Annotated in this window: 53 protein-coding genes and 1 tRNA gene; 19 read left to right on the top strand and 35 right to left on the bottom strand. The window is 75.5% G+C overall.

From position 1 onward, the window contains the following. Window positions 1-142 precede the first annotated feature (142 nt). Both ACI78Z_RS17605 and ACI78Z_RS17600 read left to right on the top strand, forming a co-directional pair. Window positions 143-478: a DUF3817 domain-containing protein gene (locus ACI78Z_RS17605; RefSeq protein ID WP_457037839.1), complete on the top strand. Its 336-nt coding sequence runs from the start codon at window positions 143-145 to the stop codon at window positions 476-478. A 26-nt stretch (window positions 479-504) separates the two neighbouring features. Further along, entirely contained in the window at window positions 505-1,830 is a 1,326-nt protein-coding gene (locus ACI78Z_RS17600; RefSeq protein WP_457037838.1) for a serine hydrolase domain-containing protein, read from the top strand. A gap of 78 nt (window positions 1,831-1,908) precedes the next feature. On the opposite strand, the gene ACI78Z_RS17595 is transcribed toward ACI78Z_RS17600, so the two are convergent. The 3 genes from ACI78Z_RS17595 to ACI78Z_RS17585 are packed head-to-tail and all read right to left on the bottom strand — an operon-like array spanning window position 1,909 to window position 4,111. Continuing rightward, window positions 1,909-2,424 (bottom strand): hypothetical protein, encoded by a 516-nt coding sequence (locus ACI78Z_RS17595; protein WP_457037837.1) that lies wholly within the window; start codon window positions 2,422-2,424, stop codon window positions 1,909-1,911. Window positions 2,425-2,465: 41 nt separating this feature from the next. After that, complete coding sequence (locus ACI78Z_RS17590) at window positions 2,466-3,536, bottom strand: hypothetical protein (protein ID WP_457037836.1); 1,071 nt, start codon at window positions 3,534-3,536, stop codon at window positions 2,466-2,468. A gap of 32 nt (window positions 3,537-3,568) precedes the next feature. Beyond that, window positions 3,569-4,111, bottom strand: coding sequence for a hypothetical protein (locus tag ACI78Z_RS17585; RefSeq protein ID WP_457037835.1), 543 nt, complete (start codon window positions 4,109-4,111; stop codon window positions 3,569-3,571). 58 nt (window positions 4,112-4,169) lie between these two features. Between ACI78Z_RS17585 and ACI78Z_RS17580 the strand changes: the two genes are divergently transcribed. Continuing rightward, on the top strand, window positions 4,170-4,424 hold the full coding sequence (locus tag ACI78Z_RS17580; protein WP_457037834.1) for a DUF3253 domain-containing protein: 255 nt from the start codon (window positions 4,170-4,172) through the stop codon (window positions 4,422-4,424). A gap of 57 nt (window positions 4,425-4,481) precedes the next feature. On the opposite strand, the gene ACI78Z_RS17575 is transcribed toward ACI78Z_RS17580, so the two are convergent. After that, entirely contained in the window at window positions 4,482-4,967 is a 486-nt protein-coding gene (locus ACI78Z_RS17575) for an Lrp/AsnC family transcriptional regulator (protein WP_457037833.1), read from the bottom strand. A 219-nt stretch (window positions 4,968-5,186) separates the two neighbouring features. On the opposite strand from ACI78Z_RS17575, the gene pdhA reads away from it, so the two are divergent. The 6 genes from pdhA (at window position 5,187) to ACI78Z_RS17545 (ending at window position 11,684) form a co-directional block, all read left to right on the top strand. Next, window positions 5,187-6,323 carry a pyruvate dehydrogenase (acetyl-transferring) E1 component subunit alpha gene (gene pdhA / locus ACI78Z_RS17570; RefSeq protein WP_457037832.1) on the top strand — a complete coding sequence of 379 codons (1,137 nt, stop codon included), beginning with the start codon at window positions 5,187-5,189 and terminating at the stop codon, window positions 6,321-6,323. Beyond that, a complete protein-coding gene (locus tag ACI78Z_RS17565; protein WP_457037831.1) occupies window positions 6,323-7,300 on the top strand; it encodes an alpha-ketoacid dehydrogenase subunit beta in 978 nt (325 codons plus the stop codon). The genes pdhA and ACI78Z_RS17565 overlap by 1 nt, the downstream gene beginning before the upstream one ends. A gap of 4 nt (window positions 7,301-7,304) precedes the next feature. Then, window positions 7,305-8,756 (top strand): dihydrolipoamide acetyltransferase family protein, encoded by a 1,452-nt coding sequence (locus tag ACI78Z_RS17560; RefSeq protein ID WP_457037830.1) that lies wholly within the window; start codon window positions 7,305-7,307, stop codon window positions 8,754-8,756. Between the two features lie 297 nt (window positions 8,757-9,053). After that, the gene (locus tag ACI78Z_RS17555) at window positions 9,054-9,893 is read left to right on the top strand and encodes an alpha/beta hydrolase (RefSeq protein ID WP_457037829.1); all 840 of its coding nucleotides are present in this window, start codon (window positions 9,054-9,056) and stop codon (window positions 9,891-9,893) included. A gap of 40 nt (window positions 9,894-9,933) precedes the next feature. Next, a complete protein-coding gene (locus tag ACI78Z_RS17550) occupies window positions 9,934-11,133 on the top strand; it encodes an AGE family epimerase/isomerase (protein ID WP_457037828.1) in 1,200 nt (399 codons plus the stop codon). Between the two features lie 83 nt (window positions 11,134-11,216). After that, the gene (locus ACI78Z_RS17545; RefSeq protein WP_457037827.1) at window positions 11,217-11,684 is read left to right on the top strand and encodes an SRPBCC family protein; all 468 of its coding nucleotides are present in this window, start codon (window positions 11,217-11,219) and stop codon (window positions 11,682-11,684) included. Between the two features lie 217 nt (window positions 11,685-11,901). On the opposite strand, the gene ACI78Z_RS17540 is transcribed toward ACI78Z_RS17545, so the two are convergent. From ACI78Z_RS17540 to ACI78Z_RS17525, 4 genes are read right to left on the bottom strand one after another with little or no spacing between them, the layout of a single operon-like run. Beyond that, window positions 11,902-12,162 carry an HPr family phosphocarrier protein gene (locus ACI78Z_RS17540; protein ID WP_457037826.1) on the bottom strand — a complete coding sequence of 87 codons (261 nt, stop codon included), beginning with the start codon at window positions 12,160-12,162 and terminating at the stop codon, window positions 11,902-11,904. A 50-nt stretch (window positions 12,163-12,212) separates the two neighbouring features. Next, window positions 12,213-14,348, bottom strand: a complete 2,136-nt coding sequence (locus tag ACI78Z_RS17535; RefSeq protein ID WP_457037825.1) for a PTS fructose transporter subunit IIABC — start codon at window positions 14,346-14,348, stop codon at window positions 12,213-12,215. A 19-nt stretch (window positions 14,349-14,367) separates the two neighbouring features. Further along, on the bottom strand, window positions 14,368-15,432 hold the full coding sequence (locus ACI78Z_RS17530) for a 1-phosphofructokinase family hexose kinase (protein WP_457037824.1): 1,065 nt from the start codon (window positions 15,430-15,432) through the stop codon (window positions 14,368-14,370). Beyond that, a complete protein-coding gene (locus ACI78Z_RS17525; RefSeq protein ID WP_457037823.1) occupies window positions 15,429-16,196 on the bottom strand; it encodes a DeoR/GlpR family DNA-binding transcription regulator in 768 nt (255 codons plus the stop codon). The genes ACI78Z_RS17530 and ACI78Z_RS17525 overlap by 4 nt, the downstream gene beginning before the upstream one ends. A 183-nt stretch (window positions 16,197-16,379) precedes the next feature. On the opposite strand from ACI78Z_RS17525, the gene ACI78Z_RS17520 reads away from it, so the two are divergent. The 3 genes from ACI78Z_RS17520 to ACI78Z_RS17510 all read left to right on the top strand — a co-directional run bounded on the left by ACI78Z_RS17520 (window position 16,380) and on the right by ACI78Z_RS17510 (window position 20,792). Then, window positions 16,380-18,092, top strand: coding sequence for a phosphoenolpyruvate--protein phosphotransferase (locus tag ACI78Z_RS17520; RefSeq protein WP_457037822.1), 1,713 nt, complete (start codon window positions 16,380-16,382; stop codon window positions 18,090-18,092). A gap of 196 nt (window positions 18,093-18,288) precedes the next feature. Further along, a complete protein-coding gene (locus ACI78Z_RS17515; RefSeq protein WP_457037821.1) occupies window positions 18,289-18,438 on the top strand; it encodes a hypothetical protein in 150 nt (49 codons plus the stop codon). A 206-nt stretch (window positions 18,439-18,644) separates the two neighbouring features. Beyond that, entirely contained in the window at window positions 18,645-20,792 is a 2,148-nt protein-coding gene (locus tag ACI78Z_RS17510) for a diguanylate cyclase domain-containing protein (RefSeq protein WP_457037820.1), read from the top strand. Between the two features lie 64 nt (window positions 20,793-20,856). Here ACI78Z_RS17510 and ACI78Z_RS17505 read toward each other — a convergent pair whose 3' ends face one another. Then, window positions 20,857-21,687: a tyrosine-protein phosphatase gene (locus tag ACI78Z_RS17505; RefSeq protein WP_457037819.1), complete on the bottom strand. Its 831-nt coding sequence runs from the start codon at window positions 21,685-21,687 to the stop codon at window positions 20,857-20,859. A 189-nt stretch (window positions 21,688-21,876) separates the two neighbouring features. On the opposite strand from ACI78Z_RS17505, the gene ACI78Z_RS17500 reads away from it, so the two are divergent. Further along, window positions 21,877-23,535, top strand: a complete 1,659-nt coding sequence (locus tag ACI78Z_RS17500; protein WP_457037818.1) for a tannase/feruloyl esterase family alpha/beta hydrolase — start codon at window positions 21,877-21,879, stop codon at window positions 23,533-23,535. Window positions 23,536-23,592: 57 nt separating this feature from the next. Here ACI78Z_RS17500 and ACI78Z_RS17495 read toward each other — a convergent pair whose 3' ends face one another. From ACI78Z_RS17495 to ACI78Z_RS17430, 14 genes are all read right to left on the bottom strand, one after another. Then, window positions 23,593-24,477, bottom strand: a complete 885-nt coding sequence (locus ACI78Z_RS17495; RefSeq protein WP_457037817.1) for a 3-methyladenine DNA glycosylase — start codon at window positions 24,475-24,477, stop codon at window positions 23,593-23,595. Between the two features lie 332 nt (window positions 24,478-24,809). Next, window positions 24,810-26,828: a helix-turn-helix domain-containing protein gene (locus ACI78Z_RS17490; protein WP_457037816.1), complete on the bottom strand. Its 2,019-nt coding sequence runs from the start codon at window positions 26,826-26,828 to the stop codon at window positions 24,810-24,812. Then, on the bottom strand, window positions 26,813-27,568 hold the full coding sequence (locus ACI78Z_RS17485; RefSeq protein WP_457037815.1) for a 3-hydroxybutyrate dehydrogenase: 756 nt from the start codon (window positions 27,566-27,568) through the stop codon (window positions 26,813-26,815). Before ACI78Z_RS17485 ends, ACI78Z_RS17490 begins: the two co-directional genes overlap by 16 nt. A 250-nt stretch (window positions 27,569-27,818) precedes the next feature. Continuing rightward, entirely contained in the window at window positions 27,819-28,013 is a 195-nt protein-coding gene (locus tag ACI78Z_RS17480; protein ID WP_457037814.1) for a hypothetical protein, read from the bottom strand. Then, window positions 28,013-28,264, bottom strand: a complete 252-nt coding sequence (locus ACI78Z_RS17475) for a hypothetical protein (RefSeq protein WP_457037813.1) — start codon at window positions 28,262-28,264, stop codon at window positions 28,013-28,015. Before ACI78Z_RS17475 ends, ACI78Z_RS17480 begins: the two co-directional genes overlap by 1 nt. Window positions 28,265-28,441: 177 nt before the next feature. Next, window positions 28,442-30,286 (bottom strand): acyl-CoA dehydrogenase, encoded by a 1,845-nt coding sequence (locus ACI78Z_RS17470; protein WP_457037812.1) that lies wholly within the window; start codon window positions 30,284-30,286, stop codon window positions 28,442-28,444. A 402-nt stretch (window positions 30,287-30,688) separates the two neighbouring features. Continuing rightward, a complete protein-coding gene (locus ACI78Z_RS17465) occupies window positions 30,689-31,054 on the bottom strand; it encodes a lipopolysaccharide assembly protein LapA domain-containing protein (RefSeq protein ID WP_457037811.1) in 366 nt (121 codons plus the stop codon). A 37-nt stretch (window positions 31,055-31,091) separates the two neighbouring features. Then, window positions 31,092-31,256, bottom strand: coding sequence for a hypothetical protein (locus ACI78Z_RS17460; protein WP_457037810.1), 165 nt, complete (start codon window positions 31,254-31,256; stop codon window positions 31,092-31,094). 45 nt (window positions 31,257-31,301) lie between these two features. Further along, entirely contained in the window at window positions 31,302-31,727 is a 426-nt protein-coding gene (locus ACI78Z_RS17455) for a hypothetical protein (protein WP_457037809.1), read from the bottom strand. A gap of 149 nt (window positions 31,728-31,876) precedes the next feature. Further along, complete coding sequence (locus ACI78Z_RS17450; RefSeq protein ID WP_457037808.1) at window positions 31,877-32,497, bottom strand: TetR/AcrR family transcriptional regulator; 621 nt, start codon at window positions 32,495-32,497, stop codon at window positions 31,877-31,879. Between the two features lie 179 nt (window positions 32,498-32,676). Next, window positions 32,677-32,817 carry a hypothetical protein gene (locus ACI78Z_RS17445; protein WP_157936909.1) on the bottom strand — a complete coding sequence of 47 codons (141 nt, stop codon included), beginning with the start codon at window positions 32,815-32,817 and terminating at the stop codon, window positions 32,677-32,679. A 142-nt stretch (window positions 32,818-32,959) separates the two neighbouring features. After that, a complete protein-coding gene (locus ACI78Z_RS17440; RefSeq protein ID WP_457037807.1) occupies window positions 32,960-33,124 on the bottom strand; it encodes a hypothetical protein in 165 nt (54 codons plus the stop codon). Further along, entirely contained in the window at window positions 33,121-34,110 is a 990-nt protein-coding gene (locus tag ACI78Z_RS17435; protein WP_457037806.1) for a ribokinase, read from the bottom strand. The genes ACI78Z_RS17440 and ACI78Z_RS17435 overlap by 4 nt, the downstream gene beginning before the upstream one ends. 22 nt (window positions 34,111-34,132) lie before the next feature. Then, window positions 34,133-34,630: a DUF6328 family protein gene (locus ACI78Z_RS17430; protein WP_457037805.1), complete on the bottom strand. Its 498-nt coding sequence runs from the start codon at window positions 34,628-34,630 to the stop codon at window positions 34,133-34,135. A gap of 69 nt (window positions 34,631-34,699) precedes the next feature. Here ACI78Z_RS17430 and ACI78Z_RS17425 point away from each other — a divergent pair, with 69 nt between their 5' ends. From ACI78Z_RS17425 to ACI78Z_RS17410, 4 genes are all read left to right on the top strand, one after another. Then, window positions 34,700-35,044 (top strand): DUF3140 domain-containing protein, encoded by a 345-nt coding sequence (locus ACI78Z_RS17425; protein WP_457037804.1) that lies wholly within the window; start codon window positions 34,700-34,702, stop codon window positions 35,042-35,044. Between the two features lie 9 nt (window positions 35,045-35,053). Further along, a complete protein-coding gene (locus ACI78Z_RS17420) occupies window positions 35,054-35,755 on the top strand; it encodes a methyltransferase domain-containing protein (protein WP_457037803.1) in 702 nt (233 codons plus the stop codon). A gap of 73 nt (window positions 35,756-35,828) precedes the next feature. Continuing rightward, complete coding sequence (locus ACI78Z_RS17415) at window positions 35,829-36,851, top strand: type III polyketide synthase (protein ID WP_457037802.1); 1,023 nt, start codon at window positions 35,829-35,831, stop codon at window positions 36,849-36,851. A 77-nt stretch (window positions 36,852-36,928) separates the two neighbouring features. Next, entirely contained in the window at window positions 36,929-37,585 is a 657-nt protein-coding gene (locus tag ACI78Z_RS17410) for a response regulator (RefSeq protein ID WP_457037801.1), read from the top strand. 13 nt (window positions 37,586-37,598) lie between these two features. Here ACI78Z_RS17410 and ACI78Z_RS17405 read toward each other — a convergent pair whose 3' ends face one another. The 10 genes from ACI78Z_RS17405 to ACI78Z_RS17360 all read right to left on the bottom strand — a co-directional run bounded on the left by ACI78Z_RS17405 (window position 37,599) and on the right by ACI78Z_RS17360 (window position 47,867). Next, complete coding sequence (locus ACI78Z_RS17405; protein ID WP_457037800.1) at window positions 37,599-39,317, bottom strand: GAF domain-containing protein; 1,719 nt, start codon at window positions 39,315-39,317, stop codon at window positions 37,599-37,601. Next, window positions 39,314-39,847, bottom strand: coding sequence for a universal stress protein (locus ACI78Z_RS17400; RefSeq protein ID WP_457037799.1), 534 nt, complete (start codon window positions 39,845-39,847; stop codon window positions 39,314-39,316). The genes ACI78Z_RS17405 and ACI78Z_RS17400 overlap by 4 nt, the downstream gene beginning before the upstream one ends. Window positions 39,848-39,909: 62 nt before the next feature. Continuing rightward, window positions 39,910-40,785 carry a putative protein N(5)-glutamine methyltransferase gene (locus tag ACI78Z_RS17395; RefSeq protein ID WP_457037798.1) on the bottom strand — a complete coding sequence of 292 codons (876 nt, stop codon included), beginning with the start codon at window positions 40,783-40,785 and terminating at the stop codon, window positions 39,910-39,912. Window positions 40,786-41,143: 358 nt separating this feature from the next. Continuing rightward, window positions 41,144-41,776: a hypothetical protein gene (locus ACI78Z_RS17390; RefSeq protein WP_457037797.1), complete on the bottom strand. Its 633-nt coding sequence runs from the start codon at window positions 41,774-41,776 to the stop codon at window positions 41,144-41,146. A gap of 122 nt (window positions 41,777-41,898) precedes the next feature. Then, window positions 41,899-42,723 (bottom strand): sulfite exporter TauE/SafE family protein, encoded by an 825-nt coding sequence (locus ACI78Z_RS17385; protein WP_457037796.1) that lies wholly within the window; start codon window positions 42,721-42,723, stop codon window positions 41,899-41,901. 138 nt (window positions 42,724-42,861) lie between these two features. Then, window positions 42,862-42,932 (bottom strand) — tRNA-Gly (locus ACI78Z_RS17380). A 16-nt stretch (window positions 42,933-42,948) separates the two neighbouring features. Then, on the bottom strand, window positions 42,949-45,669 hold the full coding sequence (locus tag ACI78Z_RS17375; protein ID WP_457037795.1) for an ATP-binding protein: 2,721 nt from the start codon (window positions 45,667-45,669) through the stop codon (window positions 42,949-42,951). A gap of 113 nt (window positions 45,670-45,782) precedes the next feature. Next, complete coding sequence (locus ACI78Z_RS17370; RefSeq protein WP_457037794.1) at window positions 45,783-46,748, bottom strand: methyl-accepting chemotaxis protein; 966 nt, start codon at window positions 46,746-46,748, stop codon at window positions 45,783-45,785. Window position 46,749: 1 nt separating this feature from the next. Beyond that, window positions 46,750-47,313, bottom strand: coding sequence for a PAS domain-containing protein (locus ACI78Z_RS17365; protein ID WP_457037793.1), 564 nt, complete (start codon window positions 47,311-47,313; stop codon window positions 46,750-46,752). 125 nt (window positions 47,314-47,438) lie between these two features. Beyond that, window positions 47,439-47,867 (bottom strand): hypothetical protein, encoded by a 429-nt coding sequence (locus tag ACI78Z_RS17360; RefSeq protein WP_457037792.1) that lies wholly within the window; start codon window positions 47,865-47,867, stop codon window positions 47,439-47,441. Window positions 47,868-48,022: 155 nt separating this feature from the next. Here ACI78Z_RS17360 and dcd point away from each other — a divergent pair, with 155 nt between their 5' ends. Continuing rightward, on the top strand, window positions 48,023-48,613 hold the full coding sequence (gene dcd, locus ACI78Z_RS17355) for a dCTP deaminase (protein WP_457037791.1): 591 nt from the start codon (window positions 48,023-48,025) through the stop codon (window positions 48,611-48,613). Here dcd and ACI78Z_RS17350 read toward each other — a convergent pair. Both ACI78Z_RS17350 and ACI78Z_RS17345 read right to left on the bottom strand, forming a co-directional pair. After that, a complete protein-coding gene (locus ACI78Z_RS17350) occupies window positions 48,579-49,835 on the bottom strand; it encodes an MFS transporter (RefSeq protein ID WP_457037790.1) in 1,257 nt (418 codons plus the stop codon). The two genes, dcd and ACI78Z_RS17350, sit on opposite strands and share 35 nt — an antisense overlap. A 106-nt stretch (window positions 49,836-49,941) precedes the next feature. Beyond that, window positions 49,942-52,233, bottom strand: coding sequence for a (Fe-S)-binding protein (locus tag ACI78Z_RS17345; protein WP_457037789.1), 2,292 nt, complete (start codon window positions 52,231-52,233; stop codon window positions 49,942-49,944). Window positions 52,234-52,518: 285 nt separating this feature from the next. Between ACI78Z_RS17345 and ACI78Z_RS17340 the strand changes: the two genes are divergently transcribed. Beyond that, window positions 52,519-52,950 (top strand): type IV toxin-antitoxin system AbiEi family antitoxin domain-containing protein (locus ACI78Z_RS17340; protein WP_457037788.1); only part of this gene is annotated, 432 nt, incomplete at its 3' end.

Genomic DNA, 52,950 nt, shown 5'->3' with positions numbered 1-52,950 from the left:
CCCCCCCCCCCCCCCCCCCCCCCCCCCCCCCCCCCCCCCCCCCCCCCCCCCCCCCCCCCCCCCCCCCCCCCCCCCCCGGGGAGCGACGGGTGGCGGGCGTCACCCCGCCGGGCCGGGACGGTGCGCCGCGGTGTCGGGGACCATGGGCTGCGTGACCCCGCGCGCCGTCGCCCTCGCCTTCCGTGCCGTCGCCCTCGCCGAGGCGTGCTCCTGGGTGGGCCTGCTGGCCGGGATGTTCGTGAAGTACGTGCTGGCGACCTCCGAGCGCGGGGTGCAGATCTTCGGCCCGATCCACGGCGGCATCTTCATCGCCTACCTGGTGGTGGCCGTGGTGGCCGCCCGGGTGCTGCGGTGGAACGCGACCACCACGCTGCTCGCCCTCGCCGCGTCGGTGCCCCCGCTGGTCACCCTGTGGTTCGACCGCTGGGCCACCCGCACCGGCCGGCTGCCCGTGCCCGAGGCGGCGCCCACCTCCTGAGCCGCGGCTCGCTACGGTCCCTGGTCGTGCCCGACACCGTGCTGCCGTCCACCGCTCGCCTGCTGCTCGCCCGCACCGCCCGGGTCCAGCGCGACGGCCGGGCGCCGAGCCTGGTGGCCGGCGTCGTCCGGGACGGCGGGCTGGCGTGGTCGGCCGGCCGTGGCGACGTCCCCGGGCCGCACACCGACGTCCAGTACCGGCTGGGCTCGATCAGCAAGACCGTCACCGCGGTCGCCGTCCTCCGGCTGCGCGACGAGGGCCGGGTGCACCTCGACGACCCGCTGGACCGGCACGTGCCCGGCACCCCGCTCGGCGACCGCACCGTCGGCCAGCTGCTCGCCCACGTCGCCGGCGCCGCGGCGGAGAGCCCCGGGGACTGGTGGGAGCGGGCGCCCGGCGGGACGCTCGAGGACCTGCGGCTGGGCCCGGAGCACGTCGTCCTCGGCGCCGCCCGACGCTTCCACTACTCCAACCTCGGCTTCGGCCTGCTCGGCGAGCTCGTCGCCCGGCTGCGCGGGCGCCCGTGGGAGGACGTCGTCCGCACCGAGGTCCTGCAGCCGCTGGGCATGACGCGGACGACGTCCCGGCCGGTCGCCCCTGCCGCCGAGGGCCACGCGGTGCACCCGTGGGCCGACGTCGTCCTGCCCGAGCCCGAGCACGACGCCGGCGTGATGGCCGCCGCCGGGCAGCTGTGGGCGACGCTGGCCGACCTCGGGCGCTTCGCCGCCTTCCTCCTCGGCGACACCGGCGACGTGCTCGCGCCCGGGACGCTGGAGGAGATGACCGTGCCCGCGGGCGTGGACCCCTCCGCGCCGGGCTGGGCGGCCTACGGTCTGGGCCTGCAGGTGCTGCGGGTGGACGGGTGCACGCTGGTCGGTCACGGCGGCTCGATGCCCGGCTTCCTCGCCGGCGTCTTCGTCGACCGCGAGGAGCAGACCGGCGCCGTCTCCCTCGCCAACACCACCACCGGCCTGGATCCGCTGCTGCCCGGCCTGCTCGCCGACCTGCGCACGGCCGAGCCGCGGGTCGTCGAGCCGTGGGCGCCCGCGCCGCCGCCGGTCCCGCTGGAGGCCCTCGGCATCTGGTTCTGGGGTCCCGGGCCGTACGCGCTGCGGGCGCTGCCCGGCGGCCTGCTGCACCTGGGCCCGCTGCCGGGGAACGCCGGGCGGGCCAGCCGCTTCGCCCCGCAGGACGACGGCACGTGGGTGGGCCTGGACGGCTACTACGCCGGCGAGCCGCTGCGCATCGCCGAGGACCACCTGGACCTGGGCACCTTCGTCTTCACCCGCACGCCCTACGACCCCGACGCCCCGGTGCCCGGCGGCGTCGACGAGGGCGGCTGGCGCGCCTGACGCCCTCCCTGCAGAGGCCCCCCGGCCCCGTCCAGGGCACCGCCCCCAGCTCGCGAGCGGTGGGGAGGACGGGGTCCTTCACCGGTCGAAGGCGTCCATCGTCGTCTTGACCACCGCGCCGTAGGCCAGGTGCGGGACGATGTCGCTGGCCCAGTCGGTCGCCGACCAGGTGCGCGGGTCGGTGATGCCGAGGACCGTCATCGGCCCGTTGGCGGCGACCAGCACGCCGAGCGTGGTGAGCAGCGTGCCGACCAGCGGCTGCGACCGGAAGCCGGCGGCCCGCACCAGCCCCATGACGACGCCGGCGCCCACGCCGGTGGCCAGCCCGGTGATCGGGCCCAGGCCCTGCACCCGGTTGGACCGCGTCTCGTCGTCCCCCGGGATCTGCACGTGCGCCTTCTCCGCCAGCGTCTCCACCGTCCGCTCCGGGGTGGAGCTGGTCCCGCGGCCGCGGATCACCATGTCCAGGTAGGTGACGGCGTTGAGCGCGGTGGTCCCCGCTGCGCCGGCCGCCGCGCCGCGCAGCGCCCAGCCCGCCACGCTGATGCCGCGTCGTCCCTTGCCGATCGTCCCCACCGGGGTGCGCTTCGCCATCCGCCCGGTCTACCCCCGGCGACCGGCGGGGTACACGCAGCTCAGCGCGGTGTCGGGCGGCACAGGAACTCGGCGACCAGCCGCGCGCAGCGCCCGACGGTCTCCCGGTGCTGCAGCTCGTAGCCGTGGGTGGACAGCGTGGGCAGCGACAGCAGCGCCGCCCGGGCGGCCTGGCCGCTGCTCTTCGACTGGCTGGCGTCGGAGTCGTAGGCCTCCCAGATGGCCGCCCGGGGGTCCAGACCCAGCTCGCGGCCGAGGCCCATGAGGTGGTCGGCGACCGGCTTGTCGTAGACGACCGCGTCGTCGGCGTAGGCCACGACCGGACCGGCCTCGACCGGGACCTGGTACTCCGCCTCGGCCGGGCCCACGTCGAGGGCGAGGGTGAGGTCGCCGGGCAGCGTCCGGCTGGCGTACGCCGCGCCGATCCCGCCCATCTCCTCACCGGTGGTGCAGACCAGGTAGGCGTCGGCGGGCGGACGGCGGCCCTCCTCCCGCAGCCGGCGGGCGGCGGCGACCAGGGCGGTGAGCGCGGCGCGGTCGTCGAGGAAGTAGCAGCCGACGACGTCGGCGAATTCGACCAGCGTGCGGCGGCTGTGGTGCACGCACACCCGCGTGCCGGGGTGCACGCCGGCGGCGTCGAGCTCCTCGGCGGTGCGGCCGGTGAAGGCGTACACGTCGCTCCACTGCATGGCCCGGTCGCCGGCGTCGGGCTTGGTCTGCCAGACCTGGGCGGTCTCCCGGGTGGTGTGCTCCGAGCCGAGCAGCAGGACGGCGGTGAGCTGCTCGACGTCCCCGAGGACGGTCAGCGGCCCGAGCCCGAAGTTACCGGGGTACATGGTGCCCAGCTGGGAGAGCCGCAGCGTGCCGTCGGGGTGGACCCGCTTGACAACCATCGCCAGCTCGTCCATGTGGGCCGTCACCCGCATCACGGGCGCCTCCGAGCCGCCGGTGCCGCGCAGCAGCCCGACGAGGTTGCCCGCCGGATCGACGGTCAGCTCGTCGACCAGCGGGGCCAGCTCCCGCCGGCAGATCTCCCGGACGTCGTCCTCCTGACCGCCGGGCCCGTAGGCGGCGAGCAGTTCCTGCAGCAGGTCACGGTCGGCCGGGCTCACGACCGGCCCCCCTACCCCGCGCCGTCCCGGATCTACCCGGCCGCCCGGCGCCGCAGGAGCAGCCCGCCCACGAACGCCCCCACGAGCAGGACGGCGACGGTCGCCTCCAGCGCCGCGTCGGACGGACCCCCGGGCAGCCCGGTCCCGGCCGCCCCGGGCTCGGGAGCGGTCGCGCCGGTCAGCATCTGCACCTCCGCGGCGGCCTCGGGGGTCCACGCCGCCGTCCCGCCGCACAGGTCGGCCACCAACCGGTCGTCCTCGCGGCCGGCGAAGACCAGGAACGGCCCCTCGCCGGTGAGCTCCAGGCCGCACGAGGCGCCGGAGGCGGGCGACAGCACCCCCTGCCGGGCGGACACCCGGCCCGCGTACACCGTGTCGACGGCGAAGACGTGCAGCGCGGTCCCGCCGACCACCTCGCGGTCGGCCAGCCGGCCGGAGAACACCGCGTCCGCGCGCAGGGCGTGCTCGGACGCCGTCCCCCCGGTGCAGCTGCAGGCCGAGGCGGCCGGGGCCAGCACCCAGCCGGCGAGCACGAGCAGCAGCGCGGCGAGCAGCCCGGTCGTCCAGCGGCGCACGGGTCCAGCATCCCCCGGCCGGTGGCGGCGCGGCGTGCGGCCACCCACCCTGGGCGGCGTGGACGACGTCGGTGCGCGGCTGGAGCAGGCGATCGACGCGCTGCTCGACGACCGGCGGGCCGGCGCGACGATCTGCCCCTCGGCGGCCGCCCGCGCCGTCGACCCGGACCGCTGGCGGGAGCTGATGCCCGCGGTCCGCGCCGCGGCCGGCCGGCTGGCCGCGGCCGGCCAGGTGGAGGTTACCCAGCGGGGCGAGGTCGTCGACGTGGCCACCGCGCGCGGCCCGGTCCGGGTGCGCCGGCGCTCCTCCTGACGAGAGCCGGTCCAGCGGGGTCTCCGGTCAGCGGAGGCCCCGCTGCACCGGTGGTGATCACGACGCCGGCGGCTCCGGATCCGCCGCCCGCGACAGCAGCGGCCCCATCCGGTGCTCGACCAGCCGGCGCAGCGCCAGGGCGGTGTCGGTGCGCTGGACGCCCGGGATGGCCAGCACCCGCTCGGTGATCCGCCACAGGTCGTCGGCGTCGATCGCCACCACCCGCACCAGCAGGTCCGCCACGCCGGACAGCGCGGTCACCTCGAGCACCTCCGGGACGTCGGCCAGGGCCTCGCCGACGTCGGCCAGGCTGCGCTGCACCACCTGCACGGTGACGTAGGCGCTCAGCCGGTAGCCCAGCGCCTCCGGGCGGACCCGGTGCTCGAAGGGCGCCAGCGCGCCGCTGGACTCCAGCCGGGCCAGCCGCGCCTGCACGGTGTTGCGCGCCAGCCCGAGCCGCTGCGACAGCGCCATCACGGTCGCGCGCGGGTCCTCGCCCAGGGCCTGCAGCAGGCGGGCGTCGGTGGCGTCGAGGACCGGCACGTCGCTCAGTCTGACAGGCGCAACCGCCCTCCGACGGGTCATCGTGCGCAACCCGGGAGAGGGATCTTGCGCAGATCGATGGGGAGGTGTCTGCTCCAGGAACGCCCGGGTCGTGCCAGGATGTGTGAGTGGCGCCACACCCGGGCGCCACGAGACGTCCACACCGCGCGCTCTGAGCCGGCGACCCCGGCGGCGGCGGCCGACGGCGAGGAGGAGCACGTGAGCGTGTCCGGTGCCACCGAGGTGGTCGACCCGGTACCGGGGGCTGAGGCGCCACACCTGCCCCGGCAACCCGACCTGGTCCAGCTGCTGACGCCGGAGGGCGAGCGGGTCGAGCACCCCGAGTACTCGATCGACCTCGACGACGCCCAGCTGCGCGACCTCTACCGCGACCTGGTGCTGGTCCGCCGGTGGGACGTCGAGGCCACCGCCCTGCAGCGCCAGGGCGAGCTCGGCATCTGGGCCTCGCTGCTCGGCCAGGAGGCCGCCCAGGTCGGCGCCGGCCGCGCGCTGCAGCCCGGCGACATGGCCTTCCCCACCTACCGCGAGCACGGCGTGGCCTGGACCCGCGGGGTCGACCCGCTCGAGGTGATCGGCCTGTTCCGGGGCGTGGACAACGGGTCGTGGGACCCGGTCGCCACCCGCTTCAACCTGTACACGATCGTCATCGGCGCCCAGTGCCTGCACGCCACCGGCTACGCGATGGGCCTGCAGCGGGACGGCGCGGAGGACGCCGTGCTGGCCTTCCTCGGCGACGGCGCGACCAGCCAGGGCGAGGTCAACGAGGCGATGATCTGGGCCGCCAGCTTCTCGGCCCCGGTCGTCTTCTTCTGCCAGAACAACCAGTACGCGATCAGCGTCCCGCTGGAGCGCCAGACCCGCGTGCCGCTGTACCAGCGGGCGGCCGGCTTCGGCTTCCCCGGCGTCCGGGTCGACGGCAACGACGTCCTCGCCGTCCTGGCGGTGACGCGGGCGGCCCTCGCCGCCGCCCGCGAGGGCCAGGGCCCCACCTTCGTCGAGGCGTTCACCTACCGGATGGGGGCGCACACCACCTCCGACGACCCCACCCGCTACCGGCTGGCCAGCGAGCTCGAGGAGTGGAAGCTGCGCGACCCGATCGCCCGGGTCAAGGCGTACCTGTCACGCTCCGGCGTGGCCGACGCCGACTTCTTCGCCGCCGTCGAGGCCGAGGCCGACGAGCTCGCGGCGCGGATCCGCAAGGGCACGACCGAGATGCCCGACCCGCCGGGGACGGCGATGTTCGACCAGGTCTACGCCGAGCAGACGCCGCACCTGGCCGCGCAGCAGGCCGAGTTCGAGGCGTACCAGGCGAGCTTCGAGGGAGGCGGGCACTGATGGCCGAGACGCTGACCATCGGCAAGGCGCTCAACCTCGGCCTGCGCCGGGCGATGGAGGACGACGCGAAGGTCGTGCTCATGGGCGAGGACATCGGCCGCCTCGGCGGGGTGTTCCGCATCACCGACGGCCTGCAGAAGGACTTCGGCGAGGACCGCGTCGTCGACACCCCGCTGGCCGAGGCCGGCATCCTGGGCACCGCCGTCGGCCTGGCGATGCGCGGCTACCGGCCGGTCTGCGAGATCCAGTTCGACGGGTTCGTCTTCCCCGCCTACAACCAGATCGTCACCCAGGTCGCCAAGATTCACGCCCGCTCGCGCGGCAAGCTGGCGATGCCGGTCGTCATCCGCATCCCCTTCGGCGGCGGCATCGGCGCGGTCGAGCACCACAGCGAGAGCCCCGAGGCCTACTTCGGGCACACGCCGGGGCTCAAGGTGGTCGCGGTCAGCAACCCGGTCGACGCCTACTGGGGCATCCAGCAGGCGATCGCCCACCCGGACCCGATCGTCTTCCTCGAGCCCAAGCGCCGGTACTGGGACAAGGCCGAGGTCGACACCACCGCCACGCCCGACCCGCTGTTCGCCTCGCGGGTGGTCCGCGGCGGGGACGACGTCACCGTGCTGGCCTACGGCCCCATGGTGAAGACGGCGCTGCAGGCGGCGGAGGCGGCCGCCGAGGAGGGACGCTCGCTCGAGGTCGTCGACCTGCGCACGCTGTCCCCGCTGGACCTCGACCCGGTGGTCGAGTCGGTGCGGCGCACCGGGCGCTGCGTCGTCGTCCACGAGGCGCCGGTGACCCTGGGCCTCGGCGCTGAGATCGCCGCCCGGGTGACCGAGACCTGCTTCCACTCCCTGGAGGCCCCGGTGCTGCGGGTCGGTGGCTACGACACGCCCTACCCGCCCTCGAAGCTCGAGGAGGAGTACCTCCCCGACCTCGACCGGGTGCTCGACGCCGTCGACCGATCCCTGGAGTTCTGACCCGATGCTGCGTCAGTTCAAGCTGCCCGACGTCGGCGAGGGCCTGACCGAGGGCGAGATCCTGCAGTGGCTGGTCGCCGTCGGCGACACGGTCACCGTCAACCAGCCGCTCTGCGAGGTGGAGACGGCGAAGGCCGCCGTCGAGCTGCCCTCGCCGTACGCCGGCACGGTCACCGCGCTGCTGCACGAGGCCGGCGACACCGTGGACGTCGGGACGCCGATCATCACCATCGACACCGGCGGCGAGGCGGCTCCCGCGCCCGCGGAGGACGCCGCCGAGCCGGCCGCCGGCCTGATCGGCGGGGCGGCGCCCGGCGGGCGGACGGCCGTGCTCGTCGGCTACGGGCCGCGGAACACCGAGGCCCGCCGGCGGCCGCGCCGGGCCGTCCACGCGGCGCCCGCCCCGGCGCCCGGCGCCGACCACGGCCCGGGACCGAGGGACCGCCCGCCGCTGCTCGCGACGGCGCCGGACATGACCACCAAGCCGGTCCGGCACGGCGGCCTGGAGGTCGGCCGCCAGGCGGAGGCGCACGCCGCGGCGGAGGCGGCGGCGCCGTCCCGGGCGGCCGATCACGGCCACCGGCGACCGCGGCCGCTGGCCAAGCCGCCGGTGCGCAAGCTGGCCAAGGACCTCGGCGTCGACCTCACCGCGCTCACCGGCAGCGGGGACGGCGGGGTGATCACCCGCGCGGACGTCCAGGCCGCGGCCGCCGCCCCGGCGCCCGGAACGGAACTCCGGCCGGCCGCGGTGACGGCGGTGGGGGAGCAGCGGATCCCGGTCAAGGGGGTGCGCAAGCACACCGCCGCGGCGATGGTGGCCAGCGCGTTCACCGCCCCGCACGTCACCGAGTTCCTCACCGTCGACGTGACGCGGATGGTCAAGCTGCGCTCGCGGATCGCCGCCCGGTCCGAGTTCGCCGGCGTGAAGGTCAGCCCGCTGCTGTTCGTCGCGAAGGCGCTGCTGCTGGCCGTGGGCCGGCACCCGATGGTCAACAGCTCCTGGGACGAGGCCGCGCAGGAGATCGTCGTCCACGGGCAGGTCAACCTCGGCATCGCGGCGGCGACCCCGCGCGGGCTCGTCGTCCCCAACGTCAAGGACGCCGGCCGGCTGTCGCTGGCCGAGCTGGCCGGCGCGCTCACGCAGCTCACCGAGACCGCCCGCGCCGGCCGCACCGCTCCGGAGGACATGACCGGCGGCACGATCACAATCACCAACGTCGGCGTCTTCGGCGTGGACACCGGGACACCCATCCTCAACCCCGGGGAGTCGGCGATCCTGGCCTTCGGGGCGATCCGCGAGATGCCGTGGGTGCACAAGGGCAGGGTCAGGCCACGGCAGGTGACCCAGCTGGCCCTGTCGTTCGACCACCGGATCATCGACGGGGAGCTGGGCAGCCGGTTCCTCGCCGACGTCGGCGCCCTGCTGGCCGACCCCGGGACGGCGCTGGCCTTCTGACGGCGCCCACCCTGGCCGGGCCGGCGCCGGACGGCGTCGGCCCGGCCTGCGGGGTCCGGTGGAGCACGGCCGTCCCGGCTCCGACGACCGGGTGCAGGCCGTCGTCCGCGCGTACGAGAGCGGCCTGGTGCGGCCCGGGGAGCCGGATGACCGGCCGGCTCCACGCCGTGACCGACGCGCAGCAGCGGGGCCGCCGGCCCTGGGGGTGGCCGCCGCGGGGCCGCTAGCGTCCGCCGCGCCAGCGCGGGCCGGTCCGCGCAGCGTGCCCGGCCCGCCCCAACCGGCGAGAGGCCTGCCATGAGCGACGTACCCACCGCGGCGCCCGACACCGTCGTCCTGGTCCACGGACTGTGGATGACCCCGCGCAGCTGGGAGCACTGGGTGCCGCACTACGAGGCCCGCGGCTACCGCGTGCTGACCCCCGCCTATCCCGGCTTCGAGATCGAGGTCGAGGCGCTGCGGGCGGATCCGCGGGTCATCGCCGAGGCCTCGGTCACCGACACCGTCGAGCACCTCGCCGCCGTGGTCACGTCCCTCGACCGGCCACCTGTCCTCATCGGCCACTCGTTCGGCGGCACGTTCACCCAGCTGCTCCTGGCCCGGGGCCTGGGCGCGGCCGGCGTGGCGATCGACTCGGCGCCGACCGAGGGTGTGCGGGTCACCCCGCCGGCGCAGCTCCGGTCGCTGTTCCCCTTCCTCCGCAACCCGGCCAACCGGCACCGCGCGGTCGCGTTCACGCCGGAGCAGTTCTCCGCCTCGTTCGCGACGACCCTGTCCCGCGAGGAGTCCGACCGGGCGTACGAGCGCTACCACGTCCCCGCCCCGGGCCGGTGGGTGTGGGACTACGGGGTGATCGCGAACCTCAAGCCCGGCCACCAGGAGACCTGGGTGGACTACGACCGGGACGACCGGGCGCCGTTGCTGTTCGTCACCGGCGGCGAGGACCGCATCATGCCGCCGTCGGTGAACCACTCCAACGCCCGCCACTACCGGCACTCCGCGGCGCTCACCGAGGTCCGCGACTTGCCCGGCCGGTCGCACTGGACCTGCGCCGAACCCGGTTGGGAGGCCGTGGCCGACCTCGCGCTGGACTGGGCGGTGGAGAACGCCGGCCGCAGACCGGTGGCGCCGGGGTGACCTCGCCGCGGACCGCGCGGGCTGACTAGCGTCGCGATCCGTGACCGACCTCGACCGGCTGTTGGACTTCGCGGCCCGCTCCTGGCTGCCGGAGGGCGGCTTCGGCTACCTCGGCGCCGACGGTCAGGTGATCCCCGACCGCGGTCAGGAGACCTGGATCGTCGCCCGCATGACCCACGTCTTCGGGCTGGCGCAGCTCACCGGCCGGAGCGGCTGGGGCGGACTGGTCCGGCGCGGGGTGGAGGCGCTGACCGCCGGGCCGCTGCACGACGGCGCGCGCGGCGGCTGGTACGCCTCCACGGCCGACGACACCAAGGCCGCCTACGTGCACGCCTTCGCCGTCCTGGCCGGGGCCACGGCCACCGCCACCGGCACGCCCGGCGGCCGGGAGCTGCTCGACGAGACCCTCGACGTGTGGCAGACCCGGTTCTGGGACGACGCCGAGGGCCTGGCGGTCGAGGAGTGGGACGCCGGCTGGACGCGGCTGTCGGACTACCGCGGCGTCAACGCCAACATGCACGGCGTCGAGGCCTCCCTCGCCGCCGCCGACGCCCTGGGGGACGCCGACCCGCGGGCAGCCCGGCTGCGACAGCAGGCGCTGCGCACCGTGGCGCGGGTGGTGCACGGCTGGGCGCGGGAGCGGGACTGGCGGCTGCCCGAGCACTTCACCGCGGAGTGGCAGCCACTGCCGGACTACCACCGCGACGAGCCGGCGCACCCCTTCCGGCCGTACGGCGTCACGGTCGGGCACCTCTTCGAGTGGGCGCGCCTGGCCCTGCACGTCCGCGCCGCCCTCAGCACCGATCGCCTTTCGCGCGCGAAAGGCGATCCCGGTCCCGACTGGCTGCTCGAGGACGCGGTGGCGCTCTTCACCGCCGCCGCGTCGCGGGGCTGGGCCGCCGACGGGCACGACGGCTTCCCGTACACGCTGGACTGGGACGACCGGCCCGTGGTGGCGCAGCGCATGCACTGGGTGCTGTGCGAGGCCGTCGCCGCGGGACGGGCGCTGGGGACCGTCACCGGCGACGCCGCCTACCGCTCCCTGGCCGACCACTGGTGGGCGCACGGCGAGGCCCGCTTCGCCGACCCGGCCACCGGCAGCTGGCACCACGAGCTGACGCCCGAGGGCGCGGTCGCCACGGGCACCTGGGTGGGCCAGCCCGACGCCTACCACCTCGCGCAGGCGCTGCTCCTCGACGGCCGACCGGTGCGGGGGAGCGTGGCCGCCGCGCTGGCCTGAGCTTCCGGCAACGGAGGTGTCCTGCGCGGAGAGGCCGGGTAGGGCGACTCCATCCGGACGAGCCGAGCAGAGGAGAGCTGACCGTGGCCAGCGTGCAGGAAGCCATCGACGTCGACGTCCCGATCCGGGTCGCCTACGACCAGTGGACGCAGTTCGAGTCCTTCCCGCAGTTCATGGGCGGCGTCGAGCGGATCACCCAGATCGACGAGACGCGCACCCACTGGGTGACCAACATCGACGGCGTCAAGCGGGAGTTCGACGCCGAGATCACCGAGCAGCACCCCGACGAGCGGGTGGCCTGGACCAGCACCGGCGGCGACGCCAAGCACGCCGGCGTGGTGACCTTCCACCGCCTCGCCGACGACAAGACCCGCGTGATGATCCAGATCGACTGGGAGCCGCACGGCATCGTCGAGAAGGCCGGTGCGGCGCTGGGGTTCGACGACCGGCAGGTCAAGGCCGACGCCAAGCGGTTCAAGGAGTTCATCGAGAGCCGCGGCACCGAGACCGGCGCCTGGCGCGGCGACGTCCCGCGGCCGGACCAGCAGTAGGCGACCCCCTGCCCCCGCTTGGACGATGATCATCGTCGGGTGGCTGCCCGGCACACCGACGGGAAGCGCCCCCCACCGATGATCACGGCGCGGGGAGCGAGACACCAGGACAGCGCCCGCCCTCTTCTGCAGGGGACGGGCGCCGTCGTCTGTGGTGGCCCCGCTGCAGGGTCCCGCCCCGAGCTCGCGAGGGGTGGGGGGCAGCGGGGCCCTTCTCCTACTCGGCGTCGAGGTCCTGGGCGACCAGGTCCGCGATCTGCCCGAGGACGGCGGGGTCGTCGCTGCTCACGACGACCTCCGTCCCCTGCTTCGCGCCGAGCGTCATGATCATCAGCGGCGACCCGGCGTCCACCGGGTTGCCCCCCGGTGTGGCCAGCGTGACCGGTACCCCGGCCTTGCCGACGGCCTCGGCGATGAGGGCCGCCGGCCGGGCGTGGAGGCCGACCCGGGAGCCGACGGTGACGGTCTGACTGGGCATGGGGTTTCTCCCTCGCTTCGGAGACGGGCGGTGGGCTACAGCCTGCTGGTTCAGGCCCGAGCCGGCTGGGTGACCGGGGTGGCGGTGTGCGCGTGGGCCATGTCGACGGCGTCCTCGGGGACGGCCTCGGCCTTCGGGCGGCCGATGCTCTTCGCGATGGTGACCGCCAGAGCGCCCACCACCGTGCCCGCGAGGATCCCGACGATGAACCACAGGATCCCGGTGATCGCGAAGAGCACGAAGAAGCCGCCGTGCGGAGCACGCAGCTCGACACCGGCCGCGGCCACGATGGCTCCGGTGGCCGCGCCGCCGAGCATCATCGAGGGGATGACCCGCAGCGGGTCGGCCGCGGCGAACGGGATGGCCCCCTCGGAGATGAAGGAGGCGCCCAGCAGCCAGGCGGCCTTGCCGTTGTCCCGCTCGGCCGGGGTGTACAGCTTCGGGCGGAGCGCGGTGCTGAGCGCCATCGCCAGCGGGGGGACCATGCCGGCGGCCATGACGGTGGCCATGATCACCAGGGGGGCGCCGGTGGCGGTGGCGGTGAGGCCGGTGGTGGCGAAGACGTAGGCCGCCTTGTTGACCGGGCCGCCGAGGTCGAAGCACATCATCAGGCCGAGGATGATCCCGAGCACGGCCGCAGAGGTGCCGGTCAGGCCGTTGAGCCAGTTGCCCAGGCCGGTGAGTGCGGCGGCCAGCGGGCGGCCGAGCAGGACGGCCATCAGGCCGCTGGAGATGAGCGTCGCCAGCAGCGGGATGATCACGACCGGCTGCAGGCCCCGGACGCCGACCGGCAGCTTCCAGCTGCTGATCCAGCGGGCGGCGAAGCCGGCGATGATGCCGCCGACGAGGCCGCCGATGAAGCCGGCACCCACGCTCACCGAGACGGCGCCGACGACGAAGCCGGGGACGATGCCCGGGCGGTCGGCGATGGCGTAGGCGATGTAGCCGGCCAGCGCGGGGACCAGGAAGCCGAAGGCCGCCTGGCCCAGCACGGTGCAGACCGCGCCGAGGTAGCCCCAGAAACCGTCGTTGAGGCCCTCGGTGGCCGCGACCTGCGGCAGGTTGAGGAAGGTGTTGTTCAGGACCCAGTTCAGGGCGTAGCTGTTGCCGTCGGCCGACGAGGGGTCGGTGCTGACGATCTGGTAGCCGCCGAAGAGGAAGCCCAGGGCGATGAGCAGACCGCCGGCGGCGACGAACGGGATCATGTAGCTGACGCCGGTGAGCAGCCAGCGGCGGATCTCCGTGCCGGCGCCCGGCCGGCCGGCCGCGGCGGCGGGCTCCTCGGCACCGCCGGCGCCGCCCGGCACGCGGCGGGCGTTCGGGTCGTCCGCGGCGGCCAGCGCCTCGCGCACCATCACGTCGGGCTCGTTGATCGCCCGCTTGGTGCCCGACTGGACGAGCGGCTTGCCGGCGAACCGGTCGCGGTCCCGGACGCCGACGTCGACGGCGAAGATCACCGCGTCGGCGGCCCGGATGACGGCCGGGTCGAGCGGGGTGGAGCCGGAGGAGCCCTGGGTCTCCACGTGCACGTCGACCCCGGCGGCCTCGCCGGCGGCGGTGAGCTTGTCGGCGGCCATGTAGGTGTGCGCGATGCCGGTCGGGCAGGCGCTGACGACGACCAGGCTGCGGCGGGCGCCGCTGGTGGTGGTGTCGGCGGTCGGCGCGGCGGCGGGGGTCGCGGCGGTCGCGGCGCTCGAGGAGCCGGACGCGGCGGGGGCACCGGCGGGCGCGGGCTCGGGGGAGACGACCTCCTGCACCAGCCGGACGACCTCGTCGGCGGAGCCGGCGGCGCGCAGCGCGGACACGAACTCCGGCCGCACCAGGGCCCGGGCCAGCGCGGTCAGCAGGGTGAGGTGGTCGGCGTCCCCGTGGGCGGGCGCGGCGATGAGGAACACCAGGTCGGCCGGGCCGTCAGGGGCGCCGAAGTCGACCTTCGGGTCCAGCCGGGCGAAGGCCAGCGAGGCCTCGGTCACCGCGGCCGAGCGGCAGTGCGGGATCGCGATGCCGCCGGGCAGGCCCGTCGCGGCCTGCGCCTCGCGAGCGAGGGCGTCGTCGGCGAGCCCGTCGGCGCTGGTGGCCCGCCCGGCGCCGGCGACCAGGCCGGCGAGACGGCGCACCACCGTGCTCTTGTCGGATCCCAGGTCGGCGTCGAGCGCCACCAGGTCTGGGGTGATCAGGTCGGGCATGGCCCACACTCCGGAGTGGTCAGCGGACGTCGCGGCCGGCGGCCGGGACGGTGGTGCGCGGTGCAGCGGGCGGTGCGGTGGTGCTGGGCAGGCCCTCGGTCCGGACGGTGGTGACCTCGACGTCGAGGGCGCCCACCTGCTCGGGCGTGGGGACGGCGGAACCGGGCAGGGACGCGCTGGCCGCGCCGTACGCGACCGCGCTCCGCAGCCGCTCGGCCGGCCCGGCGCCGGCCAGGTCGGCCAGCACGTGGCCGGCCAGGCTGCAGTCGCCGGCGCCCACGGTGCTGCGGACGGCGATCCGCGGCGGGGTGGCCGCCCAGACGCCCTCGGCGCAGGACAGCAGCGCACCGTCGGCGCCGAGGGTCAGCAGCACCTCGGCCACGCCGCGCGCGTGCAGCGTGTCGACGGCGGCCAGGGCGGTGGCGCGGTTGGCGGTGAGGTGGGCCTCGGGCACCCCGGAGAGCTGGGCGAGCTCCTCGGAGTTGGGCTTGAGCAGGTCCGGCGCGGCGTCCGGGCCGGCGGCGAGCAGCGCCAGAAGCGGCGCCTCGGAGGTGTCGACGGCGATCTTGGCCCCCGTGTCGCGCAGCGAGCGGACCAGGTCGGCGTACCAGTCCAGCGGCGTGCCCGGCGGCAGGGAGCCGGAGAGCACCACCCAGGCCGCGCCCACGGCGTGCTGGTGCAGCGCGATCGCCAGGGCGTCGCGGGCCTCGGCGTCCAGCGGGGCACCGGGCTCGTTGAGCTTGGTGGTGGTGCCGTCGGGCTCGGCCAGCGTGTAGTTGGTGCGGACCGGCGTGCCGATGGCCACCGTGGCCAGCGGCAGGTCGAGCCCGCGCAGGGCGCGGACGATCGGGTCGTCGTCGGCCGCGGGCAGCACGGTGACGACGTCGCCGCCGGCGGCGGCGACCGCGCGGGCGACGTTCACGCCCTTCCCGCCCGGCTCGGTGGAGCTCGGTGCCAGGCGGGCGACCCCGCCCCGCGTCAGCGGGCCGGGGAGCGCCAGCGTCCGGTCCAGGCTGGGGTTGGCGGTGAGGGTGACCACGCGCGTGGCCGTGGCCAGGGACGACTGCACCGGCTCGTTCGTCATGCCACCACGACCTCGATCCCGGCGTCCTCGAGACGGGCGAGGTCGGCCGGTGCGGCCTCGGCGTCGGTGACCAGGACGTCGACGTCGGCCGGCGTCGCGAAGCGGACCAGGTGCTCGCGGCCGAACTTGCTGCTGTCGGCGAGCACGACCACCTTCTGCCCGGCGCGGATCATCGCCCGCTTCACCGAGGCCTCCGCCTCGTCGGGCGTGGTGAAGCCGTGGTCCGGGGTGATGCCGTTGGTGCCGACGAAGGCGACGTCGGCCCGCAGGTCGGCCAGCGTCGAGACGGTCCGCTCACCGACCGCGCACTGGGTGATCCCGCGGACCCGCCCGCCGAGGACGTGCAGGTCGACGCCGGGGGCGACGGCGAGCCGCGCGGCCAGCGGCACGGAGTGCGTGGCGACCAGCAGCCGCCGGTCGCCCGGGAGGACCTCGGCCAGCGCGGCGACGGAGCTGCCGCCGTCGAGCAGCAGACTGCCCCCGGTGCCGGGCAGCAGGTCCAGCGCGGCGGCGGCGATCTTCCGCTTCTGCTCGCTGCGGGTGCCGTGCCGCTCGCCGAGCGCGGTCTCCACGTAGGCGAGCGCACCGGCCGGGACGGCGCCGCCGTGCACGCGGCGGAGCATTCCCGCACGCTCGAGGACGGCGAGGTCGCGGCGCACGGTCTCGGTGGTGACCCCGAACTCCTCGGCGAGGGCGGTCACCGAGACCCGGCCGCGATCGGCGACCAGCCCGGCGATCGTCTGCTGGCGTTCCTCGGCGTACACGTTCCACCTCCCTGGCTCGCTACCACACAAGGGTTGCCCGTTTGTGTTGGCTTGGTGTTGTGTTGGTGTTGTTCTACGTCTGATCCGTTGACAAGTCAACACCTTTTCGTGACTCTGGTCATAGACGAACCCCAGCGTTCTCCCGGCCCGTGCCCCGGACCGCCGACCCCGTGCGAGGTAGCCATGACCACCCACGCTCCCGGAACCACCGCCCCGTCGACCGCCGCAGGCCCGCTGGTGCTGCCCGGCACGCCCGTGGTCCCCGGTGTGGCCTGGGGCCCGGTCGTGCGCCCGTCGGGTGCGGTGGTCCTGCCGCCGGACGACGGCGTCGTGGTCGCGGAGGAGGAGCGCGCGGGGGAGAAGGCGCGCTTCGCCGCGGCCGCCGGGGTGGTCGCCGACCGGCTCACCGAGCGGGCCGCCGCGGCGACCGGCGTCAGCGCGGAGGTGCTGGCCACCACCGCGGGCCTCGCCCGGGACCGCGGTCTGCTCGCGGCGGTGGAGCAGCGCATCGACGCCGGCACGCCCGCCGCCGTCGCCACCGTGCAGGCCGCCCAGCAGTTCGTCGACCTGTTCACCAGCCTCGGCGGGCTCATGGCCGAGCGGGTCACCGACGTCCGCGACGTCCGGGACCGGATCGTCGCCCAGCTGACGGGGCAGGGCGAGCCCGGCGTGCCCAGCCCGGACCGGCCGTCGGTGCTGCTGGCCGACGACCTCGCACCCGCCGACACCGCCGGGCTGGACCCGGCCCGCATCGCCGGCCTGGCCACCCGCCTGGGCGGCACGACCAGCCACACCGCGATCATCGCCCGCCAGCTCGGGCTGCCGTGCGTCGTCGCCGTCGGCGGCCTGGACGGCGTCCCGGAGGGCGCCACCGTGCTGCTCGACGGCGAGCGCGGCACGGTCACCGTCGACCCCGACCCGGAGGAGGCGCGCGCCCGCGTCGAGGCCGCGCAGGCCGCCGCCGCGGCGCTGGCCGGCTACCGCGGCCCGGGCCGCACCCGCGACGGCCTCGAGGTGAAGGTGCTGGCCAACGTCCAGGACGGCGCCGGGGCCCGGGCCGCCGCGGCCAAGCACGCCGAGGGGGTGGGGCTGCTGCGCACCGAGCTGGCCTTCCTCAGCCGGGCCGAGGAGCCCTCGGTGGAGGAGCAGGCGGCCGGCTACGCCGAGGTCTTCGCGGCCTTCCCGGGGCAGCGGGTCGTCGTCCGCACGCTGGACGCGGGGTCGGACAAGCCGCTGGCCTTCGCCACGATGTCCGACGAGGAGAACCCGGCCCTCGGCGTGCGGGGGCTGCGGGTCGCCCGCCGCGACCCCGGCCTGCTGGAGCGGCAGCTGGACGCGATCGCCGAGGGTGCCCGCCGGGCCGGCGCCGAGCCCTGGGTGATGGCGCCGATGGTGGCCACCGTGGCCGAAGCTGCGGACTTCGCCGCGCGCGTACGGGCCCGCGGGCTCACCCCCGGCGTGATGATCGAGGTGCCCTCGGCGGCGCTGATGGCCGAGCGGCTGCTGCAGCACGTCGACTTCCTGTCGATCGGCACCAACGACCTCTCGCAGTACACGCTGGCCGCCGACCGGCTCTCGGCGGACCTGGCCGACCTCACCGACCCGTGGCAGCCGGCCCTGCTGGCCCTGGTCCAGCTCACCGCCGAGGCCGGCCGCCGGACCGGTAAGCCGGTCGGTGTCTGCGGGGAGGCCGCCGCCGATCCGCTGCTGGCCTGCGTCCTCGTCGGGCTCGGCGTCACCTCCCTGTCGTGTGCGGCCTCGTCGATCGCCGGGGTCGGCGCCCGGCTGACCGTCGTCGACAGCGACGCCTGCCGGCGCGCGGCGGAGGCGGCGCTGCTGACCGACGACCCGCACGCCGCGCGCGCGGCGGCCCGCCGGGAGCTCGGCGTCGCCTGAAGGAGGACGGGGTCCTTCCACGGTGGGGAGGACGGGGCCGCCTGCCGCCAGAGGGGCTGAGGCCGACATCACGCTGCGGGGTGACGGATCGTCGCCGCGTCTGTGGAGCTGCCTGGCTTCCTTCGGAATAGTTCGGGTTGCACCTGCATTGCTACGGGTGCAGGGACCCGACGAGACCGGAAGAAGGCAGCACGAGATGAACAGCGTGACCTCCAGCTGGCGGCGGCGTCGGCAGGCGGCGCGGACGCGCCGGGCGCTCGACCGCGCCCTCGCGCGCAGCAGCAGCCCGGCGATGCGCGACGAGCTGCTGACGATGGCGAACGGCAGCGGCTACAGCTTCCGCTGACCGAGCGCCCCGTCCTCCCCGCCCCGCAGGCTCGGGCGGGACCGGCGCGGGGCCGCCCCGGGAGGGGCTGGTGCGCGACCCCGGCCTCCTCGGAGAGACCGGGGTCGATCGCGGTCCGCGGCCCCGTCCCCCCTTGGGGTGTGCCCGCTCAACAGCTGCGCTCCTCGTGCCGATGGGACGGGCGTGAGCAGATCGGTCGGCCCCCGGTGAGCGGGCCCGCGGTACCCGAGGCCCGGGAGACCTCCGGTGCCACCACCGGCCTGCTGGTGAACTACGTCCGTCGGCAGGCGGGGGACGACGCGGTCGCGGAGGTGCTGCGCCGCGCCGGCGTGTCCCTCTCCGCCGCCGAGCTCGAGCTGCCGTCCACCTGGACCAGCTACGACACCCGGATCCGGCTGTTCACCGCCGCCACCGAGGTGCTCGGCGACCCGCGGACCATGTTCCGCGTCGGCCGCGAGGCCCTCGCCCACGGCCTGGCCCCGGCCCTGGTGCTGGTCGTCCGGGCGATGGGCTCACCGCGCCAGGTGTACCGCCAGCTGCCGCGCGCCGTCGCCAAGTTCTCCACCACCTCGACGATGCGGGTCCTGCAGTCCGGCAGCACCCACGCGACGCTCAGCTACCAGCTGCGCGAGGGCTACCGGCACTCCCGGCTCGACTGCGAGTACGCGCAGGGCCTCATCGGCATGGTGCCGACGATCTTCGGCCTCCCCCCGGCCGAGCTGGTGCACACCGAGTGCGAGTCCGACGGCCACCCGGTCTGCATCTACCACCTGACCTGGGAGCGCCGCCGCCGGTTGGGCGGTCGCCGCCGGATCGACGACGACGTCCCCGAGCTCCTCGCCCTGCGCGAGCAGCTGCGGATCCTGCAGTCGGCCGCCGCCGACCTGGTGGCCAGCGAGGACGTCGGGACCGTCCTGCAGCGGATCGTCGAGAAGGCCGCCGAGGCGGTGCTCGCCCCCGGGTGGCTGCTCGCCGTGGCCGATCCGGCCGGCGGCCCGGCGCTGGTGCACAGCGCCGGCCTCCCGCGGCGCCAGGTCGACTCCCTCGCCGCCACGCTGCTGGCCGGCGCCGACCCGGGCCCTCACGTCGTCGCGGTCGACGTCGCCTCGGCCCGGCGGGTGCACGGCCGGCTGGCCGCCGTCTACCGCCCCGGCGACGGCGGCCTCGGGCACGAACGCGGGATGCTCGGCGCCTACGCCGGGTACGCCGCGGCCGCGCTGGACCTGCTCATGGCCCTGGAGACCTCCCGGCAGGAGGCCGACCGGGCCGGGACGCTGCTCACCCTGGCCCACGAGCTCGCCGGCGCCACCGACGCCATGGACGTGTGCGCCGTGGTCGCCGCCGCCCTGCCCCGCGTCGTCGGCTGCGACAGCGCCGCCGTGCTGCTCTGGGACCCGGCGGAGGGTTGCCTGCGCACGGCCGCCCACGTCGACCCCGTCGAGGAGCACCGCCGGTTGATGCACGCGACGCCGCTGCACGCCGAGGAGGTCCCGGAGCTGGTCGGGATGCTGACCGACCGGGAACCGCGGTTCCTGCGGCCGGAGTCCAGCAGCCCGCTGCTGCGGCAGCTGCTCGAGGCGCTGGCGCTCACCGACGTCGTCGCCGTCCCGGTCCTGGCCGGGCGAACCTTCCTCGGCGTCGCCACGGCCAGCTGGCCGGCCGGGCGCGCCCCCGAGGTCCTCGCCGGCGACGTGCTCCACCGGCTGCGGGGTGTCGGCGACCAGGCCGCGACCGCGCTGCAGCGGGCCCGCCTGCTGGAGACCGTGCGGCACCAGGCCACCCACGACGCGCTGACCGGGCTGCCCAACCGGGTGCTGTTCCTCGACCGGCTCGCCGACGCGCTGACCACCACCGCCGCCGACCAGCACGTCGGCGTCCTGTTCTGCGACCTCGACCGCTTCAAGGCGGTCAACGACTCACTCGGCCACGCGGCCGGGGACGAGCTGCTGCGCCAGGTGTCCGCGCGGCTGCGGGCCGCGATCCGGCCCGGCGACCTGGTCGGCCGGCTCAGCGGCGACGAGTTCGCCGTCCTGCTGCCCGCCCTCCCCCGGCCGGAGGACGCCGACCGCGTGGTCACCCGCGTGCTGGGCTGCTTCGACGAGCCGTTCCGGCTGGAGGGCACCGACGTCGCGGTCGGCACCAGCGTGGGCGTCTCGGTCCACAGCGGGGGGCAGGGCAGCGCCGACGCGCTGCTGCGGTCGGCGGACGCCGACATGTACCGCCACAAGAAGAAGACCCCCTTCTCCCCACGGCTCGGAGGAGGACCCCGTCCTCCCCGCCCCTCGCAGGCTCGGGGTGGGGCCCTGGACGGGGCTCGGGACCCTGAAGGGGGCCGCGAGTCGACCGGCGCCTGAAGGAGGACCCCCTCCTCCCCACCCCTCGCGAGCTCGGGGCGGGACCCGGGAGGGGGCCGACGGATCAGGCGCGGAGGCGGGCGCGCAGGGCGGCCTGCTCCTCCGGCCCGAACCCGTGCTCGGTGAGCCAGCCGGCCGGCCCGTCGTGCCGCTCGTCGAGCAGCTCGAGCACCCGCCGCATGGTCTCCGCCCGCGGGGTGTGGCTGGCGACGTCGCGGCGCACCATGTCCTCGGCGTAGGTCGGTGACGCGGCCAGCTTGGCCACCAGGTCGTCGATGACCTCGGCGGTCAGTGCGTAGTCGGCCACGATCGCCTCGTCCGGGACGCCGGCCACGGCGAGCGCGAAGGCCACCACGACCCCGGTGCGGTCCTTGCCCGCGGCGCAGTGCACGACCGTGACGCCGTCCGCGGGCACGGCCAGGGCCCGCAGCGCGGCGACCACGTTCTCGGGCCGGTGCGCGAGGTAGCCCAGGTAGGAGCGCACCGCCGGCGGCTCGGCCTGGTCGCCCTCGGCCACCTGCCGCGGCAGGATCGACTCGGCCCAGTCGGCGGGCAGCTGCGGCAGGTCGGCCTCCTCGACGGCGAACACGTCGGTGTGGTGGCCGCGCTCGGGCAGCAGCGTGAAGTGCCGGTGGGTCACCTCGGGCACCTCGCGCAGCGGCCCGCGCCCCTCCAGCAGCACCTCGGCGGTGGTGCGCAGGTCGACGACCTCGCGCAGCCCCACCTCGTCGACCAGCCGGCGGACGTCGGCGTCGCTCAGGGTCTGCAGGTTGTCGCTGCGCAGCACCCGGCCGGGGACGGTCGTCCCGCCGTCGACGGTGGGCAGGCCGCCCAGGTCCCGGGTGTTGGTCGTGCCGTCCAGGCGCAGCCAGCGGTCGGTGGATACGGGCCTCACGCTCCGACGGTACGTCGCGCCCCGGAGTCCCGGTCCTGGTGTGGGTGCCCGCGCCACCGCCGGGCCCGTGACTGTGGAGCCCGGGCACGTGGGCCCGCCGGAAGCAGATCCCTACGGTGTGATCCCGCCCACTCCGCGTCCACGGTGGGCGTCGTCGTCCGCGCGTCCACGTCGACCGACAGGAGCCCCATGCGCCCGATCAGAGCCAGGACCGCAGCGGCCGGGGTGGGCGTCGCCCTCGTCGCCTCCCTCGGCTGGGCCCAGCCGGCCGGTGCCGCCGACGTCGCCGCCCGGTGCGCTGCGCTGGAGGGGGTGGCCATCCCCGCGGGCGCGTTGGGCCTGCCGACGACCGGCGGCGAGGTGACCGCCGCCTCCGTCGTCCCCGCGTCCGGCGGAGGCGCCGCGGCGATCGGTGAGCACTGCCGGGTGAGCGCCGCGCTGCACCCGGTGGACCCCGCGGCGCCCGACATCCAGGTGCAGGTCGCGCTCCCCACCACGTGGAACCGGAAGGCGCTGATGTTCGGTGGGGGTGGGTACAACGGGACGATCCCGCCGGTCGACGGCAACGTCCCCTTCGGTCCTCCCGACGCGCCCCGGCCGCTCGGCCGCGGGTACGCGACCTTCGCCAGCGACTCCGGGCACCAGGCGCCCGCCGACTTCCTGCCGGCCCGCTCGCTGTACGGCGAGTTCCTCGCCAACGACGAGGCGCTGCGCAACTTCGCCGGTGACGCGCTGAAGAAGACCCGCGACGCCGCCGTCTTCCTCATCGGGCGGTACTACGACCGGAAGACCCCGGAGCGGACCTACTTCGCCGGAGGGTCCACCGGCGGTCGCGAGGCGCTCGCCGTCGCGCAGCGCTGGGGCCGGGACTTCGACGGGGTCATCAGCGTCTACCCCGCGTTCAACGCCGCCACCCTGGATCTCTACTTCGGCCACATGACCCGCCAGCTCGCCGCACCGGGCGCGTTCCCCCGGCCCGGCCAGCAGGTGACGCTCTACAACGCCGTCATGGCCGCCTGCGACGGCCTCGACGGCTTGCCGGACGGCGTCATCAGCAACGAGCCCGCCTGCGACTTCGACCCCGCCGTCCTCCGCTGCCCGGAGGGCCAGGACCCGAACGACACCTGCCTGACCGACCCGCAGATCACCGCGATCCGCGCCATTTCCAGCGCGGTCACCTTCCCGTACCCGCTGGCCAGCGGCGAGACCGGCTACCCGGGCTTCCCGTACCTCTCCGGCGCGGACATGTCGACGCCGCTGCTCGGCCTCGGCACGACCGCACCGGCGGACCCGATGCCCACGACGGCCGGATACGGCATGCAGTTCTGGGACGCGTGGGTCAGGTACGCGGTGACCCGGGACCCCGACCACGACTCCCGGTCCCTGGACCCGCTGGCGCCGGGCCCGTGGGAGGACCGCATCTCCGAGCTCACCGCCCTGCAGGACGTCAACAGCACCGACCTGCGGCCCTTCGCGCGGAGGGGCGGGAAGCTCCTGCTGCTGCACGGGACGGCGGACGAGCTGGTCAGCCACCGGGCCACGGTCGAGTACTGGCACCGCCTGGTGCAGGACATGGGGCAGCGCAAGGTCGACGCCTTCGCCCGCTTCTACCTGGTCCCCGGCGCCAACCACGCCAACCTCGCCACGCCGTTCGCCGCCGGGTGGGACTCCCTGACCGCCCTCGACCGCTGGGTGACGGGGAACGCGGCACCGGCCGACCCCGTCGTCCGGGACACCAACCCCGGCGCCACCCGGACGCGTCCGCTGTGCCAGTACCCGGCCTACCCCCACTTCAGGGGCACGGGCAGCCCCGACGAGGCGGCCAGCTTCGACTGCGTGACGGGATAGCCGGGTCCGGCACCCACGTGGCGGCGATGCGCCGCGTGGGTGCCGGCGGGTGTCCGCTCAGCCCTCGAGGACGCGGTCGCAGACCTCCAGCAGCCGCGCCCGCAGCCCGGCGCCGCGGCGGGCGGACTCCCGCTGCGCGGCGACGTACTCCGCCTTGCCCTCCGGCGTCTCGATCGCCACCGGCTCGTAGCCGGCCGAGCGCAGGTCGTAGGGCGAGGCGCGCATGTCGAGCTCGCGGACGTCGGCCGCCAGCACGAAGCAGTCCAGCAGCAGCTCGCCGGGGACGGCGGGGCCGAGCTTGTAGGCCCACTTGTAGAGGTCCATGGTCGCGTGCAGGCAGCCCGGCTGCTCCATCTCGACCTGGGTGGCGCGGGTCGGCTGCAGCCGGTTGCGGCCGACGGCGGCCGGCGTGAAGAACCGGAACGCGTCGACGTGCGAGCAGCGGATGGGGTGGGACTCGACGACGGCGTCGGTGCCGGCCTGCCCCAGCCGCAGGGGCAGCGGGTGCCGGTGCGCGTCGTCCCGGTAGACCATCGCCCACTCGTGCAGCCCGAAGCAGCCGGTGTGCGCCGGCCGGGACGCGGTCGCGGCCAGCAGCCGGGCGACGAACGCGACCGTGTCCCCGCGGTCGGCCCGGAAGGCGGCGAGGTCGAGGGTGACCGCGCCGTCGTCGTGGGTGGCGTACCAGCGCCAGCCGGCGTGCGGCGCCGGGCCGTCCGCGCCGGGGGCGAGCACCACCCCGGGGCCCGGGTGCCAGCGGCGCAGCTGCGCGGGCCGGGCGCTGTAGTACTCGTAGAGGAAGTCCTCGACCGGGTGGCGGGTGCCGGTCGACCGGCGGGCGCGGTGCCCTGCGGTCAGGGCGTCCGCCCGTTCGGCGTGCGCCCGCGCCAGCGCCGTCCACTCCACCGCCGGCAGGCGGGTCGGGACGGCGGCAAGGGACACTGCTCCAGGTTAGGTGGCCCGTCCCGGGTCCCACCCCGAGCGTGCGAGGGGTGGGGAGGACGGGGTCCTTCTCGCAGGGGAGGAGGCGGGGACCTCCGACCGTGTCGGGCGGGCGAGCGGGGCGCCCAGCATCGGCCCGTGACCGGCAAGCCCCTCCCTGCCGCCTCGGGCTCCACGCCCACGTGCGGCAGCACCCGGCCGACGAGCGGCCGTACGGCCCGGACCAGAAGGTCTGCCGGCGGTGCGGCAAGCAGATGGGCGATCTCGGTGGTGGGCTGCCGCCGGGGGCGGTGAGCGGGCCGGGGTGACCGGCGGAGGAGGGTCCGGCCCGCTCAGTCGCCGGTGGCGGTGAGCCGGTGCAGCCGCAGCGCGAGCTGCACCTCCAGGGCGCGGTCGGGCGTCGACCACTCGCGGCCCAGCAGCCGGCCCACCCGGTCCAGGCGCTGGGTGACGGTGTTGACGTGCACCTGCAGCGCCTCCGCCGCCCGCGCCGGTGACCCGCCGGCGGCGAACCAGGCCCGCAGCGTCCCGACCAGGTCGGTGCCGCGGCGCTCGTCGTAGTCCAGCACCGGGCCGAGCGTGGCGGTGACGAAGCTGCGCACGTCCCGGCCCTCGCCCACCAGCAGGCCGACGAAGCCGAGCTCGTCGGCGCTGGCCGCCTGGCCGGACCGGCCCAGGGCGACCAGCGTGGCGGCGCAGCGCTGCGCCTCGACGTGTGCGGGCGCGACCGCCGCCGGCCCCTGCACCGGCCCGGCGCCGCCGACGGTCACCGGCCGGCCCACCGCGGCGGTGAGCTCCCGGCACACCTGTGCCGCCGCGCCGCCGGGCTCCTGCCCGGGCAGGCAGAGCACGACCCGCCCGTCGTGCAGCCCGGCCAGCCCGCCGCGCACGGCGGCCAGGTGGGTGGCCTGTGCCAGCGCCCGGCCCCGGCCGGGCTCCTCCACCAGGGCGACGACGACCGCGTGCGGCCGGTCGAGGTCCGCGCCCAGCCGGCGCGCCCGCTCCCGTAGCCCGTCCGGGTCGCGCAGCGCCGGCCCCAGCAGCTCCTCCAGCAGCTCGCCGCGCACCCGGCCCTCCGCCTCGCCGGCGGTACGGCGGATGAGCAGCAGCAGCGCGGTCACCAGCGCGGCACGCTCGAGGATGCGCTGGTCGGCCTCGGAGAGCTCGTCGTCCCGGTGCAGGACCAGCCCGCCGAGCAGCTCCGCGCCCGCGGTGACGGCAGCGGTCCACCAGCGGCCGTCGCGGACGGTGCGGCCGGTCGAGCGGGCGAGGGTGAGCGCGGCCGCGGGGTCGGGCGGCAGGTCGTCGTCCGACGCGGGGGACGGCGTGCCGCGGCCGTGCTCGTCGAGGATGGTGATCCGCCCGCCGAGCGCCTCGGTGACGGCGGTCGCGACGTCCTCCACCCCGCCGCCGCGCAGCACGATGTCGATGAACCGGTCGTGCGCGCCCGCGGCCCGCTCCACCGACGTCGAGTGCGCCCGCAGCTCACGGGTGGCCGCCGACAGCTCCTCCAGCGCCGAGCGGGTCTCCTCCAGCAGGCGGGCGTTGTCCAGCGCGATCGCCGCGTGCGCGGCCAGCGAGCCCAGCAGCGAGACCTCCGAGCGGTCGTAGAGCCGCTCGTTGCGGTCGGCGGCGAAGAGCACCCCGATCACCCGGGAGCCCCGGACCAGCGGGACGCCGAGGATGGCGACCAGGCCCTCCTCCGCGACGCCGCCGTTGATCTCGTCGGTGTGCTGGAAGCGCGGGTCGGCGAAGTAGCGGGCGGTGGCGTACGGCGCGGCGGTCTGGGCGACCAGCCCGCCGAGGCCGGCCCCCATCGGCAGCCGCAGCGCCTGGAAGCGGGCCGAGACGGACCCGTCCGTCACCCGCATGTAGGTGTCGCCGCGGGCGTCGTCGTGCAGGGTCAGGTAGGAGACGTCGGTGCCCAGCAGCTGCCGGGCCCGTCGCACGATCGCGGTCAGCACCTCGTCGACGCTGCGCAGCGCCGCGAGGTCGCCGGCGGTGTCGAACAGCGCGGCCAGCTCGGACTCCCGGCGGCGCCGCGCGGCGAACGCGTCGCGCACCTGCAGGGCCAGCAGCTTGATCCGCTCCAGCCCGGCGAGCGTCGCGCCGTCGGCGCCGGCCGCGCGGGCGCGCACGACCGGCCCCTCGAACTCGATCGCCGCCGCCTCCTCGAGCAGCAGCGCGAAGTACTCCGCGGCGCCGTCGAGCTGGCCGGGCGCCGGCGCCGGCCCGCTGTGAGTGGAAGGACCTCGCCCCTCCCCACCCTCGCGAGCTCGGGCCGAGCCTCCGGGCGAGGCCAGCGTACGAGGGCTGGGGGGCAGGGAGTCCGCCATCAGTGGGCGGTCCACCCGCCGTCCATGACCAGGGAGCTGCCGGTGATGGAGGCGGCGACCGGGGAGCAGAGGTAGGCCACGGCCTCGGCGACCTCCTCGGGCTCGATCAGCCGCTTGACGGCGGCCGGCGCGAGCATGACCTGCTCGACCACCTCGTCCTCGGACAGGCCGTGCGCCTTGGCCTGGTCGGCGATCTGGTTCTCCACCAGTGGCGTGCGCACGTACGCGGGGTTGACGCAGTTGGAGGTGACCCCGTGCGGCGCGCCCTCCAGCGCGATCACCTTCGACAGCCCCTCGAGGCCGTGCTTGGCGGTGACGTAGGCGCTCTTGTACGCCGAGGCCCGCAGCCCGTGGACCGAGCTGACGTTGACGATCCGCCCCCAGCCGCGCTCGTACATGTGCGGCAGCGCGCCGCGCACCAGCCGGAACGGCGTCTCCAGCATGAGCCGCAGGATCAGCGAGAAGCGGTCGACCGGGAACTCGTGCAGCGGCGCCACGTGCTGCAGCCCGGCGTTGTTCACCAGCACGTCCACGTCGAGGTCCAGGGCGTCGACCGCGTCGAGGTCGGAGAGGTCGACGGCGACCGCCGTCCCCCCGACCGCGTCGGCCACCGTCTTCGCTGCCTCGGCGTCGCGGTCGACGACGACGACGGCCGCGCCGGCCTGGGCCAGCCGCACCGCGCAGGCGCGCCCGATGCCCGAGGCGCCGCCGGTGACGAGGGCCCGCCGTCCGCTGAGGGTTCCTGAGTCCGCCATGTCGGGGAAGGCTAGGGGGTCCCGTCGTCCGGCCACACAGCGTGGGCCCACACACTGGCCCGAGCAGACATGGTGGTGACGCACATCACGTCCGTCACCGCCGGCACGAGGGCAACCACGCCTCCTGGGCCCGGGAGGGGCCACCCCGCAGCGGCGAGATCGGCGGTCTCGCACGGTCACCGGCCCGGAAGCGTGCGAGATCGTCGATCTCGCCCGTCGACCTACCCCCCGACCAACCCGAGAACCGCTGTCAGTCGGGGACGTTCCCCGGGCGGACCGTGCCGTCGTCGCGCTGGGCCTCGTCGTCGGTGGTCAGCGTGACCTCGTCCCGCTCACCGCCGTCCGACCGGTCCTCGCCGGGGACACCGTCGACCATGTTGGTGTTCGTCGGGCCGTTCGTGGTGTCCGGGGACTCGTGGTACCCGGTGCTCTCGGACTCGCTCATCAGATCTCTCGACCTCCGGATCGCGGGGCGGGGCCCGAGACCTCGCCGGACGGACCGTCCGTCCGGGCCCGGGCGATGTCGGAGTCGGCGCGCGCGGGGAGGTCGTCGTCGGTCGCGGCGTCGCGCTCGATCGCCTCCTCGCGAGTGAGGGGGACGTCCTCGAAGCCCGAGCCGGTGCTGCTGTTGTCGCCGGTGCCCGATGCGGTGGGGATGTCCTGCTGGATCCGGTCGCTGCCCTGGGGGTCGCTCACGGGAGCCTCCTGTCCGACGCTGTCGCGTCAGCCATGCCCGCCGTCGTCTCCCTGAAACGGCCGCGACCGGCCTGACGGTCGTCACCACCCTCGGCTCGCGGTCGCCGTCCACGCTCGCACCACGAGGACGGCGACCACAGCGCGTGGTCGGCCCTGCCGGGAGCCCGGGAGCTGAGCTCAGAACGCCGCCTCGTCGACCTCCATCAGCGCGTTGTCGGTGTTCTCCACGATGACCCGCTCCGAGGACAGCCGAGGCAGGACCTGGGTGGTGAAGAACCAGGCGGCGGCGAGCTTGCCCTCGTAGAAGTGCCGGTCGCGCTCGCTCACCTCGCCGGCCAGCGCACCGAGCGCCACCTCGGCCTGGCGCACCAGCAGCCAGGCGGTGACCAGGTCGCCGGTGGCCAGCAGCAGCCGACTGGTGTTCTGGCCGACCTCGTACAGCTTCGACGGGTCCTGCGCAGCCTCGGTCAGGCGGCCGAACATCGCGGTGAGCGTCCCCTGGACCTCGCCGAGGGCGGTGGCCAGCGCGGCGCGCTCCTCCTTGAGGCGGCCGTTGCCCACCTCGGCGTCGATCGTGGCCTGGACCTGCGCGGCCAGCCACGTCAGCGCGACGCCCCCGTCCTTGACGATCTTGCGGAAGAAGAAGTCCTGCCCCTGGATGGCCGTGGTGCCCTCGTAGAGGGTGTCGATCTTCGAGTCGCGGATGTACTGCTCGATCGGGTGGTCCTGCAGGTACCCCGAGCCGCCCAGGCACTGGAGCGACTCGGCGGTGAGCAGCCGGGTGGCCCGCTCGGAGCCGAAGCCCTTCACCACCGGCAGCAGCAGGTCGTTGACGCGGGCGGCCAGTCTCGCCTCCTCGCTGTGGGCGGTGCCGGCGGCCTCGGCCTCGGTGACCCGGTCGCGGAAGGTGGCGGCGTACAGGTAGAGCGCCCGCATGCCCTCGGCGTAGGCCTTCTGCAGCATGAGCGAGCGGCGCACGTCGGGGTGGTGGGTGATGGTCACCCGCGGGGCGTCCTTCGCCAGCGCGGTGAGGTCGGCGCCCTGGACGCGCGTCTTCGCGTAGTCCCGGGCCACCATGTAGCCGGCCGACAGCGTGGCGATGGCCTTGGCGCCCACGAACATCCGGGCGTGCTCGATGACCCGGAACATCTGCGCGATGCCGTCGTGGACCTCGCCGACCAGCCAGCCCGTGGCGGGCACCGGGCCGTCGCCGAAGGTGAGCTCGCAGGTCGTGGAGACCTTGAGCCCCATCTTCCGCTCGACGTTGGTGACGTACACGCCGTTGCGCTCGCCGAGGGCACCGGTCCCGAGGTCGACGTGGAACTTGGGGACGACGAACAGCGACAGCCCCTTGGTCCCGGGCCCCGCGCCCTCGGGGCGGGCCAGCACCAGGTGGACGATGTTGTCGGACAGGTCGTGCTCGGCCGAGGTGATGAACCGCTTGACGCCGGTGATGTGCCAGGAGCCGTCGTCCTGCCGCACGGCCCTGGTGCGGCCCGCGCCGACGTCGGAGCCCGCATCGGGCTCGGTGAGCACCATGGTGGCGCCCCACTTGTGCTCGAGCATGAGCTGCGCCAGGCGCTTCTGGTCCGGGGTGCCGAGCTCGTCGAGGATCGCGGCGAAGGCTGCCCACGAGCCGTACATGAACACGGCCGGGTTGGCGCCGAGGACCATCTCGAAGGCCGCCCAGGTCAGGGCGTGCGGGGCGCCGAAGCCGCCGAGGTGCTCGGGCAGGTCGAGGTTGTACCAGTCGCCGTCCTCGATGGCGCGCACCGACCGCTTGAAGCTCTCCGGCAGGGTCACCGAGTGCGTGGCCGGGTCGAACACCGGCGGGTTGCGGTCGGCCTCGGCGAAGGACTCCGCGATCGGCCCCTCGGCCAGCCGGCGGATCTCGGCGAGCACACCGCGCGCGGTCCCGGCGTCCATCTGGGCGAACGGCCCGGTGCCGAACCGGTCCTTGGTGTCGAGGAACTCGAAGAGGTTGAACTCGAGGTCCCGCAGGTTCGCGGTGTAGTGGCTCATCGCGTGTGGCTCCCGGTGCTCCGTTGCCCAGTCGACGAGTCCGTACTCGCCGGTAACAAACCGTATTACCGGCCGGTAACCCGGAGCAAGCACCGCGGCGGGACAGCAGAGGGCGGCCCGCCCCGACTCCCTCGGGAGGGTGAGCCCAGGCGCTCGATCCCCGTTCCGTGTCTGCCGTTGGAGCTCACCGAGCACGCGTTCCTCGACCACGCTTCGTGGAGGCGGCCCGCCGGCTGCGGGCGCTCGGCGTGCGGCTGGCGGTCGACGCCTCCGGCACCGGGGACTCGTCGCTGCACCGTCTGCGGCGGCTCCGTGGTACCGGAGCCACCTGGCGCGAGCCGCCTCCGCCCGCGCCCGCACCTCGCCGTCGCCGCGGGCTGACGGCGGGGACGGCGCGGCGGCTCAGCTGCGGCGGCGGGCGCGCAGCACCAGGCCGGCCAGCCCCACCAGCAGGCCGCCGAGGGCCGCGGCGATGACCAGGGCGAGCACCAGCGGGGCCTGGATGTCGGTGAAGACCAGGCTGATCTGGACGGTCTGGTTGTTGTAGACGACGAAGAGCACCAGCACCACGGTGACGAACAGCAGCAGCGCCAGCGCGAGCGTGCGGCCCGCGGTGCGGCCGGCGCGGCGGACGGGGGAACGCTCGGGCGTCGTCCTGCTGGTGGTGGCCGGGCCGGTGGCGGCCGGACCCGTGGGCGTCCCGGGGGTCCCGGTCTGGCCGGTCTGGCCGGTCGAGGTGCGCAGGGGGTCGGAGCCGGGGGTGGTCACGGGTCGAGTCTGGTGCCCGCCGCCGCCCCGCGCACGGTCACCCGTGCGCGTCGGGCTCGGTCTCGGCCGGAGGCCAGCTCGGGCCCGCCACACCGTCGGCCGGGCCGGGCGTGCCGCCCTGGGACCCCGGGTCCCCGGGCGGGGCGGCCTCGGCGCCGAGGGGCTGGGCGTCGCGCGGCTCGTCGGGCTCCGGCATCGTCATGCCGGGAGTGTGCGTCGGCGGCGTCCGGACGGCGACCGGGCGAGGTCACTCGTCGAGGACCGGGCCGGCCTCGTGGTTCGGGTGGCCCTTGGTGCGCTCCCGCTGCTTCATCCGCGCCTCGAACACGTGCCGGTCGCCGTCGGCCAGCTCGGTGCGGGCGCGCTCGTCGAACGCGCGGAAGACCGACCAGTAGTTCGCGTCGTAGTCCTCGACGATCTGGAAGGTCCAGCGGTCGGCGATGACGTTGCGGCCGACGAGGTCGCGGTCCAGGTCGTCGGCGAGCGCGGTGTGGCCGGCCTTCCGCAGCAGCTCGACGGCGTCCTGGAGCAGCAGGTCCGCCTTGCCGGAGTGCTGGTGGAAGCCGTAGAGCTGGCCGCGCGCCTGCTCGATGGTCTCCAGGGCCTCGGAGAGCTTGCCGAGGCCCTCCACCGTGGTGTCGTCGAGGTCGGGCCGGCTGCGGTCGGTGCTCACCGGCCCATCCTGCGGTGCTCCGCCAGTCCTCGCCCGGGGACCGCGGAGGAGTGCGGCCCGGAGGGTCCCGCGATCGAGGCGGTGGATGGGCTCCGCGGAGCTGGGGCCGCACCTGGCCGCGGTCGTCGGCCGGCAGGCCGACGAAGGACTCAGCGGACGGCGATGTCGACGAGCCGCTCGGCCAGCTCGCGGCCGTGGGAGGCGGGGCCGTCGGGGCCCAGCAGACCGCCGGAGAGGTACATGCCGTCGATGATCAGGTGCACCTGCGCGGCCAGGTCCTCCCCGGCGCCGGGGGCGACCTGCTCGGCGAGGCGCTCCAGGCGGGCGTGCAGCTCGAACTTGTAGTCGGCGGCGGCGCTGCGGGCGGGGTGCTGCGGGTCGTCGTACTCGCTGCTGACGTTGGTGAAGGGGCAGCCGCGGAAGCCGGCGCGGGTGACGTCGTGCTGGACGATGTCGACGACGGACAGCAGCGCCGCCCGGGGGTCGTCGGCGAGGCGCTCGAGCTCGGCGTCGATGCGGGCCAGCACGGTGGCCGCCTTGCGCGCGAGGTAGGCGCCGACCAGGTCGTCCTTGCTCTTGAAGAGCCGGTAGACCGTCATCTTGCCCAGGCCGGTCTCGCGGACCAGCTCGTCCATCCCCACGCTGCGCGAGCTCCGGCTGGCGAACAGCCGCTCCGCGGTGTCCAGCACGATGGCCTGCCGCTCCGCCCGGCTCCGGCGGACGGGGGCCGAGGCATCGTCGGCGGTGAGGGGGATGGCGGCTGCGGTCACGTCGGCGATGCTGCCCCAGCGCGTGACGGAGCAGTTCGCGGCACGCCGGAACCGGCCGACGGGTGGTTGCGGTGAGTGACGAGGTGCGCCCGGGCTGACCGGGACCCCGGGGATCGGTGGGACGCGTGTGACGATCCGTGACCGTCGCCGGCCGACCGATCCCCGGTGCGGGTCCTCTTTCAGGCCCTGCGGGTCCGGCGGGGGTTGGCCAGCATGCGGGCCAGGGGGGCGGTCGAGGCCTGCCGGGCCTGTGACTCGTCGGCCGGGCGCTCCTCGGGAGCCTCGGCGCCTACTCGGGGCTGGTGCTGCGTGTCCTCCATGCCGCCAGCGTCCCCCGGGCACCGGGTGACGAAACAGACCCGCGACGGTGAGTTGAGCCGAAGTCACGGAGAGATGCGTCACGCCCGACGCTCCCGGCGGTGGGCGCGGGCGCGGATCGCGCCCCCGCCCGCGCCGATCGGGTCAGCGGGTGTCCGCGCCGCCCTCGGTCACGTCGCCGCCCTCGGTCACGTCGCCGCCCTCGGCGGGCTGGTCCGGGTGCGGCGTCTGGCCACCGGAGTCCTCACCGGGCGGGTCCCCACCCTCGGCCGGCTCGGTGGTGTGCGCGGGCTGCTCGGGTTCGCTCACGGTGTGCCTCCTCGGTCGTCGGCTGGCCGAGCCTGTGCCCGGCCGGCCGTCCGGTCAACCGTCTCGTCCACCGGGACGGCGGCCGGGAGCCCACCCCGCGCCGCGGCCACCGCGGCAGCGTCGGGCAGGGCGCCGCGGGCACCGGGCCCGGTGGTCGAGAGGGCGGCCGCCGTGGCCGCAGTCGCGACCGCCTCCGCCGGGGGCGTCCCCGCGGCGAGGGCGACGGCGAGGGCTCCGCTGAACGCGTCGCCGGCGCCGGTGGTGTCCTCGGGCTGCACCGCCAGCGGCGGCTGCAGCAGCGCCGGGCCGTCGTCCGGCACGAGCAGCGCGCCGCGCCCCCCCAGGGTGACCACCACCGTCCGGGCCGCGAGGCCGCGGGCCAGCGCCGCCAGCTCGCCGGGGCCCCGGTCGCCGGGGGACGCGCCGGCCAGCTGCACCAGCTCGTGCTCGTTGGGGACCAGGACGTCGACCCGCCCCAGCAGCTCCGCCGGCAGGGGCCGGGGCGGGGCGGGTGTGAGGACGACCGTGCCCGTGGCCACCGAGGCCGCCGCCCGCACCGTCTCCAGCGGCACCTCCAGCTGCAGCAGCACCACCCGGGCGTCGCGGACGGCCGCGACGTCGACGTCCGCAGGTGCCAGGTCGGCGTTGGCACCCGGGACGACGACGATCAGGTTCTCGCCGCTGCCGTCCTCGACCGGGATGGTGGCGCTGCCGGTGGGCGTCCCCGGCGTCCGCACCACGGCGGCGACGTCGACGCCCTCCCGGGCCAGGGCGGCCAGCTGGCGGTCGGCGGCCGGGTCGTCGCCGACCCGCCCGACCATCGCGACCGGGCCGCCGAGCCGCCCGGCGGCCGCCGCCTGGTTGGCGCCCTTCCCGCCCGGTGCCAGCACCGTCCCCCGGCCGACGACGGTCTCGCCGCGGCCGGGCAGCCGGGACACGCGGACCAGCACGTCCTCGTTGAGGCTGCCGACGACGGTGACGCTCACCCGTGCAGCATCGCCCAGGTCCTCACCCGCCGGGCGGCCGGCGCTGGCGCAGCGGGAGCAGGTACCAGGCCACGCCGCCGAGCGCGACGACGAAGGCGCAGCAGGCGACCGCCGCCCAGCGCCCGAGGACCACGTCGAGCACCAGCAGGACCGCCGCCGCGATTCCCAGCAGCAGCAGCGCCAGGCCCACGAGCAGCGCGCCGTCGGCGAAGGCGACCAGCTGCTCCTTGCGTCGCTGCCGGAACAGCGTGCGGTGGAAGGAGACCGGGGCGATGAGCACCAGCGTCGCGGTCGCGGTGCTGAGCAGGGTGACCGTGTAGACCGTCGTCCCGAAGACGTCGAGCCGGTCGAAGCGGGCACTGAAGGGCAGGGTGAGCAGGAAGGCGAACAGGATCTGCACCCCGGTGATCGCCACCCGCATCTCCTGCAGCAGCTCGGCGAGGTTGCGGTCCAGCACCTCCTCGGGCGTCTGGCCACGGGCGACCGCGGCCCCGGCCACGTCGGTCCGTTTCCGTGCCACCCACCTGCGGTACCGCCCGGGGACCGGCCCCAACCCGACCGGCACGCGCAGACCCCCGCGGGAGCAGCCATGGCGCACGACGAGGACCTGGACACCACCCGCAGTCGGTTCGCCGACGCGGTGAACATGACCGCCGCGGAGCTGGAGCGCTGGCTGGAGACCGAGCAGTCGCGGTCGGTCGGGCAGCAGGACGGGAGCGGTGAGTCCACCGGGCACGCGTCGGGACGCCGGATCGTCGAGCTGCTGCGGAAGAAGAAGTCCGACCTGGACGACGACGACCTCGCGCACATGCGGGAGGTGCACGGCTACGTCGCCCGGCACCTGGCACAGCAGCCGGGCAAGGAGGACGTCGAGACCTCCCGGTGGCGCTACTCGCTGATGAACTGGGGGCACGACCCGCTGAAGAAGGACTGAGACCCTCGCATGAGCCGGCTGCGCCGGAACGACCCCGCCCAGTACGACACCATGGCCGACCAGTGGTGGGACACCTCCGGCGGGTTCGCCGCACTGCACTGGCTGGCCGAGTCGCGGGCCGAGCACATCCCGCCGGCGCCGGGCCCGGACGCGGTGCTGGTCGACCTCGCCTGCGGCGGCGGCCTGATGGCGCCGCACGCCGCCCGGCTCGGCTACCGCCACGTCGGCGTCGACATCGGCGCGGTGGGCCTGCGGGTGGCCCGCGAGCACGGCGTCCTGGCGGTGCGCGGCTCGGTGCTCGCCGTCCCGCTGGCCGACGGGTGCGCCGACGTGGTCGTGGCGGGGGAGATCCTCGAGCACGTCGAGGACGACGTCGGTGTGCTCGCCGAGTGCGCCCGGCTGCTGCGCCCCGGCGGCACGCTGGTCGTCGACGCCCTGGCGGCCACCCGCATCGGGCGGTTCCTCATGGTGACCGTGGCCGAGCGGCTGCCCGGCGGCCCCCCTCCCGGCCTGCACGACCCCGCGCTCTTCGTCGACCGCGCCCGCCTGCTCGCCGCCGCCGACGAGCTGGGCCTGGACCTCCTGCTGGTGGGCCTGCGGCCCTCGTTCCGGCAGGCGCTGGCGTGGCGTCTGGGCCGGCGGGAGTCGGTCCGCATGAAGCCGGTCCGGTCCACCGCCGTCGTCTTCGCCGGCTACGGGAGGCGCAGGTGAGCGGCCCGACAGGGCGGCGCGCGCTCGCGGTCGCCCCTAGGGTCGGGGCCATGAGCGCCCGCGAGCTGCGCCGATGAGCGCCGTCCTGACCGGTGCCGGCCGAGCGCTGCCCACGACGATCGACCAGGACGCGGCCTGGGACGGGTTCTTCGCCGGCCACTACGCCGACATCCGCGCGGCCAGGAGGGTCTTCGCCGGCTCCGGGGTGCGCCGCCGGCACGCGGTGGCCAACCCGCTCGACGAGGACATCAGCGGGTGGAGCACCGGCGCGCGGATGCAGCGCTACGTCCAGGAGGCGCTGCCGCTGGGCAAGCAGGCGGTCGCGGCCGCCCTCGACGACGCCGGCCTGGCGCCGGGGGACGTCGGCCTGTTCGCCGTTGCCACCTGCACCGGGTACGCGACCCCCGGCCTGGACATCCGGCTGGCCAGCGACCTCGGCATGCCGCCGGGGCTGCAGCGGCTGCTGGTCGGGCACATGGGCTGCTACGCCGCCATCCCGGGCCTGGCCGCGGTCGGCGACTACGTGGTGGCCCGCTCGCGCCCGGCCGTGCTGCTGTGCTGCGAGCTGACCAGCCTGCACGTGCAGCCGCCGGTGCGGGAGCTCGACCAGGTCGTCGCGCACGCGCTGTTCTCCGACGCCGCGGCGGCCGTCGTGCTGGAGCCGGGCGCGCGCGGGCGGCGGCTGGCCGGCGTGGTGGCCCGCACCGACGCCTCCACCGCCGACCACATGACCTGGGACGTCACCGACCTGGGCTTCCGCATGGGGCTGTCGCCGCGGGTCCCCGACGTGCTGTCCCGGCACGTCGGCGAGGTCGTCGACGAGCTGCTCGCCGGTGCCGGGCTGCGGGTGGAGGACGTCGCCGGCTGGGCCGTGCACCCGGGGGGACCACGGATCCTCGACGTCGTCCGCGACCAGCTCGGGCTGGCCGAGGAGCAGCTGGCCGCCTCGCGGCACGTGCTCGCCGAGCACGGCAACTGCTCGTCGGCGACGGTGCTGCTGGTGCTCGAGGAGCTCGCCGACGCCGACGGCCCGGTCGTCGCCATGGCCTTCGGACCGGGGCTCACGCTCTACGCGGCGCTGCTGCTGCCCGCCTGAGCCGCCGAGACTGGTGAGTCCACGCCCCCAGTCGCTACGCTGTGTGAAGGACGTCACTCTCCGGAGGGGGCCAGCCCGTGGAGTCGAACGACGCCTCCGTTCGCGTGTTCCTCGTCGACGACCACGAGGTGGTCCGGCGCGGCGTGGCCGAGGTCCTCGAGGAAGACCCGGAGATCTGCGTCGTGGGGGAGGCCGGGTCGGTCGCCGAGGCGCTGGCGCGGGTCCCGGCGGTGCGGCCGGACGTCACCGTCGTCGACATGCGCCTGCCCGACGGCGACGGCGCGGAGGTCTGCCGGAAGCTGCGCGAGCGGGTGCCCGGGCTGCGCTGCCTGGTGCTGACCAGCTTCCCGGACGAGGACGCGGTGGCCGCCGCGGTCGCCGCCGGGGCGTCGGGGTACGTGCTCAAACAGGTGCGTGGCTCGGCGCTGGTCACCGCCGTCCGGACCGTCGCCGGGGGCGGGACGCTGTTCGACCGGGACGCCTCGGTCTCGGCCTCGGCGGCGCGCCGGCGCCCGGCCGAGCGGGACCGCCGGCTGGCGGTGCTCACCGAGCAGGAGCGCACGGTGTTGCGGCTGATCGGCGAGGGCCTGACCAACCGCCAGATCGGCGCCCGGATGGGGCTGGCCGAGAAGACGGTGAAGAACTACACCAGCCACCTGCTGGCCAAGCTGGGCCTCGAGCGGCGCACCCAGGCCGCGATCCTCGCCACTGAGCTGCGCGACCGTCCCGACTGAACGCCGCGCCGGCTCAGTCCTGGCGCGGCATCGGCACCGTCCAGCGGATCTGCGTGCCCTTGGGGCCGGTGGAGGTGGTCAGCCGGCCGCCGTGCCGCTCGGCACGGTCGGTCAGGTTGGTCAGCCCGCTGCGGACGGCGACCGCGGGCAGCCCGACCCCGTTGTCGGTGACGACGACCCGTACCTCCGTGTCCACGGAGACCGTGACCGTCACCCGGGTCGCCTGCGCGTGCCGCACCACGTTGGTGACCAGCTCCCGGACGACGGCGATGACGTCGGGCAGCAGCGCCGGCGGCAGGTCGTCCTCCCCGCGCAGCCGCACGTCCGGCCGCAGCCCCTGCCCGCCGGTGATGGAGCGGACGACGTCGACGATGCGGGTGCGGACGGCATCGGGCGAGGCGTCGTCGGCCTCGTGCAGCTCGAAGATCGCCGAGCGGATGCGGGCGATCGTGCCGTCGAGCTCGTCCACCCGCTCGGCCAGCGCGGCCGCCGTCTCGGGCAGCTGCTCCTCCAGCGAGCGGCTGACCCGGTCCAGCGCCAGCCCGGTCGCGAAGATCCGCTGGACGACGTGGTCGTGCAGGTCCCGGGCGATCCGGTCGCGGTCGGCCTGGACCTGCAGCCGCCGCTCCCGCAGCTGGCTGCGGGCCAGCTCGAGGGCCACCGAGGCCTGCGCGGCGAAGGCGGAGGCGAGCTCGAGGGTGTCGGGTGGGAAGGGCTCCCGGCCGCGCAGCCGCAGCGCCACGACCGTGCCCAGCGCCGGGCGGCCGCCCAGCGGGATGATCAGCGTCGGGCCGTACCGGTGGGCCAGTTCGCCGAGCACGGGCGCCCGCTGCCCCCCGACCGCGGCGGTGCGGGCGTCGGGGATGAGCGCGGGCGTGCCGGTGCGGTGCGCCGTCCCCAGCTGGCTGTCGATCAGCGGCAGGCGCACCCCCTCGGCGTACTCGTTGTCCAGGCCGACGGCCACGCCGACGGTGAGGGCGTCCTCGTCGTCGGTGCTGGGCACCAGCACGCCGGCGGCGTCGGCCGAGGCCAGGTCCGCGACCTGCTCCCCGATCGAGCGCAGCACGGTGTCGGGGTCGGCGCCGGACAGCAGCGCGGTGGCGATGTCGGTGCCGGCCTGGGCCCACGCGCGGCGGTGCTCGGCGCGCTCGACCAGCTCGGCGTTGGAGATCGCCAGGCCGGCGGCCGCGGCGAGCGCGACCGCCGTGGCCTCGTCGGCCTCGGTGAACGACCCGCCGCCCTGCTTGACGGTCAGGTAGAGGTGGCCGAACACCTCGTCCCGCACCCGGACGGGCACGGCGAGGAGGGCGTGCATCGGAGGGTGGCCGGGCGGGAAGCCGACCGACTGCGGATGGGCCGTGAGGTCGTCCAGCCGCAGCGGGGCAGGCCGCTGCAGCAGCAGGCCGAGGACGCCGTCCCCCACGGGCAGCCGGCCGATCCGCTGCCGGACGGCGGCGTCCATGCCGACGACGACGAAGCGCTCGAAGCGGGTGCCGCTGCCGTCCACGACGCCGAGCGCGCCGTAGGTGGCGCCGGTGCTCTCGACGGCGGCCTGCACGATCTCGTGCAGCGTGACGTCGACCTGCTCCCTGTGCGCGGTCGTGATGCTGCCGGCGGCGCGCACCTCGGCCGAGGGCAGGCCGACCGCCCCGGCGCCGGGCGGGGTCAGGGCCCGGCTGTCGGGGTGCTCCGGCAGGAGCGGCGAGGGCGGGGTGATGCGGGCCTCCGTCACGCGCCGCGGGCGAGGCGGCGCGGCGGTTGCCGGGGGACGGCGGGACGAAGCAGGGTCTTGCCGTGGCCGCTGACCACCACGAGGTCGGCGCCCCGGGCGGCGCTGCTCAGCGCCTCGAACACCGGGCGCTCGAGCACGGCGGTGCGGACCCGGCCGGAGACGCCGGTCTCCGCGATGGCCCGCAGCACCTGGGCGTCCAGCCGTTCCAGGGCCACGGTGCTCGCGTGCCGTCCCGGGCGGGTGAGGCTGGCAAGGACGTCGTCGCCCTCGTCGTCGAGGACGCACACGGCGACGACGGTGGCCTCCCGGCGGGCGGCCTCCCGCAGCGCCCAGACGAGGGCCCCGTACGAGGCCGGCGAGCCGTCGACGTCGACGAGCAGCCAGGGGTTCTGCCGCCGCGGCAGCAGCGGGGTGATGCGCATCGGCTCCACCCGGCGCCCGCGCATCTCGTCCTCCGTGGCGTCGTGCCCTGTGGCGGTGCCGGGCAGCCCGTCTTCCGGCTCGTCCCTGAGCCGGTCCCCCTCGTTCATGCGGGGATCGTGTACCCCCCGTTGCGGGGGCGGCAGGGACCAAGGGCCCGCATCCGCCCAGGTCATGGCGTCACTGATCCGTCCGGAACGGTGACCGCGTGTGTCACAGCGGAATGTGAGCGCCCCGATACAGCTCTCCGGGGCGTCCCGACGACCACCGTCGCGTCCCGCTCGTCGTCCCGGACGACGGTCGCGTGCAACCCCCCGGCCTCGACCGCGGCGGCGGTGAGCGGCGCCTGGTGCGCGCTGGTCTCCACCAGCAGGGCCCCGCCCGGCGCGAGCCAGTGCCGCGCTCCGGCAGCGACCCGCCGCTGCAGGCCGGTGCCGTCGGGGCCGCCGTCCAGGGCTGCCCGCGGCTCGTGGTCGCGGGCCTCCGGTGGCATCAGCGCCACGGCGGCGCTGGGCACGTAGGGCGCGTTGACCGCGAGCACGTCGACCCGGCCGCGCAGGCCGGCCGGCAGGGCGGCGTAGAGGTCCCCCCGGTGCACCCGGCCGCCCACCGGCCCGACGTTGCGCCGGGCGCAGCGGACGGCGACCGGGTCCACGTCGGCCGCGTGCAGCTCGACCGGGCCCGCGGCGGTGGCCACGGCCAGCCCCACCGCCCCGGAACCGCAGCACAGGTCCACGACCACCGGTGCCGGCCCGGAGTCCCGCAGCAGCGCGACCGCCCGTTCGACCAGCAGGGCGGTCCGCTGGCGGGGCACGAAGACGCCGGGCTCCACCGCGACCCGCAGCCCGCAGAAGCCGGCCCAGCCGAGGAGCGTCTCCAGCGGCTCGCCGGCGACCCGCCGGCCGACCAGGGCCGCGAGGTGGGCGGGACCGCTCGAGGCGGCCAGCAGGGCGGCCGCCTCGTCCTCGGCGAAGACGCAGCCGGCGGCGCGCAACCGGGCGACGACGGGCGCGGGGTCCTCCGGGAGGACGGCGTCCAGGGGTCGCACGGGCCGTTCCACCTCCGGTGCCGGCTGCCCGGGAGCGTACGGGCGCGCGGGGCGTGCATGGTGGACGCGGCTCCGGGGCAGGGAGGTCGTGCGGAAGCCACGCGCGACCAGCCGATCGTGGAGCAGATGATGCCTCCAACCGACCCAGGCCCCCACGGTGGACGACCCGGGGACCGCTCCGACGGGGACCGACCCAGCGCCTCGGGCCGCCGGGGGAGGGGGATCGTCGCCGCCACCGTCCTCGCCGGACTGGCGATCGTGCTGGCGGTCCTGCTCCTCGTCCCGCGCTGCGGCCAGGCGGTGCAGGACAACGGGTCCCCTGTCGACGGCGCCGCCGTGGTCGAGGAGGGCGCGGACCTCAGGCGGTGAAGCCGACGCGGTCGATCCTGCGGTGGTAGCGGGTCCCGAGGGCGCCGCCGAGCAGCGCGCCCAGCAGGGACACCACCAGGGCGGCCGCCCCGGCGATGACGCCGGCGGTGGTCGCGGTGCTGCCGCTGACGGGGATGCTCGGCAGGTTCAGCTGGGAGAGCACGTTGTACTGCGCGCCCAGGACCACGCCGAGGCCGGCCAGCAGGACGACGACGACCAGGCCGATGACCCACACGGCCAGCCCCTGGCGGACGCCGTCGAAGCGGGCCATCCGGCCGGCGACGTACCCACCGGCGAGGTAGGCCAGGAAGAGCACCACCAGCAGGGCGATGCCGCCGGTGAGGCCGATGGTGGTGGCCTGCCGGGCGGCCTCGTCGGCGGAGTCCACCTGCGCCAGGCCGAAGGCCACGCCGGCCGCGGAGAGGACGGCCAGCAGCAGCACGGCCAGGCCGTTGGCCGACAGCCAGCCGAAGAACGCAGCACCCCACTTGGTGCCGCCGTAGCGCGCGTGCTGCGCGTCGACGGCGTCCCGTGCGGCACCTCGGGTGGCGTGGGCGCCCTCCGGGGCCGTCGGAGCCGTGGGGGCGGCGAGATCGGTGCGGGTGCGGTCGGGCTCGGTCATCACATCTCCTCGTGGACGACACAGGGCCCGGGGTCGGTGCCCGGCCGCACCCCCCGCAAACGGGTCGCGACCGGATCGGGTGACGCGCCCACCAGGGCGGACACCACCGCCCGGCGCGCGGCTCACCCGACCAGCGGCCGGAGGTTCTCGGTCCAGACGTCCCAGCCGACGCGGCCGACGAGCACGGTGACGACCACGAGGAACGCGACGCGGATGAAGCCGCTCCCGCGGGTGGTCGCCGTCCGCGAGCCCAGGTAGCCGCCCAGCATGTTGGCGGCACCCAGCAGGACGCCCAGGCCCCAGAACACCGCCCCGGCGGGCACGAAGAACAGCAGCGCCCCGACGTTGGTGGCGACGTTGACGATCTTCGCCTTGGCGCTCGCGGCGAGGAAGTCGTAGCCGAGCAGCGACACCATGGCGAACACCAGGAACGACCCGGTGCCCGGGCCGAGGATGCCGTCGTAGAACCCGATCACCGCGCCGACGGCGGCCGCGGTCCCGTGGTGCCGGCGCCCCGTGTGGCGCAACGCCGTGACCTCGCCCAGCGACGGCCGCAGCAGGGTGAACAGGCCGATGGCGACCAGCGCGACGACGATGACCGGCTTGAACACGCTGGCCGGCAGCATCGAGGCGACGGTGGCCCCCGCGAAGCTGCTGGCCAGCGCCACCGCGGCCATCGGGAGGGCGGTCCGCAGGTCGGGGCGGACCCGGCGGTGGTAGGTGACGGCACTGGTCGTGGTGCCGAAGACCGACGCCAGCTTGTTCGTGGCCAGGGCCTGGACCGGGCTGATCCCCGGGACGAGCAGCAGCGCGGGCAGCTGCAGCAGCCCCCCGCCGCCGACGACGGCGTCCACGAACCCCGCGGCCAGCGCGGCGGCCAGCACGAGGACGAGCACCGCGGGGGTCAGCCCGTCGGGCAGGAGGTCGGCGGGGAGGAGCTCCGTCATGCGCGGCCGGGGGAGCGCCGACCGGGGTGTCCCGCGCCGGGCGACACGGCGACCAGCACGGACCTGTGCACCTCAGCTGTTGGAGCGGCCTGGGACACCTCGGGTGGCCCTGGCGGAACACGAGGCCCGGAGGCGGAGAGCGGGTGACGAGAATCGAACTCGCACTGTCAGCTTGGGAAGCTGATGTTCTGCCATTGAACTACACCCGCAGAGTGCGCACCGAGCCTACCGGAGGCCTCCGTCCCAGGGGAGCGGGGGGCGTTCGGCGCGGATGACGACCGTGGTGCCGGCGGGGCTGGGCGTCGCGGTGATCTCCCCGACGGCGCTCATCAGCATCGAGCCGCGGCCGCGATCCATGCTCGGCACCCGCTCCCGCCAGCGGCCGTAGTCCCGGATGGCGACCTCCACCCGGCCGTCGACCACCTCGACCCCGACATCGATCACCGGCTCGGCCGGGTCCTGCGCGTGCTCGACCGCGTTCGTGGCCGCCTCGCACGCCGCCATCACCAGGTCGTAGGCGAGGTCCTCGTCCAAGCCCGCCTCGGTGAACAGCGCCCGCAGCCGCCGGCGCAGCGCGGGGATGGACGACGTGGCCGACGGGAAGCGCCAGTGCCGGCGGACGGCGGGCGGCGCGGAGCCGGCCGGACCGAGCGCGGCCGGCGGCGCGGAGGGGGCCGCGGTGGGCGGGGCGGGCACCGGGGGGCGCGGTCGGGGCGGCACGGCGGGCGCCGCGTCCCCGCCGGCCGCGGCCACGGGCGGTGCGGGCTCCGCGGCACGGCGGGTGCCACCGGCCGCGCGCTCCAGCACCGCACGCAGCCGCCCCACGAGCTCGGCTGACTCGAACGGCTTGGCCAGGTAGTCGTCCACCCCCGCGTCGAAGCCCTCCACGGCGGCCTCCTGACCGGCCCGGGCGGTGAGCATGACGACCGGGACGTCCCGCACGGCCGGGTCGGCCCGCAGGGCGCGGAGCAGGTCGAAGCCGTCCAGCCCGGGCATCATCACGTCGGTCACGACGACGTCGGGGCGCGCGGCCCGCACGCTGGCCAGCGCCTCCTGCCCGTTGGCCGCCGTCCGCACCGTCCAGATCGGGGACAGCAGCCGGGTCAGGTAGGCGCGCATGTCGGCGTTGTCGTCCACCACCAGGACGCTCGTACCGGGGGTGGCGGCCGGCGTCCGCGCGCCCGCGCCGTCCGGGACCTCGTCCCAGGGCGTCACCACGCCGCCGCGCGCGGAGGCCGAGGGGACGGCGGGTGCGCCGGCCGGGGCGTCGGGCGCGCCGAGGGGCACCCGCACCGTGAAGGTGCTGCCGGTGCCGGGCTCGCTCGTGACGGCGACCTCGCCGCCGTGGAGGGTGACCAGCTCGCGGACTAGGGCCAGGCCCAGCCCGCTGCCCTCCCGGCTGCGCGCGGCGGTGCCGACGCCGCGGTGGAAGCGCTCGAACAGGTGCGGCAGCTCCGCGGCGGGGATGCCCACGCCGGTGTCGGCCACCGTCAGCACCAGGTCGTCGCCGTCGGCCCGCAGCGTGACGTCGATGCCGCCGACGAAGGTGTACTTCACCGCGTTGGCGACCAGGTTGAGGACGATCTTCTCCCACATCCGCGGGTCCACGTGGGCGGGCCGGTCCAGCGGCGGGCAGTCGACGGTCAGCCGCAGGCCCGCGCGCTCGGCGGCGGCGCGCAGCACCCCGGCCAGCTCGGCGGTGAAGGCCGCGACGTCCGTCTCCACCCGCACCGCCGACGCCCGGCCGGCCTCGATGCTGACGAACTCCAGCAGGTCGTTGACCAGCCGCTGCAGGCGCTGCCCGTTGCGCAGCGCCAGGGTCAGCGACTCGCGGACCTCGGCGGGCAGCGCGGGCCCGCGGTCGGCGAGCGTGTCGGCGATCGGGCCGAGCAGCAGGGTCAGCGGCGTGCGCAGCTCGTGGCTGACGTTGGCGAAGAACGCCGTCTTGGCCCGGTCCAGCTCGGCCAGCGCCTCGGCCCGGGCGCGCTCCTCGGCGTAGGCGCGGGCGTTGCGGACGGCGGCGGTGAACTGGCCGGCCAGCACCTCGTGGAAGGAGCGGTACTCCTCGTCGAGCGCGCGGTTGGGGTTCACGCCGACCACCAGCGCGCCCACGCCGTCGCCGTCCGGACTGCCGAGGGGGAGGACCACGGCCTCGGTCACCGCGTCGCCGAAGGGACCGCCGGTGACGCAGAGCGCGGCGACGCTGCCGGGGAGCAGCTCGCCGGGGGAGGCGGCCGCTTCGGGCAGGTGGCCGGGCGCGCAGCCGACCAGCGCGGCGCGGCGCAGGCCGGGGCTCCCCGGGCTGGCGAGGTAGACCGCCGCGAACGGCACGTCGAGGGGGTCGCCGGCCAGCGCGGCCGTCATCGCCGCCACCGTCGCCGTCTCGTCGGCCAGCTCCCCCGTCGAGGTCGCGACGTCGTGCAGCAACCGCTGGCGGCGCTCGGCCAGCACCTGCCCGGTCACCTCGGTGCAGACCGCGTGCATCCCGGCGACGCGGCCGTCGTCGCCGTAGGCGGGGGCGTGGGAGACGGTGAAGTAGGTCTCCTCGCGGTAGCCGGCGCGCTCGAGGAGCAGGAGCAGCTGCGGGATCCAGGACGCCTCGCGGGCGGCCATCGCGTGCTCGACCGGCTCCTGCAGCGCCGCCCAACCCTCGGCGAGGGTCACCCGCAGGTCGTCGCCGATGGCGCCGGGGTGCTTGGTGCCGATCAGCGTCGCGTAGGCGTCGTTGTAGAACTGGGTGTAGCCCGGCCCCCAGGCCAGGATCATCGGGAACCGCGAGACCAGCACGGTGCGGACGGCGTGCCGCAGGCTGGCCGGCCAGGCCTCGACCGGGCCCACCGGCGTGGTGGACCAGTCGAAGGCGGCCATCAGGCGGCCGTTCTCGCCGCCGTCGCCGAAGAGCTCGTCGTCCCCGGGGCCGGGCGACGGGCGGGCGGCTGTGCTCACGTACCCGCGCACCTCCCCGTGCCGCTCCCTGGCCCCACCGACCCGTCCCGGGACACACGTCGGTCCCGGCCCCCGGCCGGAGCCGGGCACCGGGACCGAACGGTACCCCGGGGTCAGCGGCGCATCTCCCCGAGGAAGCCGGTGGCCTCCGAGCGCAGCCGCTCGGCCAGCTGGGACAGCCCGGTGACGTCCTGGCCGCCGGGGCCGAGGGACGCCGAGCCGTCGACCGCGGCGGCGATGCCGTCGACCATGCCGTTCATCTCGGTGACCGTCGTCCCGACCCGGGTCATGACCGCGGCGACCTCCTCGCAGGCGGAGCGGATCTGCTCGACCTGGGCGGTCACCCGCTCGGTGGCCCGGCCGGTCTCGTCGGCGAGGTCCTTGACCTCCGAGGCCACGACGGCGAAGCCCGTCCCGGCCTCGCCGGCGCGGGCGGCCTCGATGGTGGCGTTGAGCGCCAGCAGCCGCGTCTGGGCCGCGACGGCATCGATCAGCGCGATGACGTCGCGGATCTCGGCCGCCGAGCGGGTCAGCGCGCTCATCGTCTCCTGGGCGGTGACGGCCTCGGCGCTGGCCGCGGCCGCCGCGCCGGCCAGCCCGGCCGCCGAGGCGCTCATCTCCGTCGACGCGGTCGCCACCTGCTCGGAGGTGGAGAGGACGACGGTCTCGAACTCGTCGGCCAGCCGCAGGCGGGTGCCGGTCGCCTCGGTGACCCGGCCCGCGGTCGCCTGCATGGCGTCGCGGGCGGCGTTGATCTCGGCGGCTCCCTTGCGGTAGGCGCCGGCGAGGCCGCCCAGCAGCACCGAGCGGTGGAACCGGCCGGCCGCCGCGGAGGTCAGCGCGGCCGAGGCCTCGCGGACGAAGGCGTCGGAGACGTCGAGCATGCTGTTGGCGCCGTCGTTGAGCGCCTGCAGCTCCGGCACGTCGGTCACGCCGGGCGTCGGGCGGCTGCGGGCCTCCAGGTCGCCCCGGGCGGCCGCCTGGCAGGTCCGGGTCAGCTGCTGCACGAAGGCGCGGTAGACCGCCAGCTCCCCGGCGTCGCTGCGCCGTCCGCCCCCGGCCCGTCTGCGGATGCCCACGTCAGCGCTCCTCTCGTGCGATGACCGACCAGATGAACTCCTCGTACGAGCCCGCCTGTGCGGCCACCAGCTCGTCGAGCAGCCGGGAGGAGGCGGCCACGGCGGCCCTGGCCGTCGGGTGCCGCCGCTCCTCGGCGACCAGGCGCTGGTACAGCGGGGCGATGGTCCGGATCGCACCGGCCGACGGGCGGCGCCGGTTGGAGTGGTAGCCGATGACCGCGCCGTCGGCGGAGTAGGACGGCGTGACGTGCGCGAGCACCCAGTAGTGCGCGCCGTCCGAGGCCAGGTTGTTGATGTAGGCGAACAGCTCGCGGCCGTCGGAGAGGGTCTGCCACAGCAGGTGGAAGACCGCGCGGGGCATCTCGGGGTGGCGGATCAGGTTGTGCGGCCGGCCGATCACGTCGTCGACCCCGTAGCGGCTGATCCGCAGGAACACGTCGTTGGCGTAGGTGATCACACCGCGCAGGTCGGTCTTGGAGACGATCAGCTCCTCGGGGGCGAAGGTGCGCGCCTCCCCGGTCGGCGCGACGGCCCGGGCAGCCGGCCGTGCGTGGGTGTCGAGCACAGGGTCCTCCGAAGGGTCCGGACTGGGTCGTTCCTGTCATCGGCAGGACGGGACGTGCCTCCAGTCGGACGCGCCGTTCCCCCGGCCGGCCCCCGCGCGGGAGCCGGCCGGGGGCACGGGAGGGATCAGATCCGGATCCCCCGGCAGGTTCCCGAGCAGTCGGTCGACCAGACCGCCCGCAGCCCGCTGAAGACCGCGCTCCGGACCAGCCGGAGACCGCCGGGGCCGGTGCGCACGTCGGCCGGGGGGCTCCCGCCGGCGCCCGCCGGGCCGTCGGTCGCGACCAGCACGCGGTCGGCGCCGACCGGCTGGGCGTTGACGACGCCGTCGGCGGGGGTGACCGCGTGCACCAGGCCGGCCGGGGCGACGCCCTCGTCGGTGGTCAGCACGTAGCCGGTGAGCCCGTCGCCGGGGCCGGAGTCGGACGCGACCGCCACGGCGGGGAAGGCGAGCGCGCTGACCGCCGCGGCACCGGCGTAGCCGGCGACCGAGGCGGTGACGAGCGCGACCACCAGGGCGCCGCGACGCAGCGGCGCTCCGCGGGACCGGGACACGGACCCCTCCACTCCACCGGGGCGGGCAGCCCCGGGTTCCGGCCGACCCGGAGGGGTCGGCGGGAGGGGATCGGCGTCCCGGGCCGCGGGGTTGAGGACCGTCGGCCCGAGTTCGCCCGGAGTGGTGAGCGGAGGCGGTCCCTACACTCCGCCGCATGCTGCTGTCCGACCGCGACATCACGGCTGCCATCGCCGAGGGCCGTCTGGGCATCGAGCCCTACGACAAGGCGCTCGTGCAGCCCTCGAGCATCGACGTCCGGCTGGACCGCTACTTCCGGGTCTTCAACAACGCGCGGTACACCCACATCGACCCGGCGCAGCAGCAGGACGACCTGACCACGCTGGTCGAGCCCGACGGCGACGAGCCGTTCGTGCTGCACCCCGGGGAGTTCGTGCTCGGCTCCACGCTCGAGGTCGTCAGCGTCCCGGACGACCTCGCAGCGAGATTGGAGGGGAAGTCGAGCCTAGGCCGTCTCGGATTGTTGACCCACTCCACCGCGGGCTTCGTCGACCCGGGCTTCTCCGGGCACATCACCCTCGAGCTGTCCAACGTGGCCAACCTGCCGATCACGCTGTGGCCGGGCATGAAGATCGGCCAGCTCTGCCTGTTCCGGCTGACCACCCCGGCCGAGCACCCGTACGGCTCGGCGGTCTACGGCTCCCGCTACCAGGACCAGCGCGGCCCGACGCCGTCGCGGTCGTTCCGCAACTTCACCCGCGCCGAGACGCGGCGTCCGGCGCCCTGACCGCCGCCGCCCCCCGGGCGGCCACCTCGTCGTCGACGAAGCGCTCCCGGGTGGCCAGCCAGCCGGTGACCGTCAGCGCGGCGACGCCGGTGAGCGCCAGGACGAACATGCCGGCGTAGCTGCCCGTGGCGCCGAGCAGGACGCCGACCAGCAGCGGCCCGGCCCCGGCGAGCACGTACCCCCACCCCTGGACGACGGTGGACAGGGCCGCGGTGGTCTCCGGCGTGCGGGCGCGCAGACCGATGAGCGCGAGCACCATCGCGAAGGTGCTCATGCCGACGGCGAGCAGGCTCATCCACAGCCACGGCACCGTCCGGGGGGCCAGCATCAGCCCCAGCCAGCCGGCGACGTAGCAGGCGGCGAAGAGGAGCAGCAGCGGCCGCTGCAGGCGCGGGCGCACCGCCAGCGGCGGCACGACGGCGTTGAGCGGGACGACGACCACGGTGTTCACCCCGAGCAGCAGTCCGGCGGTCGCGGCGTCCAGCCCCGAGTCGCGCAGGTACTGCGCCGTCCAGCCGAGGATGACGTAGGCCTGCATCGCCTGGAAGCCAAAGAAGGCCGCCAGCGCGACCGCCGTGGGGCTGCGCACCAGCGCGCGCATCGGCAGCGCCGTGTGCGTGGCGCGGGAGGTGCCCGCCCGGGGCCGCACGGCCAGCCACGGCAGCGCCGCCAGCAGGGCGGGTAGCGCCCAGATCGCGAGGGTCCAGCGCCAGCCGGCGTCCCCGGCGGCCCGGGCGATCGGCGCGGCCGACACCGAGGCCACCGCCCCGCCCGCGGACATCGCGGTGCTGTAGGCGCCCACGAGCAGCCCGGTCCGTGCCGGGAAGTACCGCTTGACCAGGCTGGGGAGCAGCACGTTGCCCAGGGCGCCGCCGACCATCGCCAGCACGGTGCCGGCGACGAAGAGCCAGAACGCCCCGGCCACCGCCCGCAGGACCAGGCCTGCGGCCATCGCCAGCAGCGCACCGGCCAGCACGTGCCCGTCGCGGAACCGGGCGGTCAGCGGGGGACCGGCGAAGCCGATGGCGGCGAAGCAGATCACCGGGAGGCTGGTCACCAGCCCGGTGAGGCCGCTGGAGATGCCGAGCCCGGACTGGATCTCCTGGAGCACGGGTCCGACGCTGTTGACCGCCGTCCGCAGGTTCAGCCCGGTGAGGACGATCGCCGTCCCGACGAGGACCAGCCCCCGGCGGGGCGACAGGGGGACGTCGGGACGGGTCACCCGACGATGGTCCTCCGTGCCGCGCGGTCCTCCGTGCCCGGGTGGCAGAGGGTGACGACGGCGCGTGTCCCGGGGAGGGACACGCGCCGTCGTGGTGGTGCGCGGCTCAGTTCTGCGCGCCGTGCTCCGTCGCCGCCGAGCCGGTGCCGGCCACGTCGTCGTCCGCGGTGCCGACCTCGGCGCCGTGCTCGGTGCCCGGTGTGCCGACCGGGGCCAGCGAGCGCAGCAGGATCTGGCTGACGTCGAGCACCTCGACGTGCTCGCCGGCCTCGCCGTTCTGCTTCTTGGTCGTCAGCGCGTCGGACAGCATCGTGATGCAGAACGGGCAGGCGGTGGAGATGACGTCCGGATCCAGGTCGAGCGCCTCCTCGGTGCGCTCCATGTTGATCCGCTTGCCGATCTTCTCCTCCATCCACATCCGCGCGCCGCCGGCGCCGCAGCAGAAGCCGCGGTCCTTGCAGCGGTGCATCTCCTGGGTGGAGAGGCCCTGGACGGACTCGAGGATCTCCCGCGGCGGCGTGTAGACCTTGTTGTGCCGGCCGAGGAAGCACGGGTCGTGGTAGGTGACCTTGCGGTCGACCGGCGTGACCGGCGTCAGCCGGCCGTCCTCCACCAGCTGGCTGAGCAGCTGGGTGTGGTGGACGACCTCGTAGTCGCCGCCGACCTGCGGGTACTCCCGACCCAGCGAGTTGAAGCAGTGCGGGCAGGTGGTGACGATCTTGCGCATGCCCGGCACCCGGCCCTCGAAGACGCCGTCGAGGGTTGCCACGTTCTCCTGGGCCAGCATCTGGAAGACGAACTCGTTGCCCATGCGGCGGGCCGGGTCGCCCGAGCAGGTCTCGCCCGAGCCGAGGACGGCGAACTCCACGCCGGCGGTGTGCAGCAGCTCGGCGACGGCCTTGGTGACCTTCTTGGCGCGGTCGTCGATGGCGCCGGCGCAACCGACCCAGAACAGGTACTCGACGTCGTAGGGCAGCGGGCCGTCGGCCTGCCGGACCTCGAAGTCGAGCTCCTTCATCCAGTCCTCGCGGGTGCTCGGGCTGACGCCCCACGGGTTGCCGCGGTTCTCGAGGTTGCGCAGCATCACGCCCGCCTCGGAGGGGAAGTTGGACTCGATGAGCACTTGGTAGCGGCGCATGTCGTCGATGTGGTCGACGTGCTCGATGTCGACCGGGCACTGCTCGACGCAGGCGCCGCAGTTGGTGCAGCTCCACAGCACGTCGGGGTCGATGACCCCGCCCTCCTCGAGGGTGCCGACGAGCGGGCGGTGCGCCTGCGCGTCGTTGGTCCCCTCGATGCGGGCGTAGCCCGACGCCCAGACCTGCTCGTCGCTCGGCTCGAGGATGTCGTAGTCCGGTGCGGTCTCCGACGCGGTCTTCTCGCCGAGCAGGTACGGGGCCTTGGCGTACAGGTGGTCCCGCAGGTCCATGATCACCATCTTGGGGCTGAGCGGCTTGCCCGTGTTCCACGCCGGGCACTGGCTCTGGCACCGCCCGCACTCGGTGCAGGTGGTGAAGTCGAGCATCCCCTTCCAGGTGAAGTCCTCGATCCTGCCGCGGCCGAAGACCGCGTCCTCGTCGGGGTCCTCGAAGTCGATCGGCTCGCCGCCGGAGGTCATCGGCTGCAGCGGGCCCAGCGCGGGAGCGCCGTCCGGCTCGCGCTTGAAGTAGATGTTGAAGAAGGCGCTGAACCGGTGCCAGGCGACGCCCATGTTGAGGATGCGGCTGATCACCACGAGCCAGGTCAGCGAGACGACGATCTTGACGAACGCGACGACGCTCAGCAGGTCCGGGCTGTCCGGCAGCACGGTGGCCAGCAGGCCGGAGACCGGGTGCGACCAGGCCGGGGCGTCGGTCAGGCCGGAGGAGACCTTCAGCGCCCGGATCAGCAGGATGCAGATGCCGACGGTCAGGACGACGGCCTCGACGAAGTAGCCGCGGCCCTCGTTCGTGCCGGCGAAGCGGCTGGCCCGGCCCTGGCGGCGCGGGTGGTCCTTCTGGCGCCGGTAGATCAGGTACAGGATCCCGAGGACGGTGCCGGTGCCGATGACGTCGGCGAAGAGGTTCCACACGCCGAGCTCGCCGATCAGCGGGAGGTGGAAGGCCGGGTCCCACACCTCGCCGAAGGCCTCGACGAGGGTGAGGAACAGGCCGTAGAAGCCCAGGAACACGAACCAGTGGGCGACGCCGATCGACGACCACTTGAGCATCCGGGTGTGTCCGAGCGACTCCACGACCAGCGTCTTGAGCCGCGGGCCCACCGGACCGTTGCGGGTGCTGTCCGGCTGGCCGGTCCGGATGATCCGGACCATGGCCCGGACCGCCCGGTAGGCGAACACCACCGCCACGATCAGGAAGAGCACGCTGATCGTCCCGAGGACGATCTGCAAGGGGCCCATCGAAATCCCTCCCGGACGCCCGGAGGCGTCGGTTGATCCCCCGCCCGCCGCGACGGCGGGTGGACTCGCCGCCGTCGAGCGGACCGCGCGCGGGCACCTGCACCCGCGCGCGTCGGACGATAGCTGTCGGCCGCCCACGCTACTCGCTGGTAACCCCGTTGCCGCAGCGCCCGGCCGTCATGATCAGGTGAGCTGATCGTCGCGCCTCCTGGCTCGACGCCGACGGTGAGCCAGGAGGCGCGTCGGTGAGCCAGGAGGCGTGACGGTGAGCCAGGGCGGGGATTCGTGCGCCCGGGTGTCCACAGATACTGGCCGCGGTCTCCACGCGAGGCCTGTTGCACGAACACTCTGCGGGTGCATCCCCGTCTGGAGCAGATCGCGGCAGTGCGGCTGGGCATCGTCACCGGCCGCGAGGCCGTGGCCGTCGGCTACCGCCCCGATGAGATCCGAGCCGCGCTGAGCTCCGGTCGCTGGCGCCGCCTTCGGCGAGGGGTCTACATGCGGGCGGAGGACTTCCTGAGGACGCGGGAGGACGCCCGGCTCCGTCACCTCGTCGACTGCATCGCCGTCCTCGTGTCGCTGCAGCCAGGGCCAGTCGTCAGCCATGGGTCGGCGGCACGCCTGCACCGATTCGTGATGCCGCGTGACCTCGACGACGAGGTGCGGTTGACAGACGAGGAGCAGTGGCGACGCGGTCGTGGCTACCGCGTCGCCAGG

Source organism: Geodermatophilus sp. SYSU D01176 (assembly GCF_054050015.1).
Note: the sequence above shows the minus strand (reverse complement) of the source record. Positions and strands in the feature narration are given on the sequence as shown.

Coding starts and splice junctions, on each gene's coding strand:
- ACI78Z_RS17605 (WP_457037839.1), top strand. CDS start 143: ATGGGCTGCGTGACCCCGCGCGCCGTCGCCCTCGCCTTCCGTGCCGTC.
- ACI78Z_RS17595 (WP_457037837.1), bottom strand. CDS start 2,424: ATGGCGAAGCGCACCCCGGTGGGGACGATCGGCAAGGGACGACGCGGC.
- ACI78Z_RS17565 (WP_457037831.1), top strand. CDS start 6,323: ATGGCCGAGACGCTGACCATCGGCAAGGCGCTCAACCTCGGCCTGCGC.
- ACI78Z_RS17560 (WP_457037830.1), top strand. CDS start 7,305: ATGCTGCGTCAGTTCAAGCTGCCCGACGTCGGCGAGGGCCTGACCGAG.
- ACI78Z_RS17555 (WP_457037829.1), top strand. CDS start 9,054: ATGAGCGACGTACCCACCGCGGCGCCCGACACCGTCGTCCTGGTCCAC.
- ACI78Z_RS17540 (WP_457037826.1), bottom strand. CDS start 12,162: ATGCCCAGTCAGACCGTCACCGTCGGCTCCCGGGTCGGCCTCCACGCC.
- ACI78Z_RS17535 (WP_457037825.1), bottom strand. CDS start 14,348: ATGCCCGACCTGATCACCCCAGACCTGGTGGCGCTCGACGCCGACCTG.
- ACI78Z_RS17530 (WP_457037824.1), bottom strand. CDS start 15,432: ATGACGAACGAGCCGGTGCAGTCGTCCCTGGCCACGGCCACGCGCGTG.
- ACI78Z_RS17520 (WP_457037822.1), top strand. CDS start 16,380: ATGACCACCCACGCTCCCGGAACCACCGCCCCGTCGACCGCCGCAGGC.
- ACI78Z_RS17515 (WP_457037821.1), top strand. CDS start 18,289: ATGAACAGCGTGACCTCCAGCTGGCGGCGGCGTCGGCAGGCGGCGCGG.
- ACI78Z_RS17500 (WP_457037818.1), top strand. CDS start 21,877: ATGCGCCCGATCAGAGCCAGGACCGCAGCGGCCGGGGTGGGCGTCGCC.
- ACI78Z_RS17485 (WP_457037815.1), bottom strand. CDS start 27,568: ATGGCGGACTCAGGAACCCTCAGCGGACGGCGGGCCCTCGTCACCGGC.
- ACI78Z_RS17480 (WP_457037814.1), bottom strand. CDS start 28,013: ATGAGCGAGTCCGAGAGCACCGGGTACCACGAGTCCCCGGACACCACG.
- ACI78Z_RS17470 (WP_457037812.1), bottom strand. CDS start 30,286: ATGAGCCACTACACCGCGAACCTGCGGGACCTCGAGTTCAACCTCTTC.
- ACI78Z_RS17460 (WP_457037810.1), bottom strand. CDS start 31,256: ATGACGATGCCGGAGCCCGACGAGCCGCGCGACGCCCAGCCCCTCGGC.
- ACI78Z_RS17445 (WP_157936909.1), bottom strand. CDS start 32,817: ATGGAGGACACGCAGCACCAGCCCCGAGTAGGCGCCGAGGCTCCCGAG.
- ACI78Z_RS17425 (WP_457037804.1), top strand. CDS start 34,700: ATGGCGCACGACGAGGACCTGGACACCACCCGCAGTCGGTTCGCCGAC.
- ACI78Z_RS17420 (WP_457037803.1), top strand. CDS start 35,054: ATGAGCCGGCTGCGCCGGAACGACCCCGCCCAGTACGACACCATGGCC.
- ACI78Z_RS17415 (WP_457037802.1), top strand. CDS start 35,829: ATGAGCGCCGTCCTGACCGGTGCCGGCCGAGCGCTGCCCACGACGATC.
- ACI78Z_RS17400 (WP_457037799.1), bottom strand. CDS start 39,847: ATGAACGAGGGGGACCGGCTCAGGGACGAGCCGGAAGACGGGCTGCCC.
- ACI78Z_RS17390 (WP_457037797.1), bottom strand. CDS start 41,776: ATGACCGAGCCCGACCGCACCCGCACCGATCTCGCCGCCCCCACGGCT.
- ACI78Z_RS17385 (WP_457037796.1), bottom strand. CDS start 42,723: ATGACGGAGCTCCTCCCCGCCGACCTCCTGCCCGACGGGCTGACCCCC.
- dcd (WP_457037791.1), top strand. CDS start 48,023: ATGCTGCTGTCCGACCGCGACATCACGGCTGCCATCGCCGAGGGCCGT.
- ACI78Z_RS17345 (WP_457037789.1), bottom strand. CDS start 52,233: ATGGGCCCCTTGCAGATCGTCCTCGGGACGATCAGCGTGCTCTTCCTG.